The 56767-nt window shown below is 67.7% G+C and carries 58 protein-coding genes and 2 pseudogenes (2 of these 60 only partly in view); 21 read left to right on the forward strand and 39 right to left on the reverse strand.

Going from position 1 to position 56767, the window contains the following annotated elements:
- Window positions 1-769: the 3' portion of a DUF222 domain-containing protein gene (locus AU193_RS05845; RefSeq protein WP_064421418.1), read on the forward strand. Its footprint begins 512 nt before the window's first position; the window shows 769 of its 1281 coding nt (coding positions 513-1281); its start codon lies off the left edge, out of view; it ends in the stop codon at window positions 767-769.
- Here the strand turns inward: AU193_RS05845 and AU193_RS05850 are convergent.
- The 3 genes from AU193_RS05850 to AU193_RS05860 are packed head-to-tail and all read right to left on the reverse strand — an operon-like array spanning window position 750 to window position 4740.
- The gene (locus tag AU193_RS05850; RefSeq protein ID WP_064421484.1) at window positions 750-2645 is read right to left on the reverse strand and encodes an acetoacetate--CoA ligase; all 1896 of its coding nucleotides are present in this window, start codon (window positions 2643-2645) and stop codon (window positions 750-752) included. The two genes, AU193_RS05845 and AU193_RS05850, sit on opposite strands and share 20 nt — an antisense overlap.
- Window positions 2642-3388, reverse strand: coding sequence for a 3-hydroxybutyrate dehydrogenase (locus AU193_RS05855; RefSeq protein ID WP_064421419.1), 747 nt, complete (start codon window positions 3386-3388; stop codon window positions 2642-2644). Before AU193_RS05855 ends, AU193_RS05850 begins: the two co-directional genes overlap by 4 nt.
- Window positions 3385-4740 carry an MFS transporter gene (locus AU193_RS05860; protein WP_064421420.1) on the reverse strand — a complete coding sequence of 452 codons (1356 nt, stop codon included), beginning with the start codon at window positions 4738-4740 and terminating at the stop codon, window positions 3385-3387. The genes AU193_RS05855 and AU193_RS05860 overlap by 4 nt, the downstream gene beginning before the upstream one ends.
- A 70-nt stretch (window positions 4741-4810) precedes the next feature.
- Here AU193_RS05860 and AU193_RS05865 point away from each other — a divergent pair, with 70 nt between their 5' ends.
- Complete coding sequence (locus AU193_RS05865) at window positions 4811-5767, forward strand: LysR family transcriptional regulator (protein WP_064421421.1); 957 nt, start codon at window positions 4811-4813, stop codon at window positions 5765-5767.
- A gap of 10 nt (window positions 5768-5777) precedes the next feature.
- Window positions 5778-6545 carry an alpha/beta fold hydrolase gene (locus AU193_RS05870; RefSeq protein WP_064421422.1) on the forward strand — a complete coding sequence of 256 codons (768 nt, stop codon included), beginning with the start codon at window positions 5778-5780 and terminating at the stop codon, window positions 6543-6545.
- Between the two features lie 2 nt (window positions 6546-6547).
- On the opposite strand, the gene hsaB is transcribed toward AU193_RS05870, so the two are convergent.
- From hsaB to hsaA, 4 genes are read right to left on the reverse strand one after another with little or no spacing between them, the layout of a single operon-like run.
- Complete coding sequence (gene hsaB / locus AU193_RS05875; protein WP_064421423.1) at window positions 6548-7114, reverse strand: 3-hydroxy-9,10-secoandrosta-1,3,5(10)-triene-9,17-dione monooxygenase reductase subunit; 567 nt, start codon at window positions 7112-7114, stop codon at window positions 6548-6550.
- A 19-nt stretch (window positions 7115-7133) separates the two neighbouring features.
- On the reverse strand, window positions 7134-8033 hold the full coding sequence (gene hsaC / locus AU193_RS05880; protein WP_064421424.1) for an iron-dependent extradiol dioxygenase HsaC: 900 nt from the start codon (window positions 8031-8033) through the stop codon (window positions 7134-7136).
- Entirely contained in the window at window positions 8030-8941 is a 912-nt protein-coding gene (gene hsaD / locus AU193_RS05885) for a 4,5:9,10-diseco-3-hydroxy-5,9,17-trioxoandrosta-1(10),2-diene-4-oate hydrolase (protein WP_064421425.1), read from the reverse strand. The genes hsaC and hsaD overlap by 4 nt, the downstream gene beginning before the upstream one ends.
- A 12-nt stretch (window positions 8942-8953) precedes the next feature.
- Window positions 8954-10138: a 3-hydroxy-9,10-secoandrosta-1,3,5(10)-triene-9,17-dione monooxygenase oxygenase subunit gene (gene hsaA / locus AU193_RS05890; RefSeq protein ID WP_064421426.1), complete on the reverse strand. Its 1185-nt coding sequence runs from the start codon at window positions 10136-10138 to the stop codon at window positions 8954-8956.
- A gap of 233 nt (window positions 10139-10371) precedes the next feature.
- Between hsaA and AU193_RS05895 the strand changes: the two genes are divergently transcribed.
- Window positions 10372-11439: a ferredoxin--NADP reductase gene (locus tag AU193_RS05895; protein WP_064421485.1), complete on the forward strand. Its 1068-nt coding sequence runs from the start codon at window positions 10372-10374 to the stop codon at window positions 11437-11439.
- A 39-nt stretch (window positions 11440-11478) separates the two neighbouring features.
- On the forward strand, window positions 11479-12021 hold the full coding sequence (locus tag AU193_RS05900) for a hypothetical protein (protein ID WP_172798222.1): 543 nt from the start codon (window positions 11479-11481) through the stop codon (window positions 12019-12021).
- Window positions 12022-12070: 49 nt separating this feature from the next.
- Here the strand turns inward: AU193_RS05900 and AU193_RS05905 are convergent, their stop codons facing one another.
- Entirely contained in the window at window positions 12071-14215 is a 2145-nt protein-coding gene (locus AU193_RS05905) for an acyl-CoA dehydrogenase (protein ID WP_064421427.1), read from the reverse strand.
- Between the two features lie 272 nt (window positions 14216-14487).
- Here AU193_RS05905 and kstR point away from each other — a divergent pair, with 272 nt between their 5' ends.
- Genes kstR through AU193_RS05920 form a run of 3 tightly spaced genes read left to right on the forward strand, consistent with a single transcriptional unit; the run spans window position 14488 to window position 16789 of the window.
- Window positions 14488-15093, forward strand: a complete 606-nt coding sequence (kstR, locus tag AU193_RS05910; protein WP_172798223.1) for a cholesterol catabolism transcriptional regulator KstR — start codon at window positions 14488-14490, stop codon at window positions 15091-15093.
- A 2-nt stretch (window positions 15094-15095) separates the two neighbouring features.
- Window positions 15096-15848, forward strand: a complete 753-nt coding sequence (otsB, locus tag AU193_RS05915; RefSeq protein ID WP_064421429.1) for a trehalose-phosphatase — start codon at window positions 15096-15098, stop codon at window positions 15846-15848.
- A complete protein-coding gene (locus AU193_RS05920; protein WP_371259147.1) occupies window positions 15845-16789 on the forward strand; it encodes an aminoglycoside phosphotransferase family protein in 945 nt (314 codons plus the stop codon). The genes otsB and AU193_RS05920 overlap by 4 nt, the downstream gene beginning before the upstream one ends.
- Here the strand turns inward: AU193_RS05920 and AU193_RS05925 are convergent.
- Genes AU193_RS05925 through AU193_RS05940 form a run of 4 tightly spaced genes read right to left on the reverse strand, consistent with a single transcriptional unit; the run spans window position 16786 to window position 20525 of the window.
- Window positions 16786-17886, reverse strand: a complete 1101-nt coding sequence (locus AU193_RS05925) for a LacI family DNA-binding transcriptional regulator (protein WP_064421430.1) — start codon at window positions 17884-17886, stop codon at window positions 16786-16788. The two genes, AU193_RS05920 and AU193_RS05925, sit on opposite strands and share 4 nt — an antisense overlap.
- Before the next feature lie 32 nt (window positions 17887-17918).
- Window positions 17919-18785 (reverse strand): metal ABC transporter permease, encoded by an 867-nt coding sequence (locus tag AU193_RS05930; RefSeq protein ID WP_064421431.1) that lies wholly within the window; start codon window positions 18783-18785, stop codon window positions 17919-17921.
- On the reverse strand, window positions 18785-19588 hold the full coding sequence (locus tag AU193_RS05935; protein ID WP_253867639.1) for a metal ABC transporter ATP-binding protein: 804 nt from the start codon (window positions 19586-19588) through the stop codon (window positions 18785-18787). The genes AU193_RS05930 and AU193_RS05935 overlap by 1 nt, the downstream gene beginning before the upstream one ends.
- Entirely contained in the window at window positions 19575-20525 is a 951-nt protein-coding gene (locus AU193_RS05940) for a metal ABC transporter solute-binding protein, Zn/Mn family (protein ID WP_253867647.1), read from the reverse strand. Before AU193_RS05940 ends, AU193_RS05935 begins: the two co-directional genes overlap by 14 nt.
- Before the next feature lie 93 nt (window positions 20526-20618).
- On the opposite strand from AU193_RS05940, the gene bluB reads away from it, so the two are divergent.
- Together bluB and AU193_RS05950 are read left to right on the forward strand one after the other, a co-directional pair.
- Window positions 20619-21290: a 5,6-dimethylbenzimidazole synthase gene (bluB, locus tag AU193_RS05945; RefSeq protein ID WP_064421432.1), complete on the forward strand. Its 672-nt coding sequence runs from the start codon at window positions 20619-20621 to the stop codon at window positions 21288-21290.
- A complete protein-coding gene (locus tag AU193_RS05950) occupies window positions 21287-22045 on the forward strand; it encodes a LamB/YcsF family protein (RefSeq protein WP_064421433.1) in 759 nt (252 codons plus the stop codon). The genes bluB and AU193_RS05950 overlap by 4 nt, the downstream gene beginning before the upstream one ends.
- A 108-nt stretch (window positions 22046-22153) precedes the next feature.
- On the opposite strand, the pseudogene AU193_RS23530 reads toward AU193_RS05950, so the two are convergent.
- Window positions 22154-22360: pseudogene (locus AU193_RS23530) on the reverse strand (WhiB family transcriptional regulator); the annotation flags it as partial.
- A 370-nt stretch (window positions 22361-22730) separates the two neighbouring features.
- Here AU193_RS23530 and AU193_RS05955 point away from each other — a divergent pair.
- Window positions 22731-23657: an MBL fold metallo-hydrolase gene (locus tag AU193_RS05955; RefSeq protein ID WP_064421434.1), complete on the forward strand. Its 927-nt coding sequence runs from the start codon at window positions 22731-22733 to the stop codon at window positions 23655-23657.
- Here AU193_RS05955 and rlmB read toward each other — a convergent pair.
- The 4 genes from rlmB to carD form a co-directional block, all read right to left on the reverse strand.
- The gene (gene rlmB / locus AU193_RS05960; RefSeq protein ID WP_064421435.1) at window positions 23654-24598 is read right to left on the reverse strand and encodes a 23S rRNA (guanosine(2251)-2'-O)-methyltransferase RlmB; all 945 of its coding nucleotides are present in this window, start codon (window positions 24596-24598) and stop codon (window positions 23654-23656) included. The two genes, AU193_RS05955 and rlmB, sit on opposite strands and share 4 nt — an antisense overlap.
- The gene (gene cysS / locus AU193_RS05965) at window positions 24599-25999 is read right to left on the reverse strand and encodes a cysteine--tRNA ligase (RefSeq protein ID WP_064421436.1); all 1401 of its coding nucleotides are present in this window, start codon (window positions 25997-25999) and stop codon (window positions 24599-24601) included. It abuts the gene before it with no gap.
- A 71-nt stretch (window positions 26000-26070) separates the two neighbouring features.
- Window positions 26071-26550 carry a 2-C-methyl-D-erythritol 2,4-cyclodiphosphate synthase gene (ispF, locus tag AU193_RS05970; protein ID WP_064421437.1) on the reverse strand — a complete coding sequence of 160 codons (480 nt, stop codon included), beginning with the start codon at window positions 26548-26550 and terminating at the stop codon, window positions 26071-26073.
- A gap of 5 nt (window positions 26551-26555) precedes the next feature.
- Window positions 26556-27044, reverse strand: coding sequence for an RNA polymerase-binding transcription factor CarD (carD, locus tag AU193_RS05975; RefSeq protein WP_003888533.1), 489 nt, complete (start codon window positions 27042-27044; stop codon window positions 26556-26558).
- A gap of 328 nt (window positions 27045-27372) precedes the next feature.
- Between carD and AU193_RS05980 the strand changes: the two genes are divergently transcribed.
- The 3 genes from AU193_RS05980 to disA all read left to right on the forward strand — a co-directional run bounded on the left by AU193_RS05980 (window position 27373) and on the right by disA (window position 30576).
- Entirely contained in the window at window positions 27373-27939 is a 567-nt protein-coding gene (locus AU193_RS05980; protein WP_064421438.1) for a hypothetical protein, read from the forward strand.
- Window positions 27940-28014: 75 nt separating this feature from the next.
- Window positions 28015-29415, forward strand: coding sequence for a DNA repair protein RadA (gene radA / locus AU193_RS05985; protein ID WP_064421439.1), 1401 nt, complete (start codon window positions 28015-28017; stop codon window positions 29413-29415).
- Between the two features lie 42 nt (window positions 29416-29457).
- Entirely contained in the window at window positions 29458-30576 is a 1119-nt protein-coding gene (gene disA / locus AU193_RS05990; protein WP_064421440.1) for a DNA integrity scanning diadenylate cyclase DisA, read from the forward strand.
- 16 nt (window positions 30577-30592) lie between these two features.
- Here disA and AU193_RS05995 read toward each other — a convergent pair whose 3' ends face one another.
- Both AU193_RS05995 and AU193_RS06000 read right to left on the reverse strand, forming a co-directional pair.
- Window positions 30593-31348 (reverse strand): hypothetical protein, encoded by a 756-nt coding sequence (locus AU193_RS05995; protein WP_064421441.1) that lies wholly within the window; start codon window positions 31346-31348, stop codon window positions 30593-30595.
- Window positions 31349-31439: 91 nt separating this feature from the next.
- Entirely contained in the window at window positions 31440-32060 is a 621-nt protein-coding gene (locus AU193_RS06000; RefSeq protein ID WP_064421442.1) for a carbonic anhydrase, read from the reverse strand.
- Here AU193_RS06000 and AU193_RS06005 point away from each other — a divergent pair.
- Window positions 32059-32934: an A/G-specific adenine glycosylase gene (locus AU193_RS06005; protein WP_064421490.1), complete on the forward strand. Its 876-nt coding sequence runs from the start codon at window positions 32059-32061 to the stop codon at window positions 32932-32934. The genes AU193_RS06000 and AU193_RS06005 overlap by 2 nt on opposite strands.
- A 14-nt stretch (window positions 32935-32948) precedes the next feature.
- Here the strand turns inward: AU193_RS06005 and AU193_RS06010 are convergent, their stop codons facing one another.
- Window positions 32949-33944: a GlxA family transcriptional regulator gene (locus AU193_RS06010; protein WP_064421443.1), complete on the reverse strand. Its 996-nt coding sequence runs from the start codon at window positions 33942-33944 to the stop codon at window positions 32949-32951.
- Window positions 33945-34015: 71 nt separating this feature from the next.
- Between AU193_RS06010 and AU193_RS06015 the strand changes: the two genes are divergently transcribed.
- A complete protein-coding gene (locus AU193_RS06015; RefSeq protein WP_064421444.1) occupies window positions 34016-34270 on the forward strand; it encodes a hypothetical protein in 255 nt (84 codons plus the stop codon).
- On the opposite strand, the gene AU193_RS06020 is transcribed toward AU193_RS06015, so the two are convergent.
- Window positions 34244-35029 (reverse strand): alpha/beta fold hydrolase, encoded by a 786-nt coding sequence (locus tag AU193_RS06020; RefSeq protein WP_064421491.1) that lies wholly within the window; start codon window positions 35027-35029, stop codon window positions 34244-34246. The genes AU193_RS06015 and AU193_RS06020 overlap by 27 nt on opposite strands.
- A 54-nt stretch (window positions 35030-35083) precedes the next feature.
- On the opposite strand from AU193_RS06020, the gene mhuD reads away from it, so the two are divergent.
- Window positions 35084-35407, forward strand: a complete 324-nt coding sequence (gene mhuD, locus AU193_RS06025) for a mycobilin-forming heme oxygenase MhuD (RefSeq protein WP_064348188.1) — start codon at window positions 35084-35086, stop codon at window positions 35405-35407.
- Window positions 35388-36761 carry a serine hydrolase gene (locus AU193_RS06030; RefSeq protein ID WP_371259148.1) on the forward strand — a complete coding sequence of 458 codons (1374 nt, stop codon included), beginning with the start codon at window positions 35388-35390 and terminating at the stop codon, window positions 36759-36761. Before mhuD ends, AU193_RS06030 begins: the two co-directional genes overlap by 20 nt.
- Window positions 36762-36780: 19 nt before the next feature.
- On the opposite strand, the gene AU193_RS06035 is transcribed toward AU193_RS06030, so the two are convergent.
- The 17 genes and pseudogenes from AU193_RS06035 to ftsH all read right to left on the reverse strand — a co-directional run bounded on the left by AU193_RS06035 (window position 36781) and on the right by ftsH (window position 53131).
- Window positions 36781-37329, reverse strand: a complete 549-nt coding sequence (locus tag AU193_RS06035; protein ID WP_064421445.1) for a histidine phosphatase family protein — start codon at window positions 37327-37329, stop codon at window positions 36781-36783.
- Window positions 37326-38123 (reverse strand): CbtA family protein, encoded by a 798-nt coding sequence (locus AU193_RS06040; RefSeq protein WP_064421446.1) that lies wholly within the window; start codon window positions 38121-38123, stop codon window positions 37326-37328. Before AU193_RS06040 ends, AU193_RS06035 begins: the two co-directional genes overlap by 4 nt.
- A gap of 19 nt (window positions 38124-38142) precedes the next feature.
- A complete protein-coding gene (locus AU193_RS06045; protein ID WP_064421447.1) occupies window positions 38143-38361 on the reverse strand; it encodes a CbtB-domain containing protein in 219 nt (72 codons plus the stop codon).
- 222 nt (window positions 38362-38583) lie between these two features.
- Window positions 38584-41127: an ATP-dependent protease ATP-binding subunit ClpC gene (gene clpC1 / locus AU193_RS06050; RefSeq protein WP_064421448.1), complete on the reverse strand. Its 2544-nt coding sequence runs from the start codon at window positions 41125-41127 to the stop codon at window positions 38584-38586.
- A 275-nt stretch (window positions 41128-41402) separates the two neighbouring features.
- Window positions 41403-41744 carry a histone-like nucleoid-structuring protein Lsr2 gene (gene lsr2 / locus AU193_RS06055; protein WP_064421493.1) on the reverse strand — a complete coding sequence of 114 codons (342 nt, stop codon included), beginning with the start codon at window positions 41742-41744 and terminating at the stop codon, window positions 41403-41405.
- Window positions 41745-41862: 118 nt separating this feature from the next.
- Window positions 41863-43401, reverse strand: a complete 1539-nt coding sequence (gene lysS / locus AU193_RS06060; protein WP_064421449.1) for a lysine--tRNA ligase — start codon at window positions 43399-43401, stop codon at window positions 41863-41865.
- 88 nt (window positions 43402-43489) lie between these two features.
- Entirely contained in the window at window positions 43490-44305 is an 816-nt protein-coding gene (locus AU193_RS06065) for a type III pantothenate kinase (protein ID WP_064421450.1), read from the reverse strand.
- Window positions 44306-44343: 38 nt separating this feature from the next.
- Entirely contained in the window at window positions 44344-44751 is a 408-nt protein-coding gene (panD, locus tag AU193_RS06070; RefSeq protein ID WP_064421451.1) for an aspartate 1-decarboxylase, read from the reverse strand.
- Window positions 44751-45683 carry a pantoate--beta-alanine ligase gene (panC, locus tag AU193_RS06075; RefSeq protein ID WP_064421452.1) on the reverse strand — a complete coding sequence of 311 codons (933 nt, stop codon included), beginning with the start codon at window positions 45681-45683 and terminating at the stop codon, window positions 44751-44753. Before panC ends, panD begins: the two co-directional genes overlap by 1 nt.
- Window positions 45680-46624, reverse strand: a complete 945-nt coding sequence (locus tag AU193_RS06080; protein WP_064421453.1) for a Rossmann-like and DUF2520 domain-containing protein — start codon at window positions 46622-46624, stop codon at window positions 45680-45682. The genes panC and AU193_RS06080 overlap by 4 nt, the downstream gene beginning before the upstream one ends.
- A gap of 88 nt (window positions 46625-46712) precedes the next feature.
- A complete protein-coding gene (locus tag AU193_RS06085) occupies window positions 46713-47930 on the reverse strand; it encodes a DUF6779 domain-containing protein (protein WP_064421454.1) in 1218 nt (405 codons plus the stop codon).
- 77 nt (window positions 47931-48007) lie between these two features.
- A complete protein-coding gene (locus AU193_RS06090; protein ID WP_064421455.1) occupies window positions 48008-48484 on the reverse strand; it encodes a DUF3180 domain-containing protein in 477 nt (158 codons plus the stop codon).
- On the reverse strand, window positions 48484-48996 hold the full coding sequence (folK, locus tag AU193_RS06095) for a 2-amino-4-hydroxy-6-hydroxymethyldihydropteridine diphosphokinase (protein WP_064421456.1): 513 nt from the start codon (window positions 48994-48996) through the stop codon (window positions 48484-48486). Before folK ends, AU193_RS06090 begins: the two co-directional genes overlap by 1 nt.
- Window positions 48993-49370, reverse strand: a complete 378-nt coding sequence (gene folB / locus AU193_RS06100) for a dihydroneopterin aldolase (protein WP_064421457.1) — start codon at window positions 49368-49370, stop codon at window positions 48993-48995. The genes folK and folB overlap by 4 nt, the downstream gene beginning before the upstream one ends.
- Window positions 49344-50160 (reverse strand): annotated as a pseudogene (folP, locus tag AU193_RS06105) (dihydropteroate synthase); the annotation flags it as partial. The pseudogene folP and the gene folB, both read right to left, overlap by 27 nt.
- Before the next feature lie 20 nt (window positions 50161-50180).
- On the reverse strand, window positions 50181-50789 hold the full coding sequence (folE, locus tag AU193_RS06110; RefSeq protein WP_064421458.1) for a GTP cyclohydrolase I FolE: 609 nt from the start codon (window positions 50787-50789) through the stop codon (window positions 50181-50183).
- Window positions 50790-50818: 29 nt separating this feature from the next.
- Window positions 50819-53131, reverse strand: a complete 2313-nt coding sequence (ftsH, locus tag AU193_RS06115; protein WP_064421459.1) for an ATP-dependent zinc metalloprotease FtsH — start codon at window positions 53129-53131, stop codon at window positions 50819-50821.
- A gap of 198 nt (window positions 53132-53329) precedes the next feature.
- Here ftsH and AU193_RS06120 point away from each other — a divergent pair, with 198 nt between their 5' ends.
- From AU193_RS06120 to AU193_RS06130, 3 genes are read left to right on the forward strand one after another with little or no spacing between them, the layout of a single operon-like run.
- Complete coding sequence (locus tag AU193_RS06120; RefSeq protein WP_305728600.1) at window positions 53330-54295, forward strand: alpha/beta fold hydrolase; 966 nt, start codon at window positions 53330-53332, stop codon at window positions 54293-54295.
- Window positions 54296-55315 carry a zinc-binding dehydrogenase gene (locus AU193_RS06125; protein ID WP_064421460.1) on the forward strand — a complete coding sequence of 340 codons (1020 nt, stop codon included), beginning with the start codon at window positions 54296-54298 and terminating at the stop codon, window positions 55313-55315.
- 16 nt (window positions 55316-55331) lie between these two features.
- Window positions 55332-56081 (forward strand): SIMPL domain-containing protein, encoded by a 750-nt coding sequence (locus AU193_RS06130; RefSeq protein ID WP_064421461.1) that lies wholly within the window; start codon window positions 55332-55334, stop codon window positions 56079-56081.
- Window positions 56082-56098: 17 nt separating this feature from the next.
- On the opposite strand, the gene AU193_RS06135 is transcribed toward AU193_RS06130, so the two are convergent.
- Window positions 56099-56767, reverse strand: partial view of a molybdopterin-dependent oxidoreductase gene (locus AU193_RS06135; RefSeq protein WP_064421462.1) — the final stretch only. It continues 1551 nt past the right edge of the window; 669 of the gene's 2220 nt are visible here — the last part of the coding sequence; its start codon lies beyond the right edge, outside the window — the gene reads right to left on this strand; its stop codon occupies window positions 56099-56101.

The following is a 56767-nucleotide window of genomic DNA, read 5'->3' on the forward strand; positions in this document are numbered from 1 at the left end:
CGCCGATCGGTGCGTCACCATCCGTCCAGCGCCGGACACGATCACGTGGGTTAGCGCCCTGCTACCCGTCGCGCAGGGTGTCAGCGTCTATGCGGCGTTGAAGCGCGCCGCCGACACCACGTTCGATGACAGGTCTCGCGGCCAGGTGATGGCGGACACTTTGGTGGAACGGGTCACCGGGTGTCCGGCCCAGCAGCCCGTGCCGGTGACGCTGAACCTGGTGATGGCCGATACAACGCTGATGGGTGACGACGATTCACCCGCGTGGCTCGACGGATACGGTCCGCTGCCGAGTTCGATCGCGAGAGCGCTCACCGGTGATGCCGCCACCGACGCCGCAGCCAAGGCGATGCTGCGGCGTCTGTACCGCCATCCGCGTAGCGGTCATCTCGTCGCGATGGAATCCCAAGCCCGCGCCTTTCCGAAGGGTTTGGCGGCATTCATCGGAATTCGGGACCAGACGTGCCGCACTCCCTACTGCAACGCGCGGATACGCCACCGCGACCACGCGATGCCGCGGCACCGAGCCGGGCCTACGAGTGCGTTGAACGGGCTCGGCGAATGCGAGGCCTGCAACTACGCCAAGGAGGCGCCTGGCTGGTCGGTTACGACCAGTGAACGCGACGGCGTACACAGCGCCGAGTTCACGACGCCCACGGGGGCAACCTACCGATCCACCGCACCGCCGCTGCCCGGTCCACCTGTGCGATCCGTCAGCATGATCGAAGGCCGGCTCAGCGTCGATTTGGTCACCTTCGACGCTGCGTGACGTACCAGTCCAAGAGGTCTGGATCATCGACGGCGCTGCGCTCCACCACTTTAGCGGCGTCGGCACCCTGGAACAGCTTCTTGATCGGCACCTCGAGCTTCTTGCCGGTGCGGGTGTGCGGGACACCTGGCGCGGCGATGATCTCGTCGGGCACATGCCGCGGCGAGACTTCCTCGCGGACGGTGCTTCTGATGCGGTCGCGCAGCTCGTCGGTCAGTTCGGCGCCGTCGACGAGGACCACGAACAGCGGCATCCAGTATCCACCGTCGGGTTCGTCGACGCCGACGATCAGGGCTTCGGCCACCTCGGGCAGCCGTTCGACCGCCTGGTAGATGTCGGCGCTGCCCATCCGGATGCCGTGCCGGTTCAAGGTCGAGTCGGACCGGCCGTGCACGATGACGCTGCCGTGATCGGTGATCGTGATCCAGTCCCCATGTCGCCACACACCGGGAAACATCTCGAAATACGCTGCGCGGTACCGCGACCCGTCGGGATCGTTCCAAAACCCGACCGGCATCGACGGCATCGGCTTGGTCACCACCAGCTCGCCGACCTCGTCACGCACCGGTTTGCCGGATTCGTCCCACGAGTCCAGCGCGCAGCCGAGATACGGCGCCGACAGCTCGCCCGGCCACACCGGGACCGTGCGCACCCCGCCGACGAAGGCGGAGACCACGTCGGTGCCGCCGCTGATCGAGGACACCTGGACATGCTCACCGACGTTGTCGCGCAACCACAGTGACGACGACGGGGGTAGCGACGAGCCGGTGATGCCGACCGTGCGCAACGCCGACAGGTCATGCTCCTTATGGGGCACCACACCGGCTTTCGCGCAGCCGAGCACATAGCCCGGGCTGGTGCCCAGCACAGTCGCCTTGACACGCGCGGCGATGCCCCACAGTGCATCCGGGCGCGGTGCATTGGGGCTGCCGTCGTAGCAGACGATGGTCGAACCGACCAGCAGGCCGGCGACCTGGAAGTTCCACATCATCCAGCTGGGGCTGGTGTACCAGAAGAACGTGTCGTCCGGCCCGATGTCGGACTGCAGGCTCACGGCTTTCAGATGTTCGACCAGAACACCGCCGTGCCCGTGCACGATGCCCTTGGGCAGGCCGGTGGTGCCCGAAGAGAACAGGATCCACAGCGGGTGGGCGAAGTCGACCGGTGTCGTGGTCAGCTCTGCGCTACTGCTGCCCACGAGGTCGGGCGCCATCACCGTCGCGCGCAGTGTCGGTAATCCCTTCTGCAGCGCGGTGATTTCGGTGCTCCTGTCGTGGAACTTTCCGCCGTAGGTATAGCCGTCGGTGGTGACCAGCACGGTCGGTTCGAGCTGGCCGAGCCGGTCGAGCGCGGCCTTGGCCGAATAGTCCTGGCCGCATGCGCTCCAGATCGCGCCGATGCTGGCCGTTGCGAGGAATGCGATCACGGCCTCGGGGATGTTGGGCAGGTATCCCACGACGCGGTCTCCGGCGCGCACGCCGAGGTCCCGCAGCGTCTGTGCGAATGCCGCCGTACGTCCCAACAATTCGGCCCACGACACGTCGACGGGATCGCCACCCTCGCGCAGGTACAGCATGGCGGGCCGGTCGGACCGGGCGTTGCGAATCACCTGGTCGACATAGTTGACCTGCACACCCGGAAACCACTGTGCCCCAGGCATTTCCTCGGACGCGAGCACCTTCTCGGGGCGATCCCCGAGGTCGAAGTAGTCCCACAGCGCGGCCCAGAACCCATCCGGATCGTCGATCGACCACCGCCACAGCGACTGGTAGTCGGGGTGGTCCAGGCCGGTGCGGCGCCGCACGAACTGTGCGAAATCGGTGACACGCGCTCCGGAGACATCGGCCTGGGTGGGTGTCCACTGCGGACTGCTCATCGGGCGCTCCATCCGCCGTCCATCGTGTACGACGCTCCGGTCACGATCGCCGCAGTCGGTGAGGCAAGCCAGGTGACCAGGGAGGCGACTTCTTCCGGTTCGACGAGTCGCTTGATCGCGCTCTCCTTCAACAGAATGTCGGCGATCACCTTGTCCTCGTCGATGCCGTGGGTGCGGGCCTGATCGGCGATCTGCTTGGTCACCAGTGGGGTTCGCACATAACCGGGGTCGACGCAGTTGCTCGTGACCCCGAGCGGGCCGCCCTCCAGAGCGGTCACCTTCGACAGTCCCTCCAGACCGTGCTTGGCGGTGACGTAGCCACTTTTGTACTCCGAGGCGCGCAGACCGTGCACCGAGGAGATGTTGATGACGCGCCCGAACTTCTGCTCGTACATGTGCGGCAGCGCCGCACGGATCAGCAGGAACGGTGCTTCGAGCATCAACGCGAGGATGAACCGGAAGCGCTCGGGCGGAAACTCGTGGATCGGGCTGACATGCTGCACACCGGCGTTGTTGACCAGGACATCTGTCTGCAACCGCAGGTCCTCGAGCGCCGATACATCGGAAAGGTCCACTGCCCAGGGGGTTCCACCGATCTCGTCGGCGACTTCCGTGGCGCCGGCCTCGTCGAGATCTGCGACGGTGACCGTCGCCCCATGCTCGGCCAGGGCACGCGCGCAAGCCGCGCCGATCCCGCTCGCCCCGCCGGTGACCAGCGCGGTGCGCCCGTCGAGATCGCTCATACGACACCCGCCTTGGCGAGTTGCTCGCGGTCGGCCGCGTCGAGCGTGGCGAGATCGAGGCCCTTGGTCTCCCGGTTGAACAACGCGGCCACCAGGGTGATCAGCGAGGCGCCCGCGAGATAGAGCGCGATCGGCACCGCCGAGTCGTACTTGTCGAGCAGCCAGGTGGCGATGGCCGGCGCGAGCGATCCGGCGATGATGGATGTCACCTGATAGCCAAGGGAGACACCGGAATACCGCATGCGAGTCGGGAACATCTCGGCCATGATCGCGGGCTGCGGTGAGTACATCAATGCGTGGATGACGAGCCCGAGGATGATGGCGGCCATGATCAGCCCGTAGGAACCGCTGTTCATCATCGGAAACGCGAAGAAGCCCCAGGTGCCTCCGAGGATCGCCCCGACGATGTACACCGGCCGCCTACCGAATCGATCAGACAACCGCCCCACTTGCGGTATCACCACGAAGTGCACGGCGTGCGCGACCAGCAACCACCATAGGATGTCACTGGTGTCCGCACCGACGTGCGTCTTGAGGTAGACGATCGAGAAGGTGACCACCAGGTAGTACATGATGTTCTCGGCGAACCGCAGGCCCATCGCGGTGAATACTCCACGGGGATAACGCTTCAGCACCTCGACCACGCCGTAGGAAACGGCCTTGACGCGCTCGACCTCTTCCTGCGCGGCCACGAAGATCGGAGCATCGGAGACCTTGGTCCGGATGTAGTACCCGATCAGCACCACCACCGCGGACAGCCAGAACGCGACCCGCCATCCCCAGGACAGGAACGCCGTCTCCGGCAGCACGGCGGTCAGCACCAGCAAGACGACGGTGGCGAGCATATTGCCCACCGGCACCGCGGCTTGCGGCCAGCTGGCCCAGAACCCGCGCCTGTCGTTGGGGCTGTGCTCGGCGACGAGCAGGACGGCCCCACCCCATTCGCCTCCGACCGCGAAGCCCTGCATGAACCGCAGAACGACCAGCAGCATCGGCGCCCATACGCCGATCTGCGCATAGGTCGGCAGGCACCCCATGAGGAAGGTGACGGCGCCGACGAGCAGGATCGCGAATTGCAGCAGCTTCTTGCGCCCGTACTTGTCACCGAAGTGACCGAAGACGATGCCGCCCAGCGGCCGGGCAACGAATCCGACCGCGTAGGTCAGGAGCGCGGCGATGAGGCCGCTGGCCTCACTGGTGCCCTCCGCGAAGAACACCTTGTTGAAAACCAGGGTGGCAGCTGTGGCGTAGAGGAAGAACTCATACCACTCGACGACGGTTCCTGCCATCGAGGCGACCACGACCCGTTTGAGTCCGGTGGGGGCGCCGTTGTCGGCGTTGGTGACAGCCATCGCACGCTCCTTCGGGTTGTGATCGCAGACAAGTCGCCTGTGAGTATTCACGCAGATAGGTCGTGGGGCAATGGCGAAAGGTGCAGGTTGTATCTGCAAAAATGCACACATGACCCAGTCGTCCGGTCGGCGGCGACCGAGCGCCGACGACCTTCTGGTGCTGCTGGCGGTCGGCCGATCCGGGCGCTACAACGCCGCCGCGGAGGAGTTGGGCCTCAACCACACCACGATCTCCAGGCGTATCGCCGCTCTCGAGGAGTCGGTGGGGGGACGGGTGCTGGCCCGCGGCGCGAGCGGATGGGAGCTGACCGACCTCGGCCGCGACGCGCTTTCCGCGGCGGAGGTCATCGAGTCGGCCGTCCGCTCCCTTGCCGTCGACCCGGCCGGCGAGCGCGCGCTGGAGGGCGTCGTCCGAATCTCCGCCACGGATGGTTTCTCCGCATACATCGCCGCACCTGCCGCCGCGCGCGTTCAACGCCGGCATCCGAATGTGGCCGTCGAAATCGTCGCCGCCACCAAGCGTGCGACCCAGCAGAGGTCCGGGCTGGACATCGAGGTCGTCGTCGGCGAACCCCGGGTGCATCGGGCCAGGGCGATCAGGCTCGGTGACTACTGCCTCGGCCTATATGGTTCCCGTGACTACCTGACCGAGCACGGTACGCCGACCAACGTTGCCGACCTGAACCGCTATCCGCTCGTCTACTTCATCGACTCGATGTTGCAGGTCGACGACCTCGATGCGGCGACGAACTTCGCGCCGACGATGCGCGAATCCGTCACCTCCACGAACGTTTTCGTCCATGTGGAGGCGACCCGCGCCGCCGCGGGCCTCGGGCTGCTGCCCTGCTTCATGGCCGACCGCCACGCCGATCTGGTGCGGGTCCTGCGCACCGAGGTGTCGGTGCGGCTGACGTACTGGCTCGTCACCCGCGGTGAAACACTGCGGCGGCCGGAGGTGGCGGCCGTCGTCGACGCGATTCGCGATCGAGTGCGCGACCAGCACGACGTGTTGCTGGGCAGGGGTTAACGTCGTCAGTATGCCGTTCATCGACCACCCGAAGGGCCGGGCCTACTACCGCCACTGGGCCTCGGCGCGGCCACGCGCGGTGGTGATCTTTTTGCACGGCTTCGGCGAGCACACCGGCCTGTACCACCGCTACGGCTTCGCGCTCAACGCAGCGGGTTTCGATCTATGGGCGGTCGACCAGTTCGGCCACGGGCTCAGCCCGGGCACCCGTGGGGACTTCGGATCGATCGAGGACAGCTCCTCGCTTGCCGACGCCCTGATCTCGCTCGCCGAAAGCGCCACGCCCGACATACCGCTGATCGCACAAGGGCATTCGTTCGGCTCGATCGTGACGCTGTTCCGGCTGCTCGACCAGGCCGGCCGTTATTCCGGCGGCGTCGTCTCCGGTGCTCCGTTGGTGCCGATACCGGCGATGCTGGACAGCGACACCACCCTCGCCCTCGACCCGTGCTGGCTGTCCAGCGACCCGTTCTACCTCGACCTGTTGGAGACCGATCCGTTGGCGTTCGTCGACGCCGACGGTGCGGCACTGACACGGGAACTCGACAGGGCGTGGGATCGGTTCGGCGCGATGTTGCCGAAGTTGTCGGTTCCCACCCTGGCCGTGCATGGTTCGAATGACCCAATCGCCCAGGCCGGGGCGGTGCGGGCCTACGCCGAGCAGATCGACGCTCTGCGCCTCGCCGAGTTCGAGGGCGCTCGTCACGACGTCCTCAATGAGGCTGTGCACCGGGAGGTCGCGGCCGCGATCGTCGGCTTCATCGACGAGTTGTTGTAGCGCTACAGCCAGGTGTCGTCGGTGGTCGCGGTGAGGAACGCCTCGAGGTCGTCGCGCCATTGGGCGGGCGTGTTCTTGTCCGGCTCGATGCCGGTGTACTGCCCGCGGTAGAACAACAACGGCCGCGGCTTCTTGTGCGGCACATCCGACAGCGAATGCACAGCGCCGAACACGACGTAGTGGTCGCCTCCGTCGTGCACCGAATGCACCGAACAGTCGATGTGCGCGAGAGTGCCTTCGATGACCGGTGAACCGAGTTTCGACCGATACCAGTCGATTCCGGCGAACTTGTCGGGTTCCTTCGAGCCGAACCGCGCCGAGACGTCCTTCTGCTTCTCGTGCAACACGTTCACGCAGAAATGGCCGCTGGCCTCGATCGCCTGCCATGACCGCGACACCTTCGTCGGGCAGAACAGCACCAGCGGTGGATCCAGGCTGAGCGCGGCGAACGACTGGCATGCGAACCCGACCGGCACGCCGTCGTGGACCGTGGTGATCACCGTGATACCCGTGCAGAACTGGCCGAGCACGCTGCGGAATGTGCGCGGATCGATCGGTTCGGCCGCCATTATCGAGTGGTCTTGCCCGTCACTTGAAGCCGACGCTGAAGTCGTGGCCCCACAGGCTGACCGCGGTGCTTTCCCGCGCAACCCAGTCTTCGTCGTCGACTTGCAGACCCTCACAACCGAATTCGACGTCGAAGCCGCCCGGCGTCTTCATGTAGAACGACAGCATCTTGTCATTGACGTGTCGCCCCAACGTCGCCGACATCGGCACCTTGCGGCGCAATGCACGGTCCAGGCAGAGCCCGACGTCGTCCGAGTTCTCGACCTCGACCATGAGGTGCACGATGCCGCTCGGCGTCTCACCGGGCATGAACGCCAGGCTGTGGTGGCGCGGGTTGCAACCGAGGAAGCGCAGCCACGCGGGCGCGCCGTCGGCGGGCCGTCCGACCAGCTGGGGCGGCAACCGCATCGAGTCACGCAGGTAGAACCCCAGCACGTCCCGGTAGAAGTGCAGCGTTTCGGCGTCGTCACGAGTGGTCAGCACGACGTGGCCCAGACCCTGCTGCTCGGTGACGAACCTGTGGCCGTACGGGCTGACCACGCGACGGTGCTCGAGCGCGACGCCGTGGAAGACCTCGAGCGTGTTACCGGACGGGTCGTCGAACCGGATCATCTCGTCGACCCGGCGTTCGGCCAACTCGGCGGCCGAGGCCTCCTTGTAGGGCACACCTTGGATGTCGAGACGGTTCCGGATGTCCTGCAGCTGCGCGGCGTTGGCGGTCTCCCAACCGGACTGCAGCAGACGATCGTGCTCACCGGGCACGATCACCAGGCGGGCGGGGAACTCGTCCATCCGGAGATAGAGCGCGCCCTCGGTCTGGCCGGAACCCTCGACCATCCCGAGCACCTTCAGGCCGTACTCGCGCCAGGCCGCGACGTCGGTTGCCTCGATCCGAAGGTAGCCAAGCGATTTGATACTCATCGCGCGCCCTCCCGGGAAGGTTTGAGGAAATCGATCGTGAGCTTGTTGAACTCGTCGAACTTCTCCAGCTGGGCCCAGTGTCCGCACTGCCCGAAAACATGCAGCTGCACTCGCGGAATCTGTTTGAGCGCCACCAGCGCACCGTCGAGCGGATTCACGCGATCCTCGCGACCCCAGATCAGCAGTACCGGCTGACGCAGCTTGTACACCTCGCGCCACATCATCCCGAGCTCGAAGTCCGCGCCCGCGAACGACATTCCCATCGCCTTGGCCGCCGCCAGCGACTCGGGCTGGCTGGCGATCTCGAAGCGCTCGTCGATCAGCTCGGGCGTGACCAGGTTCTGGTCGAAGACCATGATGCGCAGGAACTTCTCCAGGTTCTCGCGCGTGGGCTCGGCGGTGAACTTGGCCAGGAGCTTGACACCCTCGGTGGGGTCGGGCGCGAACAGATTCACCGAGAGCCCGCCGGGCCCCATCAGCACCAGCCGGCCGGCCCGCTTGGGATTGTCGAGCGCGAACCGCACCGCGGTCCCGCCGCCGAGCGAGTTGCCCACCAGCGCAGCGCGTTCGACGCCGAGATGGTCGAACAGCCCGAGCAGCGCGTTCGCGCTGTAGCGGTTGTACTGCTCGTGCTCGGTGTGCTTGTCGGAGTGGCCGTAACCGGGCTGGTCGACGGCGATGACGTGAAAGTGCCTGGCGAGCACCGCGATGTTCTTGGAGAAGTTCGACCAGCTCGACGCGCCGGGTCCGCCGCCGTGCAGCAACACAACCGTCTCCGAGTGGCCGACGCCGGCTTCGTGGTAGTGCAGCCGCATGTCTCGTTCACCAGCGCGAACCTGCGCGTACCGAGACGTCGATTCGAAGGTGACCTCGACCTGCTGCTCGGTTTCCTGGATGTATGAGGTCATCTGGCCTTCCCGTCAAACCATCGTGTCCTGCGGCGGCAGCCCGAACTCGTTGTTGCCGAAGATCAGGTAGGCGCGTTCGGGATCGTTGGCGGCATGTACGCGGCCGGCGTGGGCGTCCCGCCAGAACCGTTGTACCGGCGCGTCGTTGCTCAAAGCGGTGGCGCCGGATGCCTCGAAGAGGCGGTCGATCGAGGCGATCGCGCGGCCGGTCGCGCGGACCTGGTCACGGCGGGCGCGGGCGCGCAGCTCGAACGGGATCTCCTCGCCCGCTTTCAGCAACGCGTACTCCTCGCCGACATTGCCGATCAGCTGGCGCCACGCCGCATCGATGTCGCTGGCGGCCTCGGCGATGCGAATCTTCGCGAACGGATCGTCCTTGGCCTTCTCTCCCGCGAACGCCGCGCGCACACGCTTGCCCTGGTGCTCGACGTGCGCGTCGTACGCGCCGTACGCCATACCGACGATCGGAGCGGAGATGGTGGTGGGATGCACTGTGCCCCAAGGCATTTTGTAGACCGGCGCGGTGTTTGTCTCGAGCCCGCCCGCGGTACGGTCGTTCATCGCCTTGTAGGACAGGAAGCGGTGCCGCGGCACGAACACGTCCTTGACCTTGAGCGTGTTGCTCCCGGTTCCCTTGAGGCCGACCACATGCCATACGTCGTCGATCTCGTATTCGGAGCGCGGGATCAGGAAGCTGCCGAAGTCCACCGGCTTGCCGTCCTTGATCACCGGTCCGCCGACGAAAGTCCATGTGGCGTGATCACATCCGGACGACCAGTTCCACGAGCCGTTGACGATGTAGCCGCCGTCGACGACGGTGCCCGCGCCCATCGGGGCATACGACGAGGAGATCCGCACGGCCGGGTCGTCACCCCACACCTCTTCCTGCGCCTTCTGATCGAACAGCGCGAGGTGCCAGTTGTGGACGCCGATGATCGAGCCGACCCAACCGGTCGAGCCGCAGGCGCTGGCCAGCCGGCGCACCCCCTCGTAGAAGAGCGTCGGGTCGCACTGCAGCCCGCCCCACTGCTCGGGCTGGAGCAGCTTGAAGAAGCCGACCTCGTTGAGTTCGTTGACCGTGTCGTCGGGCAGGCGGCGCAGGTCTTCGGTCGCCTGTGCGCGTTTGGCGATCAGTGGCAGTAGGTCGTCGATCCCGGCTAGGACCGACCGCACGTCGCGCTGTTCAATGGACGTCACTGATGTGCCTCCCGATAGGACGGACTGCGATGAGCGCTCGCGCGAAGAGCCCACAACTGCGATGAGCACTCACGCGAAGCGCGAACCGCTTAGCCGTCAGATTAGAACACGTTACGATTCGTGTCGAGTAGGGCATACCTGTGGGACCTGGACCTGCACACATGCATTTCTGTAACCTGTTCTAGTTACTGCCCGGGTCGGAGAAGGACCGGACGTGAGAGGTGGACGCGAAAGTGACCGACGAGCCGCTCGGCAGCCACGTGCTCGAGCTGGAACTTGCCGACGTCGTCACCGAGACCGACGACGCGCGCTCGCTGGTGTTCAGCGTGCCCTCCGGCCCCGACGATCCCGACATCCCCGCCGAACGGTTGCGGTATGCGCCGGGGCAGTTCCTGACGCTGCGCGTGCCCAGCGACCGGACGGGTTCGGTGGCGCGCTGCTACTCGCTGTGCAGTTCTCCCTTCACCGACGACCGGCTGACCGTCACCGTCAAGCGCACCGCCGACGGGTACGCATCGAACTGGCTGTGCGATCACGCGCACCCCGGCATGAAGATCCACGTCCTCGCGCCGTCGGGCACCTTCGTGCCCAAGACCCTGGACACCGACTTCCTGCTGCTGGCCGCGGGTTCCGGGATCACGCCGATGATGTCGATCTGCAAGTCGGCGCTGGCCGAGGGCAGCGGCAAGGTCGTGCTGGTCTATGCCAACCGGGACGAGAAGTCCGTGATCTTCGGCTCGGCACTTCGTGAGCTGAGCGAGAAGTACCCCGAGCGGCTGGTCGTCGTGCACTGGCTGGAAACGGTGCAGGGTCTGCCGAGCGCGGCGGCGCTGGCCGCCCTGACCGCTCCCTACACGAGCCACGACGCCTACATCTGCGGCCCCGGCCCGTTCATGGCCGCGGCCGAGGAGGCGGTCAAGGGCGTCGGGATACCCGCCGAGCGGGTGCATATCGAGGTGTTCAAGTCACTGGACTCGGACCCGTTCGCGGCGGTGGTCATCGAGGAGGACGACAGCGACGAGGGCCCGGCCACGGCGATCGTCACGCTCGACGGCGAAACCCACGAGGTGCGGTGGCCCCGCAACGCCAAACTGCTCGACGTGCTGTTGGACAAGGGCCTCGACGCGCCGTTCTCCTGCCGCGAAGGCCATTGCGGCGCGTGCGCGGTGCTGAAGAAGAGCGGCGAGGTCGAAATGGACGTCAACGACGTGCTCGAACAGTCCGACCTCGACGAGGGTCTGATCCTGGGTTGCCAGGCCCTGCCCCGCTCGGATTCGGTCGAAGTCACCTATGACGAGTAGCGCGCGGGCTAGCATTCGCCGCACGGGGAAGGGAGCAACGTGAGCAACCGGTTGTCCGGCGTCGCTGCGGCGTTCTCGGCGGTGCTGCTGGCGCTGATGGCGCCCATGGCGAGCGCGGCCGCGGCCGTCGACGCCGCGGACTCGTCGGTTCCGGTCGACCCCGCCACCAACCTCGAGATGCACGCGACCGCGAACTGCATCGCGGCCGAGGCCAAGTGCTTGTTCGACGCCAACGCCAATCTGCGCCGCGGCCCGGACGTCCTCGGCTTCCCCGGCGATCTGTGGGCCCGCCAGACCACGACGCTGCGCACCATGGATCGCGGCGTGTACATCCACTTCACCTTCGACGCGCCGAACACCCGGTCGTTCAAATCGCTCACCGACGTGGAGTTCACGACCATCTACTTCGGCGGCGGGCCGCCCGAGAGGTACCGGTTCCACGGGATCGCCTGGCCGGTCGACCAGCGCACCGGGGCCCCGCGTACCGACGTTCCGCTGATCGTGTGCTCGCACATCCAGGTGGTCTACAGCGGGGTCAACATCACCTCGCCGGACGCGTGCGCGCAGGCCGCGTTCAGTTAGTGCACACTGCTGCCGCGAGGGTTCTGCGACGGGCTGATTCAGCAGACCCCTAGCGGGGAAGGCCGAGAAGCCGTTCGCCCGCAAGGGTGAGCAGGATCTGCTCGGTGCCGCCGGCGATGGTCAGGCAGCGCGTGTTGAGGAAGTCGAACACCGTCGAATTCTCGACAACGCCGCCGCCTTCGGACAATTCCATCCGCAGTTCGGCGAGCGCCTGCCGGTAGCGCACACCGATCAGCTTGCGCGCACTGGCCTGCGGACCCGGATCCTGGCCTCCGACAGCGAGTTCGGCGATCTTCTGATCCAGCAGTGAGCCGACCTGAGCCGCCACGATCAACGAACCCAAGCGGTCCTGGCCGGCCACGTCGAAGTCGAGCGTGGCGACCTGCTCGAGCAGCTGTTCCATCGGGTTACCGAGCGCCGTACCGTGCGCCATCGCGACACGCTCGTTCGCCAGCGTGGTGCGGGCCAGCCGCCACCCATCGTTGACCTGACCGACGACCATCTCGTCGGGCACGAACACCTCGTCGAGGAACACCTCGTTGAACAGGTTGTCCCCGGTGATCTCGCGCAGTGGACGGATGTCGATGCCCGGCGACTTCATGTCGACGAGGAAGTACGTGATGCCCTTGTGTTTCGGCGCATCCGGGTCGGTGCGCGCGAGACATACGCCCCAGTCGGCCTTGTGCGCCGCCGAGGTCCACACCTTCTGGCCGGTCAACTTCCAACCCGATTTGATTGCGCCGCTCGCGGTCGCGCCGTCCACGCGAACCGCCTTGGTACGCAGCGCCGCCAGGTCCGATCCGGCGCCCGGTTCGGAGAACAGCTGGCACCACAGCAGTTCGCCGCGCAGCGTCGCGGGTACGAACCGTTCGATCTGCTCCGGGGTGCCGTGCTCGAGAATCGTTGGCGCGGCCCACCATCCGATCACCAGATCCGGCCTCGTGACACCCGCGGCCGCCAGCTCCTGATCGATCAGCAGCTGCTCGGCCGGCCCGGCCCCGCGGCCGTACGGCTTGGGCCAGTGCGGTGCCTGCAGACCCGCATCGGCGAGCGCGGCCTGCTGCTTCTCGACGGGCAGCGCGGCGATTTCCGCGACGGCCGAGGCGATTTCGGGTCGCAGGTCGGCGACGGACTCGAGGTCGATGTGCAGATCGCGGCGCACGCCCCGTTGCGTCAACGCGGCGACCCGGCGCAGCCAGCGTTGCGCACCGCCGAGGAAGTGCGCGACGCCGTAGGCGCGGCGCAGATACACATGCGCGTCGTGCTCCCAAGTGATCCCGATGCCGCCCAGCACCTGAATGCAGTCCTTGGCGTTGGCCTTGGCGGCCTCGATTCCGACGGCAGCGGCCACCGCCGCGGCGATCGACAATTGCTTCTCGTCGCCCTCGGCGACGGCTCGTGCTGCGTCGGCGGCAGCCACCGAGGCCTGCTCGGACCGCAGCAGCATCTCGGCGCACATGTGCTTGATGGCCTGGAAGCTGCCGATGGGCTTGCCGAACTGCTCGCGCACCTTCGCGTACTCGGTCGCGGTGTGTAACGCCCACCGGGCAAGGCCCGCGGCCTCGGCCGCCATGACGGTCGCGGCGACGTCGATCACTCGTTGGGCGGAAGCGCCGACCGCCTCGGCGGGTGCGGACTCGAGCACGACGCGCGCCAGCGGTCGGGAGAAGTCAGTGGCCTTCAGAGGTTCGACGGTGACGCCGTCCGCACCGGCGTCGACCACGACGAAGACGTCGCCGGCCGGCAACAGCAGCACACCCGCCGGATCGGCACCGAGCACGTAGTCCGCAGTGCCCGAGGCGCGGCCGTCGGCCAGCCGCACGTCAGCCGTCAACGCCACCCCGGCGACCCGCTCACCCGAAGCCAGGGCCTGGAGGACCTCTGACGCTTCGAGCACGAGCGTGGCCAGTGCGGTCGTCGCGACGGGACCGGGCACCAGCGCGGCCGCCGCCTCGTCGACCATCGTGCACAGGTCGTCGACCGTACCGTCGGCACCGCCCTGCGCCTCCGGTAACGCCACCCCGAAGATGCCGAGTTCGGCCAACCCCGTGTAGGGCCGGCGCCAGGCGTCCGACTGCCCCTGCTCGACGTCTCGCGCCGCGGCGATGACGCCGGAAGCTGTCGCCCAGTCACGCACCAGCTCCCTCACGGCTGACTGGTCGTCGGCAGTGGTCCCCGGGGATGCGAGCGACACCGTGCACTCCTAGCTATTGGGTGAGAAGGCGGCGCTCCCCACTAGAACGTGTTCTAATAGTGCCAGCGGCCGACCGTCAAGTCGACCGCCATTACAGCAGGACACGTCGGTGCCGTCGATGACATCGGGGTGCGAAAAACTGCATCGGCATGCGTATCGTTTCCAGCGAGCACGCATAACGAAGGAGAAGCCGCCGCATGTCCGGCCCGTCTCAGCCAGCAGCCGCCAGCCCAGGCTCCGGGTCGGAATCCCGACCCCGCCAGGTGACGAACGTGGCGGTCCTGTCCGAGTCCGCGCTGGGCTCGGAAGCCCAGCGCGAGCGGCGCAAGCGCATCCTGGACGCCACGCTGGCCATCGCCTCCAAGGGCGGCTACGAAGCCGTCCAGATGCGAGCCGTCGCCGAACGGGCCGACGTCGCGGTCGGCACCCTGTACCGGTACTTCCCGTCCAAAGTGCATCTGCTGGTCTCCGCGCTGGGACGCGAGTTCGAGCGCATCGACGCCAAGACCGACCGCGCGTCCCTGTCCGGTGGCACGCCATACCAGCGGTTGAACATCATGGTCGGCAAGCTCAACCGCGCGATGCAGCGCAATCCGCTGTTGACCGAGGCGATGACGCGGGCATTCGTGTTCGCCGACGCGTCGGCCGCCGGTGAGGTCGACCACGTCGGCAAGCTGATGGACTCGATGTTCGCCCGTGCGATGAGCGACGGTGAACCGACCGAGGACCAGTACCACATCGCGCGCGTCATCTCCGACGTCTGGCTGTCCAACCTGCTCGCCTGGCTGACCAGGCGGGCATCGGCAACCGACGTCAGCAAGCGTCTGGACCTGGCGGTGCGGCTGCTGATCGGCGACGGAGAGCATCCTAAGATCTAGGCGTGCTTCCCGCCGATCTGCAGCGCGCGCTCACCTCGGCCGCTGCGGCACCACGGCTGCTGATCACCTCCGATTTCGACGGCACGCTCGCGCCGATCGTGAGTGACCCGGCCGACGCGCGCCCAGTCGCCGACGCCGCAGACGCCTTGGTCGCGCTCGCCGAGCTCCCGGACACGGCTTCCGCGCTGATCTCCGGCCGCGCACTCGACGTGCTGCGCGAGTTGTCGGGGATGCCGCAGGCGGTGCATCTCGTCGGTAGCCACGGCGCCGAGTTCAATACCGGCTTCACGCACGAGGTCGACGCCGTTCTCCTGCAACGCATCACCTCGGAGCTGCGCGAGATCGCCTCAGGGAAGCCGGGTGTCACCGTAGAGACCAAACCGGCCAGCGTCGCCCTGCACGTGCGCAACGCCTCGAAGGACGACGGCGCGGCCGCGCTCTCCGCGGCCCGCGAGGCGTCGACGAACTGGGCTGCCCAGCTGACCGAGGGCAAAGAAGTGCTGGAGTTCGCGGTGATCCAGACGGACAAGGGCGAGGCGATCGACGTCCTCCGAAAGCAGGAGAACGCAACCGTCGTGGTGTTCTTCGGCGATGACGTCACCGATGAGAGGGCGTTTCGCCGGCTGCGCGGCGACGATGTCGGTGTGAAGGTGGGGCCGGGCGAGACGTTGGCCGGCTATCGAGTGGAATCGCCGGAAGACGTTGCCGCAGCGTTGAATCACCTGCTCGATGCGCGCCGCTCGCGGTCGGGATGACGATGTTGACCGATGCCGAGATCGCCGACCGGACGGTTCGGGCAGTGGCCGCGGCGGCCGCGACGGGAGCCGATTTCGGCTTGCGCGCTGACGAACCGCGCGTGCTCTACGACGTGTTCTCGGTGATCGTCCACCTTCATCCCGAACCGGTCGTCGTACGAGTGCCTACGGTCCTGCCGCCGTCGTACACCGTCAACCCGGACGTGCAGACCAGACAGCAGCGCGCGGAACTCGCCGTGACCACGTGGCTCGCCGATCGCGGCCATCCCGTGGTCGCACCGAGTCCGCTGGTACCCACCGAACCCGTTCGGCGCGATGGGTTCTCGATGACGTTCTGGCAATTCGTCGAACAGATCCCTGACGAGGCCCCGGACATGGACCGGCGCATGGAGCAGACCGCGCAGCTCCACGCCGCGCTGCGCGACTACGACGGAAATCTGGATTTCTGGGTGCCGTTCGCCACTTACATACCGGAGGGGCTGGCGGCGTTACGGGAACTGCCCGGGCTCATCTCGGCACCGGATCTCGAACGGGCGCAACGTGAATGGGATGTCATCGCCCCGGTTCTGACGTCACGCACGGCGTTCGAATCCGCCTTTCCCGGTGTCGACGTGCAACCCATCCACGGTGACGCGCCGTACCACAACATGATCACCACACCGGACGGGGAGCTGTGGTCGGACTTCGAAATCGTCACATTGGGCGCGGTCGAATCCGACCTCACGCTGGTGGGCCCCGCCGCCGTCGCCGCCTACGACGCGGCGGCCGTGGACATGGGGCTGCGGCCGACCGATGAACGTGTCCTGCGGATCACCGAGGCGGCCGGTCTGCTCGCGATGATCGCGGCGCTGGCGATGGCCCCCGAGCTGCCGATGCTCGCCGAAAGTGTTGCGCCCATGCTGGATCAGTGGCGGGCCCGCGCACCGGTCACCCGGATCTAAGCGGGCGGCCCCGCCGTGCGGCCCCGGACCACCTCGGTGTCGAGCACCTCCACGACCGGCAGACCCGATCGTGGCGGGTGGTGCAGCAGTCGTCCAGCCCGGCGGCCCTTCTCCATGCTGGGTTGCGCGACGGTGGTCAGGCCCCGCCGAAGCGCCTCCGGCACTCCGTCGAATCCGGTGACCGTCATCTGGCCGGGAACGTAAATGCCCCGGGCCCGTAGAGAATCCATCGCCGAGAGTGCCAGGACGTCCGCGGTGCACATCAACGCTGTCAGCCGAGGGTTGGCGGCCAGCGCCACCTCCGCGGCCTCTCCGCCCGACGTGGGCAGGTGCTCGTAGCTCTCCACCACGGTCAGCGTTTCCGGGTCGAGCCCCGCTGCGTTCATCGCATCACGCACCCCTGCGATGCGCTCGCGCTGCACGTGAAAGTTCGGCGTCTGCAGCCGTTCCGGATCGGCCACCGTGGGTCCGGTACCCCCCGCCGGGCGGACCCGGTCCAACCTCATCGTCAACAGGCCGATCTCCCGATGACCCAGCCGCACAACGTGTTCGGCGAGGCGGCGCATCGCGTTCCGGTCGTCGATGCACACCCGCGAGGCACCCGGCACGTCCTTGGGCTGATCGATCACCACCACCGGAAGGTGCCGCTGTTGAACGGTCGCCAGATACGGGTCGTCGTCGGAGGCCGAGTAGACGGCGAACCCATCCACCCCGGCAGCCAGGATCGCCGCCGTGCCGTCGCTGATGCTGCGGTTGGGCCCGATCGCCACGAGCAGCAGTCCCTGCCCGGCCTCTTCACACGACTCGGCCAGGCCGGCGACGAAGTCCAGTGCGGCCGGATCGCTGAACGAGTAGTTGAGCGGTTCGGTGATCATGAGGCCGACGGCACCGGCCTTGCGGGTCCGCAGCGAGCGCGCCACCGGGTCGGGGCCCGGGTAGCCCAGCCGCTTCGCGGTGGCCAGCACCCGCTCGCGGAGTTCGGCCGACAACTGGTCAGGCCGGTTGTAGGCGTTGGAGATCGTGGTGCGGGAGACCTTCAGTTCGGCCGCCAGAGAGGCCAGCGTGGCACGCCGTCGGGGCGTGGGACTCCTCGGCATGCTCTGTGAGGGTAGCCGACCACGCCTCGCGCTCAGGTGACCAGCACCCGATCGGCGGTTCGTCGCAGTCCGCGCTGCCCGGCCCACATCACGGCCCAGACGCTGCACGCAACCGTCACGATCACGAAGCTGGGCGGCGCGTTGAACATCGCCGACAGCCCCAAACCCGCCCATACCGCGGCGAGGCTGAACCCCGTGGACAGGGCGATCGCGTGGCCCGGTCGTGGTGTCAACATGATCGCCGCGGCGGCGGGACTGACGACGAGCGCGAACAGCAGCAGTGTGCCGACCGCCTGCACCGCCATCGTCACCGCCAGGCCGAGCAGCGCCATGAACGCCACCGAAAGAGCGCGCACCGGAACACCCTTGGCGTCGGCCACCTGGGCGTTGACGGAGGTGAACAGCAGCGGCCGGTAGATCATCGCGATGCACAGCGCCAACACCACCACCAGCACCGCAAACGTCGTGATCTGCTGCCGCGAGATCGCCAGCAGGTTGCCGAACAGGACGTTGGTCAGCGTGCTCGAGCTTTTGGCCGCCAGCGAGTTGAAGAACAATCCGAGACCGGTCGCCATGGCCAGTACGGTTCCCGTGGCCACCTCGCGGTCACCTGCCCGGCGGCCCAGCGCTCCGATCACCAGGGCACCGCCGATGCAGAACACGCCGAGGCCCACCCCGACGGGAACGCCGACGAGCACTGCCCCCGTCGCGCCCGGCAGCCCGATGTGAGCCAGTGCATGGGCGGCGAAGGCCGTGTTGCGCACGACGACGAAATACCCGATCAGCCCGGCGGCCAGGGCGACGATCGTGCCGCCGATCAAGGCGTTGCGCATGAAGGCCGAGGTGAGGATCTGCCACCAATTGTCTTGATAGCCAAGCGCGACGATGGTCGTGTTCATCACGTCCTCCGCATGTACAGATCGCCCTGCGGCGTATGCACGACTTCCACTCGGGTGCCGTAGAGGTGGCTCAGCAGCGTCTCGTCGACGACGCCGTCGAAGGTGTCGAAGTGCGCATGTCCGTCGAGCAGGTAGATGGCACTGGTCAACACGCCCAGCAATGGGTTGAGGTCGTGTGCGACGACCAGGATCGTCACCCCGAACTCCTTGCTGATCCGTTCGAGCACGGCGACGATCTCGCGCTGGCTGCGCAGATCGAGCGCGGCCAGCGGCTCGTCGAGGATCAACATCCGGGGTTTGGCGACCAGCGCCTCGGCCAACGCGACCCGCTGACGCTGGCCGCCGGACAGTTGCGACAGCCGTTTGTGCGCCACCGCGGTCGCGTCGACGGCGGCAAGCACCTCGTCCACGCGACGGTTGTCCGCACGACTCGGCCACCCGAAACCCCACCGGTGGCCGACGAGACCGAGCATCACGGCGTCGCGCGCACGGATCGCCTCGCCGGAGCCCGACGCGTAGTTCTGCGGGACGTAGCCGATCGACCTGTTGAGCGCACCGGCCGGTTGGCCGAAGACGCGAACGTGGCCGGATGCCGGCGGCACCAGGCCGAGCACGATCTGCAGCAACGTCGTCTTTCCCGCCCCGTTCGACCCGATGACGGCAACGATGCCGCCTGCGGGCACCTCAAAGGTCGCCTCCGACCAGATCAGCCGGCCGCCGCGCGCCGCGCTGACGTCGTCGAAGGTCAGCGCCGGGTGCTCGGCGCCGGGTTCCACATCGGATTTCGAATCAGGTTGCGACACCGAGCGCCTCGCCGAGTGCGACCAACTGGTCGACCTGCCAGCTCTGAAAAGAATCCGCGTCCGGTGGCAGCGTCTCGGTGATCTCGACCACCGGAACCCCGGACTGTTCGGCAGCTGTCCGAAGCTGTTGCGGGACAGCGCCTTCGGTCTGCACGTTGTAGATCAGGACGTCCACACCACGGTCGGACAGCAGTTGCAGGAAGGCACCGAGGTCGGCCGGGGACGGTTCGGAGTCGTTGGACGACGCGACCTGATAGCCGCCAGGGGTGCGGTTGACCAGACCGAGCGCCGCGCCCATGTCGTCGAATGACGTCTCGGTCGCCGCGTAGCTCTTGCCGGACGCTTGCGCCTTCAGGGAATCGATGAGCTCATGGTACGGCTTGAGATTCTGCGCGAGCACGTCGCGACGTTCGTCGAAGTACCCCGCCGCCTCCGGTGCGAGTTGCCGCAGTGCGGCGGTGACCGCATCGGCGAGGGCACTCACCGCTGCGGGGTCATACCAGGCGTGGGGGTTGGTCTCACCTTGGTGGTTCTGGTGATCCGGGTGGTCCTGGCGCTCGACGGCCAGCGCCTCCACGACCGGCGCGTCCGGGGCCGTAGTCGCGGCGAGCTGGACCGCCCACTCGTCGTAGTGGCCACCGTTGAGGACCACGAGTTGAGCCCCGTCGAACTTCGCCGCATCCGACGGGGCGGGCTCGAAGTCGTGCGGGTCGGCCGCCGAGCGGGCCAGCACCGTGGCGACCGTCGCGCAGGCCCCGCCCAGCTGCGAGACGATGTCGCCCCACTGGTCGATGCTGACGACGACGTCGACCGGTCGAACCGGACATGGAGCGGCACTTGTCTGCTGGGCGCGCTCGTCACCGCCGGAGCACGCCGCCATGCCGAACGGAGCGGCCACCACCGCAATGGCGAAAACCATGCGAATCCGCGAAGTCATCACGCCGATAACGATAACCGTTTCCAATAGCGGGCGCGCGCCGGACCGTACGGCCAGCGTCATGGCAGGCTGTCGGACGCCTAAGCTGGCCGCGTGAACCAGCACGCGTTCGATGTCGAAGAACGGCGCGCGGTTTATCGGGTGATCGCCGAACGCCGTGACATGCGCCGGTTCCTGCCCGGCGCGGCGATACCCGAGGACGTGCTGGCGCGGCTGTTGCAAGCCGCGCACGCCGCGCCGAGCGTCGGCCTGATGCAGCCCTGGCGATTCATCCGGATAACCGACGACCGGTTACGGCAACGCATCCACGACCTGGTCGACGAGGAGCGTGTGCGGACCGCCGAGGCGTTGGGCCCGCGGAGCGAGGAGTTTCTGGCTCTCAAGGTCGAAGGAATCCTGGAGTGCGCCGAGCTCCTGGTCGTCGCGTTAAGCGACGGCAGACAAGAGCATGTGTTCGGGCGGCGCACCCTTCCGCACATGGACGTGGCCTCGGTGTCATGCGCCATCCAGAACCTGTGGCTCGCCGCGCGTGCGGAAGGCCTCGGTATGGGCTGGGTGTCGATCTTCGAACCGGGAAAACTCGCCGAATTGGTCGGTATGCCGCAGGGCGCCGAGCCCGTGGCGATTCTGTGTCTCGGCCCGGTCCCCCGATTCCCGGATCGTCCGCAGCTCGAGATCGACGAATGGACGACCGGGCGCCCCCTGGCCGAGTTCGTCTCCGAAAACCGTTGGCCATCAACCGCTCCCGCGGGATTCCCGATATGAGAGCCGTCGACATGAACGCCGACCTCGGCGAGGGTTTCGGGGTTTGGCGGCTCGGCGACGACGAAGCCATGCTCGACATCGTCACGAGCGCCAACGTCGCCTGCGGCTTCCACGCCGGTGACCCTGCCCTGCTCCTGCGGACATGCCGGGCGGCGGCCGAGCGCGACGTGCGGATCGGCGCGCAGGTGAGCTATCGCGACATGGCCGGGTTCGGCCGCCGGTTCATCGACGCGACGCCCGAGGATCTCAAGGCCGACGTGATCTATCAGATCGGTGCACTACAGGCGATCGCGCACACCGCCGGCAGCACCGTCACCTACGTCAAACCTCATGGCGCGCTGTACTTCGCGATCGTGACCAACACCGATCAGGCCCGAGCCGTCGCCGAGGCCGTGCACGCCGTCGATCCCGGCCTTCCGGTGCTCGGGCTCACCGGGTCGGCGTTCTTTCGCGAGGCCGAAGAGCTCGGATTGCGCACCGTCCCCGAGGCGTTCGCCGACAGGGCCTACCGTCCCGACGGCCGGCTGGTCGACCGCCGCCAGCGCGGCGCCGTCCTGCACGACACGGACGTCATCGCCGACCGGATCGCGTCGATGGTGTCGTCCGGGCGAGTCGACGCGGTCGACGGCTCGACGATCCCGATCACCGTCGATTCGATTTGCGTGCACGGCGATTCACCGGGTGCCGTGCAGATCGCCACGGCGGTGCGTGACCGATTGATCGCCGAGGGCGTCGAGATCGCCCCCTTCGCCTGACTCACACCGGCTTCCTCGAATCGCGATCGCCCATGCCAAGCGATCCTGCCGCATCCCGGTCTGCCGGCGCGTTGTCGACCGACTCGTGGCGCCTCGGAAGATCAATTCCCGCTCTCGTGGGGTCATTGCGCCCCATACACCCCACGCCTCCGCGGAGGCAACCGCATACCGCAGACATTCGCGCTTAACCGGGCAGGACCGACACACCTTCTTCGCGCGCTCCTCGCGCGCTGCCCTGAGTTGACCGCGCTCGCCGTCGGAAGCGAAGAACATCTCCGTCGGCAGGCCACGACATCTGGCGTGCAACTGCCACTCGAAATCCTCTGCACGGGCCCACCGAGTCTGCTCACGGCGTTCCGCCTCCCACATGTCCATACACCTCCAATTCCTGAACGAGCCGTGACCGTGCGTGACGTACGTGTAGCCGGTGCCGACGTCGACCGAAGCCTGGTGCTCGGCCGGTGACCTGACGGTGCGCGGACATGTTCCTCCTCGGCCGATACGCTAACGTTAATGAAAACCATTTTCAACATCGGTGTGTGTGCACTCCGTCGTGCTGATCTGCGGACAAGGCGACCGACGGCATCGCCGAAACTGGCCCGCGCGTCGTCATATCGGCACCGCCGGGCGCAGCTCGAGAAGTTCCGGCGCCGCTACGGGAGCTCCCGCACATAGGGTTGGCGCCATGCGCGTCAAGTTCGGTCGGCCGGACCTCGAGAACTACAACGGCTACTTCGACGTCCCCTCTGCGACGCCGGACCCACTCCTGACGATCACCTGGGCGGGCGTCACGACGCTGCTCATCGACGACGGCGAATCAGCGGTACTGACCGACGGCTTCTTCTCGCGGCCGAGCCTGCGCGAGGTCGGGCTGCGGCGGTTGTCACCGTCGGAACCGCGCATCGACGGCTGTCTCACCCGTCTGCGGATCGACCGGCTGGCGGCCGTCCTTCCCGTGCACACCCACTACGACCATGCGATGGACAGCGCGGTGGTCGCAGAGCGGACCGGCGCGCGTCTTGTCGGCGGCCGATCAGCGGCCCAAATCGGCCGCGGCCACCGGCTGCCGGAGAACCGCCTGGTGGTCGTCAAACCCGGAGACCGCGTCGCGCTGGGCGCCTACGAGGTCACGCTCTTCGAAGGCAATCACTGTCCGCCCGACCGGTTTCCGGGTGTCATCACCGCGCCGGTCGTTCCGCCGGTCAAGGTGTCGGCGTACCGGTGCGGTGAGGCGTGGTCCACGCTGATTCACCACCGTCCGTCGGATCGTCGCCTGCTGATCGTCGGCAGTGCGGGGTTCGTTCCCGGCGCACTGGCCGGACAACGCGCAGACGTCGTGTACCTCGGGGTCGGCCAGCTCGGGCTGCAACCGCAGCGTTACCTCGTCGATTACTGGCGCGAGACAGTCCAGGCTGTGGGGGCGCGCCGCGTGGTGCTCATCCACTGGGACGACTTCTTCCGTCCCCTGCACGAACCGTTGCGCGCCCTGCCTTACGCGGTCGACGACCTCGATGTCTCGATGCGGGTGTTGTCGGAGCTGGCCCGCGACGACGACGTCGCACTGCACCTGCCCACGCTGTGGCAGCCTGCCGATCCGTGGGTCTGCTTCTAATCCCTGCGCTGACGGGCGATCTCGGCGAGCACCACACCCGCGGCCACGGATGCGTTCAGCGACTCCGTCGGGCCGGCCATCGGAATGGACACCACCGCGTCGCAGGTTTCCCGTACCAGGCGCGACAGCCCCTTACCCTCGGAGCCGACCACGACGACGATCGGTCCCGAGCCGTCCAGTTCGTCGACCGTGGTGTCCCCGTCGGCGTCCAACCCGACGATCTGCAGCCCCGTGTCGGCCCAATTCCTCAGTGTGCGTGTGAGATTCGTCGCCCGCGCAACCGGAAGCCGCGCGGCGGCGCCCGCACTGGTACGCCACGCGACCGCGGTCACCGAGGCCGACCGGCGCTGCGGGATCAGAACGCCGTGGCCGCCGAACGCGGCCACCGAACGCACGATCGCGCCGAGATTGCGTGGGTCGGAGATGTTGTCCAACGCGACCAGCAGCGCCGGTGAACCGTCGGCCGTGACGGCTGCGAGCAGATCGTCGGGATGCGCGTACCTGTACGGCGGAACCTGCAGCGCCACACCCTGATGCAGACCGTTGGCGGCGATGCGGTCGAGGTCGTGACGCGGCACCTCGAGGATCGAGATGCCGGCGTCGGCGGCGATCTGCACCGATTCGGTCAGCCGCTCGTCGGATTCCGCGCCCAACGCGACGTACAGCGCCGTTGCGGGCACCCCGGCGCGCAGGCACTCCAGCACGGGATTGCGTCCGAGCACCACCTCGGTCTCGTCGGTTTTTTTGGTGTGCCGGCGCGGCTGCGATCTGGCCGCCTTCGCCGCCCGCTTCGCCGCAGGATGGTTGGGGCGCATGTGCGCGGGCGGAGTGGCGCCGCGGCCTTCCAAACCCCGTCGCCGCACACCACCCGACCCGACCGTGGGCCCCTTCTTCGTTCCCGGCTTGCGGACCGCGCCCCGGCGCTTCGAGTTTCCAGCCATCTACTTCGAGTGCCCGTCGAGCAGCGTCCATTGCGGACCGTCGGCGGTGTCGGTGACCTCGATCCCGGCCTCCTTCAGACGATCCCGGATCGCGTCGGCCTCCGCCCAATCCCGACGTGCCCGCGCGTCCTCGCGCCGCTCGACCTCCGCCCGCACCAACACGTCGACCGCGGCCAGTGCGGCCGACGTCTCGTCCTTGGACTCCCACCGCTCGTCGAGCGGGTCCGCGCCGAGGATGCCCAACATCGCGCGGATCGACATCGCCTGCGCCAAGGCCGTCTCGTGGTCACCGGCGTCCAGGGCGCGATTGCCCTCGGCACGGGCCGCGTGCACCTCGGCCAGCGCGATCGGCACGGAGAGGTCGTCGTCGAGCGCCGCGGCGAACTTCGGCGTCCACTCGCCGGGTACGACGGCCCCCACGCGGTTGCGGACGCGGTGCAAAAAATCCTCGATACCGGTGTAGGCCTTCGCCGCGTCCTGCAGTGCCGTCTCGGAGAACTCAAGCATCGACCGGTAGTGCGCGCTGCCCAGGTAATACCGCAACTCGGCTGCCCGGACGCGTTGCAACACAGCGGGAATCGCGAGCACGTTACCCAGCGACTTGCTCATCTTCTCGCCGCCCATGGTCACCCAGCCGTTGTGCAGCCAGTACCGGGCGAACGGGTCACCGGCCGCCTCGGCCTGGGCGATCTCGTTCTCGTGATGAGGGAACACCAGATCCATTCCGCCCGCGTGGATGTCGAACTCCGCGCCGAGGTACGCCTGGCACATCGCGACGCATTCGGTATGCCAGCCGGGCCTGCCGCGGCCCCACGGCGTCGGCCAGGACGGTTCACCGGGTTTGGCGCCCTTCCACAACGTGAAATCACGTTCGTCACGCTTGCCGGTCGCGATGCCCTCGCCCTGGTGCACGTCGTCGATCTTGTGACCGGACAGCTTGCCGTAACCCGGCAGGCTCAGAACGTCGAAGTAGACGTCGCTGTTGCCGACATATGCGTGGTCCCGCTCGATGAGCCGCTCGATCAGCTCAACCATCTGGGTGATGTGGCCGGTGGCCCGGGGTTCGGCCGACGGCGGCAGTACCCCGAGTGCGTCGTACGCGGCCGAGAATGCGCGTTCATAGGTGGCGGCCCACTCCCACCAGGGCCGTCCGGCGTCGGCCGCCTTGTTGAGGATCTTGTCGTCGATGTCGGTGACGTTGCGGATGAACGCGACGTCGTAGCCCTTCGCCAGAAGCCAGCGCCGAAGAACGTCGAATGCGACTCCGCTGCGCACATGCCCGATGTGCGGCAGACCCTGGACCGTGGCACCGCAGAGGTAGACCGAAGCGTGCCCGGGGCGCACCGGAACGAAGTCGCGTACAGCGCCGGTCATGGTGTCGTACAGCCGCAGGTCGGTCACTTTGGCCGACCGTTCGCTGCGCTCACCGCGTCCGACCGTTCGCTCCGCTCACGACGGGCCAGCTTACCGGCCTAATCGCGCTCGACCACCAATGCCGTCGCGATCGCCGCCAGACCCTCGCCGCGGCCGGTCAGGCCCAGACCGTCGGTGGTCGTCGCACTGACCGACACGGGGGCGGCGAGCAGTTCGGACAGGAGTTCCTGCGCCTCGCCTCGGCGCGGACCGACCTTCGGCTGGTTGCCGATCACCTGGACCGCCGCGTTGACGATCCGGAAGCCCCGCGCGGAGACGAGCTGATGCACATGACGAAGCATGTCGGCTCCGCCGGCGTCGCGCCACTCGTCGCGACCGGTGCCGAAGACCTCGCCGAGGTCGCCGAGCCCAGCCGCGGTGAGCAGCGCATCGCACAGCGCATGTGCCGCGACGTCACCGTCGGAGTGGCCTGCGCAGCCGTCGGCCCCGTCGAACAGCAGGCACAGCAACCAACACGGCCGCCCCGCCTGAACGGGGTGTACGTCGGTGCCGAGCCCGACCCTTGGCAGGCTCGTCATCGGCTTCAGGAAGCGGCGGCGAGTGCCTCGTCGAGGATGGTCGCGGCCTTCTCGTCGTCGGTGTTCTCGGCGAGAGCAAGCTCGCCCACCAGGATCTGGCGTGCCTTGGCCAGCATCCGCTTCTCACCCGCCGACAGGCCACGCTCCTGATCGCGCCGCCACAAGTCGCGGACCACCTCGGCGACCTTGTTCACGTCACCCGAGGCCAACTTCTCGAGATTGGCCTTGTACCGCCGCGACCAGTTGGTCGGTTCCTCGGTATGGGGGGCGCGGAGCACCTGGAAAACCTTGTCCAGACCCTCTTGTCCGACCACGTCGCGCACCCCGACATACTCCGCGTTCTCGGCGGGCACGCGAACCGTGAGGTCACCCTGGGCGACCTTCAAGACGAGGTATTCCTTCTGTTCGCCTTTGATGGTTCGGGTTTCGATCGCCTCGATCAACGCAGCACCGTGGTGGGGATAGACAACGGTGTCTCCGACCTTGAAAATCATCAGTTTCGAGCCCCTTTCACACTGCAATGCTAGCACGGGGCCCAGCAGGGCGTGCACCAACGGTGCAGGTCAGGGGCACCTCAGGTGAACACTGGGGGTTGACACGCCGACCAATCCGTGCATGGCTCGGCTTTCCCGGAGACGTCTACGAGGTAGCGGAGGGCAGGCCGTCGATCACTGGCGGCGGCGCTTCGGCCATAGCCGTCCGAGGGTTCCGGACGACCTCGCGGACCTCAGCTACCGCCGCCCGCACGCACCTACTACTGTGCATAGTCGAATTGCGCGACCGATCGCATCGGTCGCTTCGACGGCCGAGCAGGAGGCAAGAGTGGACCGCTTCAAACTGGCCGCCTGCGGGCTGGCCGCCGCCTTTGTCCTCGGCGGGGCGCTCGTCGGCTGCAGTTCCGGGCAGGTCTCGCAGATGACCACCCAGGAGCCGGCCGTCAACGGCACCAGCGCGAACGTCGGCGCGATCGCGTTACGCAACGTGCACCTGCGGGCCGAACAAGTGACCGACTTCGTCCGGCCGGGCAAAGAGGTCGAGCTGATCTTCGTGGCGGCCAATACTTCGCCCGCCCAGCCCGACAAGCTGGAGTCGATCACCTCCGAGGTCGGCGCGGTCACGCTGACCGGTGACACCACGGTGCCCGCGAGCGGCATGCTCACGGTCGGCGCACCGGACGGCCAGATCACGCCGTTGGAGAGCGTTGAGGCCGCCGAAGCCGCCGAAGCGAAGGTCACTTTGAGCAAGCCGATCACCAACGGTCTGGTCTACGACTTCACGTTCAAGTTCGAGAAGGCAGGCGAGACGACCGTGCGGGTGCCGATCTCCGCCGGTGAGACCCCGCGTCGCGGCGAAGCCGTCGAAGCGGGCGGGCACGGCGGCGGACACTGAGCCGAATCCGCGACACGACCGCTTGGCATTGAGTTTCTGTCAGGTTCTGTCGGAAGCGACGGCTACCGTCACTGCGTGGCCAAAGGTGGCGCCAAAACGCGCTCGCAGTACCGCTGCTCGGAGTGCCACCACGTCACCCTCAAATGGGTCGGCTGCTGCCCCGAATGCGGCACCTGGGGCACGGTCGACGAGGTGGCCGTGCTGTCCGCGGTGGCCGGAGCCGGAACGCGACATTCGGTCGCGCCGTCCTGCGCGGCCGTGCCGATCAGCTCGATCGATCCCGGGCGCACCCGCCACTGCCACACCGGTGTGGCCGAGCTGGACCGGGTGCTCGGCGGGGGGCTGGTTCCCGGATCGGTGACCCTGCTGGCCGGCGATCCGGGGGTCGGCAAGTCGACGCTCTTGTTGGAGGTGGTGCACCGGTGGGCGGTGGCCGGGAAACGCGCGCTGTACATCTCGGGTGAGGAGTCGGCGGGCCAGATCCGGATGCGTGCGGAACGCACGGCCTGTACCCACGACGAGGTGTACCTGGCCGCGGAGTCGGATCTGGCCACTGCGCTCGGACACATCGACGAGGTGCGGCCCAGCCTGGTGGTGGTCGACTCCGTCCAGACCATGTCCACCACCGAGGCCGACGGTGTCACCGGCGGGGTCACCCAGGTACGGGCGGTCACCACCGCATTGACGATGGCGGCCAAGGCATCCGGCGTCGCTCTGATCCTCGTCGGCCACGTGACCAAGGACGGCGCGATCGCGGGTCCGCGCTCGCTCGAGCATCTGGTCGACGTCGTCCTGCACTTCGAGGGCGACCGCGCATCGTCGCTCCGGATGGTCCGCGGCATCAAGAACCGCTTCGGCGCCGCGGACGAAGTCGGCTGTTTCCTGTTGCACGACAACGGGATCGAGGGCGTCGCGGACCCGTCCGGACTGTTTCGCGACCAACGGCCCAAACCTGTTGCGGGTACCGCGATCACGGTCACGCTGGACGGTAAACGCCCGTTGATCGGCGAGGTGCAGGCGCTGATCGGGGCGCCGGCCAACGGAACCGCCCGCCGCGCCGTCAGCGGAATCGACTCGTCGCGCGCCGCGATGATCACCGCGGTTCTGGACAAGCACGCGGGCCTGTCGGTCGGCGCACACGACATCTATCTGTCCACGGTGGGCGGCATGCGTCTGACCGATCCGTCGGCGGACCTGGCGATCGCGGTGGCCATCGCGTCCTCCAAGATGGACCTGCCGATGCCCGCCGCCGCTGTGGCCATCGGGGAGGTGGGCCTGGCCGGTGATCTGCGCCGGGTCATCGGAATGGACCGCCGCCTGGCCGAAGCGGCCCGGCTCGGCTTCACCTCGGCGGTGGTACCTCCCGGCGTGACCTCGGTACCCGCCGGTCTGCGGGCCATCACCGCCCACGACATCGGTTCGGCGTTGCGGGTTTTGCGCGATATCAGCAAAGTCGGCAAAGATCAGCAAAGATGATCAGCAAAGATGTGCAATGACGGCCGATCCTAGGGAGGGGCGATGGCCGTGAAGTCGGGTGGCAGATCGAGACGCACGGTGGTGCCATTGGCGCGGCCCACCATGCGCGAGACGATCGCCCGGTTGGCACCGGGAACAGCCCTGCGCGACGGTTTGGAGCGCATCCTGCGCGGCCGCACCGGCGCCTTGATCGTGATCGGATACGACGAGAGCGTCGAGGCCATCTGTGATGGCGGCTTCTCCCTCGACGTCCGCTATGCGCCCACACGCTTGCGCGAGCTGTCGAAGATGGACGGCGCGGTGGTGCTCTCCAGCGACGGCGCCCACATCCTGCGGGCCAACGTGCAACTGGTGCCCGATCCGTCTATCCCGACCGAGGAGTCCGGAACCCGGCACCGCTCGGCCGAGCGCGCGGCGATCCAAACCGGCTATCCGGTGATCTCGGTGAGTCACTCGATGAGCATCGTGACCGTTTACGTCGCCGGTGAACGGCACGTGATCCCCGACTCGGCGACGATTCTCTCGCGCGCCAACCAGACGATCGACACCCTCGAGCGCTACAAGACGCGCCTCGACGAGGTCGGCAGGCAGCTGTCGACGGCCGAGATCGAAGACTTCGTCACACTGCGCGACGTGATGACCGTGGTGCAGCGCCTCGAGATGGTCCGCCGAATCAGCCTCGAAATCGATTCCTACGTGGTCGAACTCGGCACCGACGGCCGTCAGCTCAAACTCCAGCTCGACGAACTCGTCGGCGACAACGACACCGCGCGCGAACTCATCGTGCGTGATTATCACGCGAACCCGGACCCTCCGTCGGCGGCGCAGGTCAGTGCCACGCTCGAGGAACTCGACGCGCTCTCCGACAGCGAGCTCCTGGACTTCACAACGCTGGCAAGGGTTTTCGGTTATCCGTCGACGATCGAGGCGCAGGATTCAGCGATGAGCTCGCGAGGCTACCGCGCGATGGCCGGCATCCCGCGGCTGCAGTTCGCGCATGTCGACCTGCTGGTTCGCTCGTTCGGCTCGCTGCAGGGTCTGCTGGCGGCCAGCGCCGGCGACCTCCAGTCGGTCGAGGGGATCGGCTCGATGTGGGCACGCCACATCCGGGAGGGCCTCTCGCAGTTGGCCGAGTCGACGATCGCCGACCGGCTGGCCTGAGCCTGCGCCGAGACCCTCAGTTGGGTACTGGCCCCGGCGGCGGGGCCTGGCCACCGCCGTGCTCCGGCGACTGCGGCGCGGCGAGGATGAACGGCACCGTGGCCGACCTCAGATTGCCCAGCTGCACGACGAGGTTGTACGTGCCGGGCCCGATGGGCTGTCGCGGCAGCGGGCAGCCAGGCGCGGAACCCATGCCCGTCCAGGTGACTTCGGTGGTCACCTGCTCACCCGGCTGGAACGCCTTGACCAGCGTCTCATTCGACGGCGCACAGTCGAGGTTCGACCAGAGGCGGGCGTTGTCCAGCGAGTAGACGTAGGCGGCCAGCACGGCGGCGCCGACGTCGCGCTTGCAGCCGACGAGCCCGATGTTGGTGACGACCATCGTGAACTTCGGCTGCTCACCGACGACGTACTGCGGTTGGTTGGTGATGCCCTTGACCGCCAACGTCGAGTCCGGGCAGTCGTCGCCCTCGTTGAGCACCGGCGGCGGTGCGACGGCCGCCGTGGGTGTCGGGGTGGGCGGCGGCGCGTTCTGCGCCGGCGGCATCACCGGCGTTTTGACCTCGGGGTTCTCCCCCGGCAGCGGCGTCGGCGCGCCTGCCGCGGTGGGAGACTCGGCGCCCTTCGCGTCGGTGCCCCCGGTGTTCTTCACGACCACGACCACGATGGCGGCGATCACGCCGATCACGAGGACCGCGATGCCCAGCGCCAGAGCCCTGCGACGCCAGTAGATCTGCGTCGGTAACGGGCCATGCGGTTCCAGATCCAGCACAACCTCACGGTAAGGCCAGGTCACGCCTTATCGGCCGAGGTCGCCCGGCGTGTCGCCCGATGAACGCTTGCGCGAAGAGCGACGGACCCCGTCAGCCTTCGCCGATCTCCCCAATGTGGTCCCGCAACACCACCCGACCGTCGGCGAGGTGATACGTCGCCCCCACGATCGCCAGGTCGCCCGCGGTGACCTTCTCGGCGATCGCCGTCGACCGGGCCATCAGTTGCGCGCCCGTCTCGGCGACATGGCGGGCTTCGAATTCGTCGACCCTTCCCAATCCCTCACGGCGACCCTGCAAGATCGACGGCATCACCCGCTCGACGATGTCGCGCACGTAACCGCCGGGCACCACGCCTTCGTCGAGAGCCGACAGCGACGCCTTCACAGCACCGCAGCTGTCGTGCCCCAGCACGACGATCAGCGGCACGTCGAGCACCGAGACCGCGAACTCGATGGAGCCCAGCACGGCCGAATCGATCACATGTCCGGCGGTGCGCACCACGAACATGTCGCCGAGACCCTGGTCGAAAATCAGTTCGGCCGCCACCCGGCTGTCCCCGCAGCCGAACACCACCGCGGTCGGCTTCTGCCCGCCGGTCAAACTTGCGCGATGCTCGACTCCCTGGCTCGGATGCTCGGGCTTTCCTGCGACGAATCGCTCGTTACCCTCTTTGAGTGCTTTCCACGCGGTCACTGGGCTGGTGTTCGGCATGACCGACATTGTGCACCAATTGGTCGATTGGTACGGCCGCGAGCAGCGAGATCTGCCGTGGCGCCGCCCGGGGGTCACCCCGTGGCAGATCCTGGTCAGCGAATTCATGCTGCAGCAGACGCCCGTCGCGCGGGTCGAGCCCGTCTGGCGCGCGTGGGTGCGGCGGTGGCCAACGCCGTCGGCGACCGCGGCGGCCGGCGCGGCCGATGTCCTGCGGGCGTGGGGAAAGCTCGGGTATCCCCGCCGCGCCAAGCGGTTACACGAATGCGCGACGGTGATCGCCGAGCAGTACGGCGACGTAGTGCCGTCGGACGTGGAGACGTTGCTGACGCTGCCGGGCGTCGGCGCCTACACCGCGCGGGCGATCGCCTGTTTCGCCTACCGCGACCGGGTGCCGGTGGTCGACACGAACGTTCGCAGGGTGGTGAGCCGGGTCGTGCACGGGCGCGCCGACGCCGCTTCGTCGTCGACGCCGCGCGACCTCGCCGACGTCGAGGCTCTGCTGCCCGAAACCGATCTGGCGCCGAAGTTCTCGATCGCCTTGATGGAGCTGGGCGCGACGGTGTGTACCGCGCGTGCGCCCCGATGCGGACTGTGTCCGCTGAGTTCATGCGCGTGGCGCGCTCGGGGTTACCCCGCGCCGGATTCGCCCGCGCGGCGTGTTCAACGCTATGCGGGCACCGACCGGCAGGTACGCGGCAGACTGCTGGATGTCCTGCGCGGGAACGACTCTCCGGTCACCCGCGCGCAGCTGGACGTCGCGTGGCTGTCCGACACCGCGCAGCGCGACCGGGCACTGGACTCACTTCTGGTCGACGGTCTCGTCGAGCAGACCGACGACGGCCGGTTCGCGCTCGCCGGAGAGGGTGGCTGAGCCACGGCTCGAGGTCAGGCCGAGGCCATGTCAGTCCCAGCGTCGGGGTCGGGTTCCCCCGTGCCGCAGGCGAACCGGCGACGGTAGTCAGACGGCGTCACCCCGATGATCCTGCGGAAGTGGTGGCGCAGCAGCGTAGCTGTGCCGAAGCCGCTGCGTTCGGCGATCCGGTCGACGTCGAGATCGGTCTCCTCCAACAGGGTCCGCGCGTACAGCACACGTTGATCGGTCACCCACTGCATCGGCGTGCGCCCCGTCTCCTCCACGAACCGCCGCGCGAAGGTACGCGCCGACATGTGCGCGCGGGCGGCCAGCGTGGCCACCGTGTGCGGTTTGTCGAGGTTGGCCAGTATCCAATCTAGATGCGGCGCAAAGCGTTCCGAACACCGCACCGGGATCGGCTGGTCGATGTACTGGCGCTGACCGCCGTCTCGTTGGGGCGGCACCACCATGCGGCGCGCAATCTTGTTGGTCACCTCGCTGCCAAGTTCACGCCGGACCAGGTGCAGGCACGCGTCGATGCCGGCCGCGGTGCCCGCGCTGGTGATCAGGTTTCCGTCGTCGACGAACAGCACGTTGCGATCGACCTTGGCCGTCGGATACTGGCGCGCGAGGTCGTCGGCGTGCATCCAGTGCGTCGTGCACGGCCTGCCGTCGAGCAGGCCGGCGGCGCCCGCGACGAACGCGCCCGTACACACCGTGAGGATGATCGAGCCCGACTCGGCGGCGGCCCGGACGGCGGCCAGGGCCTCGGGCAGATACTCCGACCCTCCGATCGCCGGGATGGCGACCAGGTCGGCGCCGATCAGGTCGTCGAGGCCGTGATCGGGGGTCACGGCCACACCCACCGAGGTGCGAAGCGGCTTGCCGGGATCCGGACCGCACACCTTGAAATCGAACTTGGGGACCCCGTCGCCGGAGCGGTCGATACCGAAGACCTCGCAGATGACGCCGAATTCGAATACGGCCAGATTGTCCAGGACGAGCACCGATACGCTCCTGATTGACATGGCAGAATTTTATCTCGAGGTGTCATTCCTGCCACTGTTGGCGGAATTTTATCTGGCGAATAGTTACTGCCATGAACACTTTACTGGCACTCCTGGTTCTCGTTTCCCCGGTGGCGGTGGCGGCCGCGCTCGCCTGGGCCGCCAGCCGCTCCGGGCACCTCCGGTTGCGCCGTGACCAGTTCCGCACGGCCGCACCGATGGCAGGCCGGGTGTTCGAGGACGACCGCGACTTGTTGCGTCTCGAACACGACCTCGACGCGATCCGCACCCGTTTCGAGCGCCAGCCCGTCTGGCCGTCCTCAGGTGCGGTCGGGGAGCGTCGCTAAGAACGATTCGACCGCCTGCCGGTAAGCCTGCGGCGCATCGTCGTGGACGAGGTGACCGGCCTCGGGCACGCGCAGATACGTGGTGCGGGGACCCGACTCCGCCATCCGGGTCATCTGCCCCGGCGGGGTGACCGAGTTGCCGGCCTCGATCAGCAACGCGGGAACGCGGACGGCCTTCCACTCGCGCCAGTAGTCGCGGGTGCCCCACTCGGCGGCGATCTCGATCCAGACGTCGGTTCGGCCGTGCAGTCGCCAGCCGCTCGGGATGCGGTCGAACGCCTCGAGGAAATACTGACCCGCCACCGGACCGAATTCGTCGTAAATTCTTTGGGCGGAATCGAATTCGACCGGCAACGCGTGCAGCCACGGTTCCCAGGGCCCCGTGGTGCGACCGCGGAAGTCCGGTGCCATGTCCTCGACCACCAACGCCGCCACGAGATCGGGCCGCGTCGCGGCCAGACACCACGAGTGCAGTCCGCCCATCGAATGGCCGACCATGACCGCGGGCGCACCGATGCCCGCCACCGCGTCGCCGAGTTCGGCGACGAACTGCTCGGTGCTGATCGGCCGGACGCCGTCGACGTCGCGGCCCTGGTGCCAGGGTGCGTCGTAGGTGTAGACCTCACCCAGCCGGGTCAACCACGGCAGCTGTCGCGACCACGTGCTGCCCCGTCCCATCAGGCCGTGCACCAACACGAGCGGTCGGCCCCTCCCGCCGCGGTGGGTGAGCGGGGTTCGCGAACCCCCTGGTGACTGCATTCCGACATCATCGTGCCTCCGGGTGCCGCCGCTGCATTCGGTAGCCTGATGCGCATGCCAAGCCAGAATCCCGTGGTGAAGATCAACGCGATCGAGGTCCCGCCGGACGCCGGTCCCGAACTGGAGAAGCGCTTCGCGCACCGAGCCCACGCCGTCGACAACCAGCCGGGCTTCCTCGGCTTTCAGCTGCTGCGCCCCATCAAGGGCGAGAACCGCTACTTCGTGGTGACGCAGTGGGAGTCCGAAGAGGCGTTCCAGGCCTGGGCGACGGGCCCGGCCATCGAAGCCCACAAGGGCCAGCAGGCCAACCCGGTGGCCACCGGCGCATCGCTGCTCGAGTTCGAGGTCGTCCTCGACGTTGCGGGTGCTGACAAGTAGCGGCTCGCTCATCGCGCGCCGGGCGCTCGGGCTGACGGTCGCGGCCTCGTTGGTCGTCGCGGTGGGCGGGTGCACGCAAGTCGCCCCGCCGCCCGCCGACGCCGCATACGGCGCGCCCATCGAGATCAACACGCCCCAGGGGCTGCGGGCCAAGCAGACGCTGGACATGCTCAACTCCGACTGGCCGATCGGCCCGGTGGGAGTGCGCACGCTGGCGGTGCCCGAGAAGGTCGACGAGATCGCGGCGAAGCTCGACCGGATCTGGTGGGACCGGCCGTTCAAGGTGACCGACGTCGAGATCCGCGCCGGACAAGCCGAAGTCGGGGTGCTGACGTCATACGGCGTCGCCCAGGAGATCGACCTCCGCACCAACGATGCCGGCTTGGTCGACCGGTTCGATGTGACGTTGCGCCCGCCGGTCATCGACGAATGGGGCGACGTCGACGCCGAGATCACGAAGTCGGGCGCCCGCTACTCGTATCAGGTGTCGAAGGTGGTTGCCGACCAGTCGAAGTGCGATGTGGTGGCCGGCACCAACACCGAACTGTCGTTGCCGTTGGCATCGATCTTCAAGCTGTACGTGCTGCTCGCGGTCGCCGAGGCGGTCAAAGCGGGCACCCTGAAGTGGACAGATCAGCTGACCATCACAAAGCGGGCCAAGGAGGTTGGCTCGGCGGGCCTCGAAGAACTCCCTCCCGGCACCCGGGTGTCAGTGAGAACCGCTGCGCAGCAGATGATCTCGGCCAGCGACAACATGGCCACCGATCTGCTCATCGATCGCCTGGGGACCGGCGCCGTGGAGCGGGCGCTGATTCTGGCGCGCCACCACGACCCGGCCAGCATGACGCCGTTTCCCACCATGCACGAGATGTTCTCGGTCGGTTGGGGGCGACCCGATCTCCGCGAGCAGTGGCGTCAGGCGGTCGAGAAGGGCGGCCCGCAAGTCCGGGCGCAACTGCTCCAACAGACCAAATCCCGCCCCTACGAACCGGATCCACACCGGACGCACACCCCGGCGTCGAACTTCGGGGCGGAGTGGTACGGCAGCGCCGCCGACATCTGCCGCGTGCACATCGCACTGCAGGCGGCCGCCGTCGGTGAGGCCGCGCCCGTGAAGGACATCCTCTCCGCGATACCCGGCATAGATCTCGACGGGTCCAAGTGGGACTACATCGGCGCCAAGGGCGGAAACCTGCCCGGCGACCTGACGTTCAGCTGGTATGCCGTCGACCACACCGGGCAGCCCTGGGTGGTCAGCTTTCAATTGAACTGGCCCCGGTACCGCAGCCCCACCGCCGCGGGATGGTTGCTGTCCATCGTGCGCCAGACCTTCGACCTTGTGCCGATCGGCTGAACCGGGTGGTTCGACCGCCCTAGTTCGACCGCAGTGTCCAGGCGTGCCCGCGGAAATGCATCACCGTCTGGCTCACCGGCGCAATGTCGATGCGCCAGAACGACTTCGGTGGCGCGTCCAGCACGATGAGGATCGCCGCGCGGATCACCGCCGGATGTGTCACGGCGACCAGCCGGCTGCGGCGGTCGGTCAACGAATCCATCCAGTCGGCGACCCGCTCGACCAGGTCGACGACCGATTCCCCGCCATGGGGCGCCCTGGTGGGGTCGGTCAGCCAGATCGCCAGATCCGCCGGTCGCACCCCGCTCAGCACGTCGCCGCGCCACCGGCCGCAGTCCAGATCCGCCAGTCGACCGTCCACCTCGGCTTGCAGACCGAGCAGTTCGGCGGTCTGCCTGGTGCGCTTCTCGGGACCACACAGGGCCGCGTCGACGACACCGAGGTCGATCGACGCGTCGACCTGCCGGTGACCGGTCGGGTTCAGCGGCTCGTCGGTGGGGAATCGTCCGGCCGACATCGCATCGGTCAGCGCGTGCGATACGAGCGTCAGCCGCACGACCTCACTCACGCAGGTATGCTCTCCCGCCGGTTACCTTCGAGCAGCCGCGCGGCCATCGCACCGAACACCAATGCGAGCGTGGTGTACATGACGATCTGCGTGCCCAACGAGTACAGACGGAAGTCGTAGAGCACATCGGCCGGAAAGCCCTCGTAGACAGTGTTTCCCGCGTCGTCGGTCAGCGGTCCCGGCGTCTCGTCGATGGTCGGCAAGACCAACATCACGACCGCCATAGCCGCGATGTAGGAACCCGCAGCAGCCAGACTTGCGTTCCATGTCCCCAGCCGGCCGGCCAGCCGTCGGCCCAGATACACCGCGCCGACCGCCAGCGCCGCGGACAACACCACCAGCAGCAGATACAGCAGCGTGCGCTGCCGGATGGTCTCGTCCAGGCTCAGAGCCGGCGGGCTTGCGGGGTACTTCAGCGCGGGAACGACGTACAGGCTCAACAGCATTCCGCCGGCGACATACACCGACAGCAGGCGCGCCGAGATGTTGCCGACGCGGCCGTAGGCGACGGCGAAGATCACCGCGAAGATCGCGCCGATCGCCAAGCTGAACAGCAATACGCCCAGCCCCATACCGATGTTCATCTGGACGGCGCGCTCGAATCCCCCGCCCTCGCCGTGGCTATGACCCACGCCCGCACCGGCTTCGAGCGCCTCGTGCGCGGTCCCGACACCGTCCTCGTAGACGATGGCCCGGTCGATCTGGGGCTCGACGAAGATGCGGGCGAAGACGAATGCGAGTACGCCGGCGACAGCACCTGCGAGCAGCCCGCGCCAGATGATCTGCTTCTCCATGCTCGGTTACCTCTGCCGGTCAGTGGCAGGGGAAGCCGAGCAGGTGGCGGGCGTCGTGCACGAACTCGTGGATCGCGGTGTTGTCCGCACCGAACACCGACGTCGCGCCCTGATCCAAACCGACAAAGTAGAGCACCAACAGCGCCAAGAAGGTGGTCGCGGAAAGCCACACGGCCACCCCGGTGGCGGAGAGGTCGAGGGCGGGTGCAACGCTCTTGCGGGCGTCGGGTGAGGTCATGTCGGTGTCCTTTCGGAGGATTACGCGTCCCGAGTCCTGAAGGTGGCGGCGAGCGTCGGGTCTGACTTGACACAGTGGCGCGACCGTTCTGGATTCTCACCAGATTCCTTCGCCCGCCGATAACATCGCACATCCTATCCACTGGGTCCAGCGGTCGCGCGCTGAGACGGGAAACGGGCGGCACCCGCGTGGGGTACCGCCCGTTCTCTTTGGCGCGTTGCGCTATTCGGCTGGGCCCGCAGCGCCTGCCGCACCGGCCTGCGCCAGGTCCGGCTCGGACACCGGCGCCGGCCTCTTGGTGCCCTTGAACGTGAACACCGCGTCCTCTCCGGCGCTTTCGCCGTCCCAGTTGTCGACGTCGACCGTGACGAGTTGGCCAGGGCCGATCTCCTCGAACAGGATCTTCTCCGACAGCTGGTCCTCGATCTCGCGCTGGATGGTGCGCCGCAGCGGCCGCGCGCCCAGCACGGGGTCGAACCCGCGCTTGGCCAGCAGTGCCTTGGCCTTGTCCGTCAGCTCCAACGTCATGTCCTTGGCCTTGAGCTGGTTGGACACCCGGCCGATCATCAGATCGACCATGCGGATGATCTCGTCGCGGGTCAGCTGGTGGAAGACGATGATGTCGTCGATGCGGTTGAGGAACTCCGGGCGGAAGTGCTTCTTCAGCTCGTCGTTGACCTTCTGCTTCATCCGCTCGTAGTTGTTCTCGCCACCACCCGGGGAGAAGCCCAGCCCGACGGCCTTGGAGATGTCGGACGTGCCCAGGTTCGACGTGAAGATCAGCACGGTGTTCTTGAAGTCGACCGTGCGACCCTGACCGTCGGTCAGGCGGCCGTCCTCCAGGACCTGCAACAGGCTGTTGTAGATCTCCTGGTGGGCCTTCTCGATCTCGTCGAACAGCACGACCGAGAACGGCTTGCGCCGCACCTTCTCGGTGAGCTGGCCGCCCTCCTCGTAGCCGACGTAGCCCGGGGGGGCACCGAACAGCCGCGAGGCGGTGAACCGGTCGTGGAACTCGCCCATGTCGATCTGGATGAGCGCGTCGTCGTCGCCGAACAGGAAGTTGGCCAGCGCCTTGGACAGCTCGGTCTTACCGACGCCCGACGGGCCGGCGAAGATGAAGGAGCCGGACGGACGCTTCGGGTCCTTCAGGCCGGCACGGGTACGCCGGATCGCCTTGCTGACCGCCCTGACGGCGTCCTCCTGACCGATGATCCGCTTGTGCAGCTCCTCCTCCATGCGGAGCAGCCGAGTGGTCTCCTCCTCGGTCAGCTTGAACACGGGGATGCCGGTCCAGTTGCCCAGCACCTCGGCGATCTGCTCGTCGTCGACCTCGGCGACGACATCGAGATCGCCTGAGCGCCATTGCTTTTCCCGCTCGGCGCGCTGCGCGACGAGCTGCTTCTCCTTGTCGCGCAGGCTGGCCGCCTTCTCGAAGTCCTGCGCGTCGATCGCGGACTCCTTCTCCCGCCGCGCGTCGGCGATCTTCTCGTCGAACTCGCGCAGGTCTGGCGGCGCGGTCATACGCCGGATCCGCATCCGGGCGCCGGCCTCGTCGATCAGGTCGATCGCCTTGTCCGGCAGGAACCGGTCGTTGATATAGCGGTCGGCCAGTGTGGCAGCCGCCACCATCGCCGAGTCGGTGATCGAGACGCGGTGGTGCGCCTCGTACCGGTCCCGCAGACCCTTGAGGATCTCGATGGTGTGCTCGACGGTCGGCTCGCCGACCTGCACCGGCTGGAACCGGCGCTCCAGGGCGGCGTCCTTCTCGATGTACTTGCGGTACTCGTCGAGCGTGGTCGCGCCGATCGTCTGCAGCTCACCGCGGGCCAGCTTCGGCTTCAGGATCGAAGCGGCGTCAATGGCGCCCTCGGCGGCGCCGGCACCGACGAGCGTGTGCAGCTCGTCGATGAACAGGATGATGTCGCCGCGGGTGTTGATCTCCTTGAGGACCTTCTTCAGGCGCTCTTCGAAGTCGCCGCGGTACCGGCTGCCGGCCACCAGCGACCCGAGGTCCAGCGTGTAGAGCTGCTTGTCCTTCAGCGTTTCCGGGACCTCGCCGTGCACGATGGCCTGCGCCAGGCCCTCCACGACGGCGGTCTTGCCGACGCCGGGCTCGCCGATCAGCACCGGGTTGTTCTTGGTGCGCCGGCTCAGCACCTGCATCACCCGCTCGATTTCCTTCTCGCGGCCGATGACCGGGTCGAGCTTGCCCTCCATCGCGGCCGCGGTCAGGTTGCGGCCGAACTGGTCGAGCACCAGCGACGTAGAGGGGTTGCCCGCCTCGCCGCCGCGGCCGCCGGTGCCGGCTTCCGCGGTCTCCTTGCCCTGGTAACCGCTGAGCAGCTGGATGACCTGCTGACGGACGCGGGTGAGCTCGGCCCCCAGCTTCACGAGCACCTGGGCGGCGACGCCCTCGCCCTCACGGATGAGGCCGAGCAGGATGTGCTCGGTGCCGATGTAGTTGTGGCCCAGTTGCAGCGCCTCGCGGAGGCTGAGTTCGAGCACCTTCTTGGCGCGCGGGGTGAACGGGATGTGGCCGGACGGCGCCTGCTGACCCTGGCCGATGATCTCCTCGACCTGGCTGCGCACGCCTTCGAGTGAGATGCCCAGCGACTCCAGCGACTTGGCCGCTACGCCCTCACCCTCGTGAATGAGTCCCAGCAGGATGTGCTCGGTGCCGATGTAGTTGTGGTTGAGCATCCGGGCCTCTTCTTGAGCCAGGACGACGACCCTGCGGGCGCGGTCGGTGAATCTCTCAAACATCGGTGGTTACCTGCTCTCCATCAATTGGTCGGTGCCATGCGTGCCCAGCGGTCTCGAATACGCACAGCACCACACGTCCACTCTAGTGGGCATCAGGGCGGCGCGCGCCGCCCACCGGTCTGCTCTGAGCGGACACCCGGGCATCGATGCGCACGGGATCGGATACCCGCCGCTATGGGAGAGCAACGCATCGGTGGGCTGATTCGTTTCCGTATCTCGGCCCTGCGACTTCGCGGCGAGCGAACACGGGCAGTGCGCCCGTGACGATCGCCCCGCTAGGTAGCGGCGTGGAAGGCGTCGATCACATCGGCCGGAATGCGCCCGCGCGTGGACACATTGTGTCCGTTACGCCGTGCCCACTCGCGGATCGCCGCGCTTTGCTCGCGATCGATCGCCGCGCGCCCGCGGCCCGACCCCGCGGCACGTCCTCGCCGACGACCACCGACCCGCCGGCCCGCGTCGACCCACGGCTTGAGGGCGTCCCGCAGCTTCGCGGCGTTCTTGGATGAGAGGTCGATCTCATAGGTCACCCCGTCGAGGCCGAATTCAACGGTCTCGTCGGCCGCACCTTCGCCGTCGAAATCATCGACCAAGGTGACGGTAACTTTCTTCGCCATTTGAACGCCCTTCTGCGCGATCACAGGACCGCCGTAAAGTATCGAACCCGGCACCAATGTGCCATATCTGTGTGCGCCGTACAACAAAAACCGTCGACACCGGCTTATGGCACTGTGTTCAGTTGCCGTGGCGTCGAACAATCGGGAACAAAACCGTCTCTCTAATCGACAGCCCCGTCAACGCCATCATCAATCTGTCGATACCCATTCCGGTCCCCGTGGACGGCGGCATGGCGTACTCCAGGGCCGCCAGAAAATCCTCGTCGAGAACCATCGCCTCGTCATCACCGGCGGCCGCCGCCTTCGCCTGGGCTTCGAACCTTTGGCGTTGGATTACGGGGTCGATCAGCTCCGAATAGCCAGTCGCGAGTTCGAAATGCCGGATATAGAGGTCCCATTTCTCGGTGACGCCGTCAATACTGCGGTGGGGTCGTGTCAGCGGGGTCGTCTCCACGGGGAAGTCACGGACGAACGTGGGTGCCCACAACGTGTTCCCGACGGTGTGCTCCCACAGCTCCTCGACCAATTTCCCGTGGCCGTAACCGCGATCGCGCGGGATCTCGACCTCGAGGCGATCGGCGATGGCCCATAAGTTCTCGGCCGGTGTTTCCGGCGTGATCTCCTCGCCGAGAGCTTCAGACAGCGACGGATACATTTCGATGGACCGCCATTCGCCATCAAGATCGTAGACAGTGCCATCAGGCAACGGCACATTGCGTGTTCCGATCGCGTCGTCAGCGACTTCCTGAATAATCTCTCTGGTCACGACGGCTGAATCGTCGTAGGTGCCGTATGCCTGATATGTCTCGAGCATCGCGAATTCCGGAGAATGTGTGGAATCCGCGCCTTCGTTTCTGAACACCCGATTCAACTCGAAGACACGCTCGAATCCACCGACCAGTGCGCGCTTGAGAAACAGTTCCGGCGCGATACGTAGATAGAGGTCTGTATCGAGCGCATTGGAGTGTGTCACGAACGGTCGCGCCGCGGCGCCGCCGGCGAGTGTCTGCAGCATCGGCGTTTCGACTTCGAGGAATCCGCGCCGCTCCAGCGCCGACCGCACCGCGCGGACCACCGCGACCCGCTGGCGGGCGATGGTCCTGGCTTCGGGACGCACGATGAGATCGACGTAACGCTGCCGCACCCGGGCCTCTTCGCTCATCTCCTTGTGGGCCACCGGTAGCGGTCGCAGGGCCTTGGACGCCATTTGCCAGGAGTCGGCCAGCACGGAGAGTTCCCCGCGACGGGAGCTGATCACCTCGCCGCGCACGAAAACGATGTCGCCGAGGTCGACGTCGGTCTTCCACGCGTCCAGCGATTCCTGCCCGACCTTGTTCAGGCTGATCATCGCCTGCAACTGCGTGCCGTCCCCCTCCTGAAGCGTGGCAAAGCACAGCTTGCCGGAGTTCCGCGCGAACATCACCCGTCCGGCGACGCCCACGATCTGACCGGTCTGCGAGTCGGCAGCCAGGTCGGGATAGGCCGCGCGGATCTCGGCGAGGGAGTGGGTGCGCGCGATCTCCACCGGATACGGCTCTCGCCCCTCGGCGAGCAGACGCTCACGCTTGGCCTGACGGATCCGGTACTGCTCTGGAACGTCGGGCTCGGATGTGGCGTCGGCGGCCGGCGCGGTGCGAGACGGGTCGGGTTCGGTCACGTCGTGCCAGCCTAAATGAACACCCGTCGACTAGGAATTTCGGTGTTGACGATCACCGGTGCACCGGTCGGGCACCCGAAATCACAGTTCAGCGGGCCTGTTTGAGGCGGCCGCGCTGGTTGTCGCGGTTGCGTTCGAACACCAGCCGCAACCCGTCGAGGGTCAGGTGCTCGTCGTAGTGCCGGACCGTGCGCATGTCCGGCAGCAGTAGCGGCGCGGTATGTCCGGTGGCGACCACGGCGATGTCGGTGCCGCCGAAGCCCTCGACGTCGTCGCGGATGCGCTGCACCAGCCCGTCGACCAGGCCGGCGAACCCGAACACCGCACCGGCCTGCATGCACTCGACGGTGTTCTTCCCGATGACCGAACGCGGCCGGGTCAACTCGACGCGGCGCAACGCCGCGGATCGGGCCGCGGCCGCGTCAGAGGACACCTCGACGCCAGGAGCGATCGCGCCGCCGAGGAACTCGCCTTTCGCCGACACCACGTCGACGCAGATCGACGAGCCGAAGTCGACGACGATCGCCGCGGTGCCGTACTTGTGGTAGGCCGCGAGGCAGTTCACGATGCGGTCGGCGCCGACTTCCTTCGGGTTGTCCACCAGCAGCGGGATCCCGGTACGAACTCCGGGCTCGATCAACACATGGGGCACCGACGGCCAGTATTGGCGCAGCATCTCGCGCAGTTCGTGCATCACCGACGGTACGGTCGACAGGCCGGCGGCCCCGGTCAGGCGTTCGGAGTCGTCGCCGATCAGCCCGTCGATGGTCAGCGCGAGTTCGTCGGCGGTGACTTCCGACTCGGTGCGAATCCGCCACTGCTGCACGACCTTCGCGTGATCGCCCGAGCCCGAGACCAGGCCCACCACGGTGTGGGTGTTACGCACGTCGATGGCTAGTAACACGCGCTCACTCCAGCGGTTCTCGGGTCACTTCGTTCTGCTCACCGTGGCGACATCAACCCGGCCGCGTCGGCCGGTACGAAGGCGGGATCGTTGCCGAGGTCGACCTGCTTGTTGTCGGCGTCGACGAACACGATCCGCGGTTGGTATGCCCTGGCTTCGGCATCGTCCATGGTGCCATAGGCGATCAGGATCACCAGATCGCCGGGATGCACGAGATGCGCTGCAGCGCCGTTGATCCCGATCACACCGCTGCCGCGCTCACCGGTGATGGCATACGTCACCAGCCGTGCGCCGTTGTCGATGTCGACGATCGTGACCTGTTCGCCCTCGAGCAGGTCGGCGGCCTCCATGAGGTCGGCGTCGATGGTCACCGACCCGACGTAGTGCAAATCAGCCTCCGTGACCGTCGCGCGGTGGATCTTCGATTTCAGCATTGTCCGTAACATCAGTTCCTCCAAGGAAGTTCGTGCTCATCAAACGCGACCTCCGGACCGGGCCCCGACGGCACTCCGATATCTATGGCGATGTTGTCCAGCAGCCTGGTGCGCCCCAACCTGCCGGCGATCAGCATGCGCGCCGCCCCGACTTCCGGCGCGGGCCCGAGCATCGGGTCTCGCACGTCGAGATAGTCGACCTCGATGGCCGGCACCGAGTCGAGCACCGCGCGTGCGGCGTCCAACGCGGCCGCGGCCCCCTCCCCCGCGGCGTACATCCCCGCCAGCAGCGCCGCGGACAACGCGCCCGCATGTTCGCGCTGCTCTGCGTCCAGATAGCGGTTGCGCGACGACATCGCCAGGCCGTCGGCCTCCCGCACGATCGGCACACCGACGATCCGGGTGTCGACGTTGAGGTCGGCGACCATCTGACGGATCAGCGCCAACTGCTGGTAGTCCTTCTCCCCGAAGAACGCGTTGTCGGGACCGACGATGTTGAGCAGCTTGAGCACTACCGTCAGCACACCCGCGAAATGCGTTGGCCGAGAAGCTCCTTCGAGATCCGCCCCGAGCGGGCCGGGATGAACCGAGGTGCGGGTGCCGTCCGGGTACATGTCGGCGACGGTCGGGGTGAACGCGATCTCGACTCCCTCGTCGCGCAGGACGGCGAGGTCGTCGTCGAGCGTGCGCGGATACGCGTCGAGGTCCTCCCCCGCCCCGAACTGCAGCGGGTTGACGAAGATCGACACCACCACGACCGCCCCCTGGACACGTTTGGCGGAGCGGATGAGCATCCGGTGGCCCTCGTGCAGAGCGCCCATCGTCGGGACCAGCATCACCCGGCGACCGGTGGCACGCAGCGCCTTGGCGACCGCCGAGACATCACCGGGTTTCGAGTAGACGTTCAATTCGCCCGCCGTGAACTGCGGTCTGCGGGCGGTCATCGGCCGATTCCCCGGTCGGCGCCCGAATCGCGGGTGAGCACGGCAACCACCTCGTCCGAGGCGTGCGCGCGCTGGGCGGTACGCAGCGAGTTCGCCCGATATGCCTGCGCCAATTCGGGATTCACCTCCGTCAGGGCTTCCAGGTGATGCGCCACAGCGGCGGCGTCCCCGCGCGCCACCGGGCCGGTCAACGCGGCCTGCCCGCGTTGCAGCGCGTTCTCCAGGGAGGCACGCGCCAGCGGGCCGATGACCCGCTCGGCGAGCCCCCCCGGCGCATCGCCGACCAGTTCCTGGCCGAGCAGTTCCTGGCCCCACAACGCCGTCCGCAGCCCCTCGACCGCGTCGAGCAGCACGGTCACCGTGTGATTGCTGGCATGCGCCAACGCTGCGTGATAGAGCGTGCGCGCGTCCTCGCGGACCCGGAACGGCTCTCCGCCGATCTCCAGCACCAGCGATTGGGCTATCGCGTATCCGACTTCGTCGGCGGCGGTCACCCCGAAGCACGTGTCGGCCAGGCGGTCGATGTCCTCGTCGGTGCCGGTGAAGGTCATCGCCGGGTGGATCGCCAGCGGAATGCAACCGTGCGACGTCAGCGGTGCCAGCACGCCGATTCCGTTCGCACCGGAGGTGTGCGCGACGATCGTGCCCGGCCGCACCGCCCGAGTCGCGGCCAGACCGGACACCAGATCCGCGAGCTCGGCGTCCGGCACCGCGAGGATCAGAAGTTCCGAACGGCTCGCCACCTCATCGACCGCAAGCACAGCGGTGTCGGGCAGCCGGCGCCGGGCGCGGTCGCGCGACGCGCGCGAGATCGCGCTGCACGCCACCACGACATGCTCGGCGCGCTCGAGGGCGACACCGAGGGCGGAACCGACGCGACCTGCGGAAATGATGCCGACAGTGAGCCGCGCCGGACGGAATCCGCCAGGTGGGGTCCCCATGAGAACCACGAGCCGACCTCGCTGAGAGTTGATGTGTGTTCGTTCCGGTCCCGCGGTGCGGGTACCGGACGGTCGCTAAGAGGTTATCTCACTCCTCGCGGCGTCGGCGACGCCCGCCCGGTGTGGGGCTCGCCTGGAGCCGAGCCAACAGCTCGGCGACCGACTGCCCGGCGGTGTCGGCGTCGTCGGCGCTGCGGCGCCGCCGCCGTGCGGTGGGCGGTGGTGCGGGCGACGGCTCCGGCGGTTCGGCGGACACGGGCTCCTGCGCGGGGCGCGCTGGATCGCCGCCGTCCGGCGGCGCCGAATGCCTGCCACGTCGCGGTTCGGGCGACGGTGTCGAGATGTCGGGTGCGACGGCCGGCCGGGCCAGGTCCTCCCCGCGTTCCGGGGCTCGGCGCCTGCCGACGTACTCGGTCGTCGACCCATTGACGGTGGATGCCCAGTGGCTGCCCGGGGCGCCCGGTGGAAGCCAATGTCCGTCCGCGGGTGCGGGCTGCCACTCGCTCGTAGGCGACGGCTCGGGCACCGGCTGCGGTGGCGGCGGCGGTGCAGCCGATGTTTGTGCAACGGGCTCGGCCGGCGGTGGCGGCGGCGCCCACGAGGTCGGTTCCTGCGCCGGCTGGCGGCCCCAGTCGGCGTCGGAGGCTCTGCGGTGTGACCCAACCCGCTCGGCGGTCTGGTGCCAATCGAACTCGGGCGGTTGAGGTTCGGCGGGCACATCGATGATCGAACTGTCGGTTGTCCGCTCTCCGATGTCGGGTTGGTAATCGTCGATGCGGCTGCTGCTGACGCGGCCCGTGGTCTCCGAATCCCGCGCCCAGTCGCTGTAGGCGCGCACCGTCGTGCGCTCGGGCTCGATCGCGGGCCGGTGCGACAGGTCCGCGTCGAACAGGATCTCCAGGTTGGCGCGCAGCGCGGCCAGCTCCGCTCGCAGGGTCGCCATCTCGTCGGCGGCCCGGGCCCGCACTTCGGCTTCCAGCTCACGGCGCAGTTGGGACTCCAACGACAGCTCGTATTCGCGCCGCGCCGAGATCTCACGGTCCAGCTGCAGGTCGTAGACGAGCTTCAGGTCGCGCACCCTGGCCTGGTCGACGTCGCTCTGCCGTCGGTAGATGACCGAGACGAACGCCGCGACCACCGCCGCCCACAACGCCAGGATGACCGCCAGCTTGAGCAGCTCCACCCGGTCGGTGAACACCAGGGCGGAGCTGGCGGCGATAGCCAGCACCAGCAACGCGGTCAACAGCATCCAACCCGGCCTGCGGCCGGCACGCCGATAGCGTGGGCTGCGGGTCGGATCGGTCATGGGGGCGACTGTACCCGCCACAGGTCACTCCGCGTGTCGCCTCGTCGGCGATTCGTTCGCGCGTCGATCGGTCTTCGTTATTCCGTTGCCCCATCAGGCTTCTCCGACGGGTCGGGAGGAGACTTACAGCAATGCTGCAACCACAGCGCGGCAACCACCAGAGCCAGTGCGCACCCCGCGGCCACCGCGGCGCCCGCGGTGTCCTCGGCAGCCACGCGCAGCACGGAGCGCCGTGGCAACAGGTAGACCAGTACGGCCGCCCACCAACCGAACACCAGGGCACCCACCCACGCCGACGCCTTGGCGATCACGACGGACCTTGCCACGGCGAGGGGGTTCAACCGGCCGGATCCCACACCGATCGCGCCGTCGTTGATCTTGGCGCGGACGTAGAACGCCCAGCCCGCTTCGGCGATCGCGACCCCCAGCAGCGAGACGCCCGTCCACAGCGTTATCGGCGGGAACCACCGGTACGTCGCGAGCACGAGCAGATAACCGGCGACAGCGGTCAGCACCGCCGCGGCCGCCAGGTCGCGCTTCCTGGTCGGTCCCATCAGCGCAACACCAACTCGGTGCGGTGGACGCCGCCGCGTTCGCCCGGTTCCAGCGCCGCGAGCAGGTCGTCCACCCGCCGCGGAGTTCCCGCAACCGTCAACACCGCGTCCGGTTCCACCGCCAGCCAGGGCACGAGCACGAACGCGCGTTGATGGGCTCGCGGATGCGGCAGGGTCAGATCGGCGTCCTGCAGGAACACCTCCCGACCCTCGTTTCGGCAGGTGACGATGTCGACGTCGAGCGTGCGCGGACCCCATCGTCGTGCGCGGACCCGCTCGGCGGACTGTTCGAACTCGTGGGCGCGCCGCAGCCAACCGTGGCCGTCGAGCCCGGGATCGTCGGCGACGAGGACGGCGTTGAGGAACGGGCCCTGTTCGACACCGCCCCACGGCGCCGTCTCGTACACCGGCGACGCCGCGCGCAGCGCACCGCCGAGCCCGTCGACGACCGACCGCAGCATCGCCAGCCGGTCACCGAGATTCGACCCGATCGACAGGACCGCGGTGGTCAAGGGCCACCCCGACCGCGCCGCGAGCGACGCGCCACCACCGCGACGTCGGAGAACGTCAGCGGGATCGGCGCAGCCGGTTTGTGCACCACCACCTCGACGGCGTGCACGCGCTCGTCGGTCATGACGTCGTCGGCGATCTCTGCGGCCACCGTCTCGATCAAATCCCGCGGTTGCCCGGCGACGATGTCGGCAGCCCGCTGCGCCAGGGCGCCGTAATCCAGGGTATCGGCCAGGTCGTCGCTTGCCGCCGCGGCGGCCAGGTCGATCCAGACCGTGATGTCGACGATGAATTCCTGGCCGTCGCGGCGCTCATGCTCGTAGACGCCGTGATGGCCGCGAATTCGCAAGCCGCGCAACTCGATTCGGTCAGCCACGAGACCACGCCTCCAACACCTTGATCGCGTCGACCGAGGCGCGCACATCGTGCACCCGCACGCCCCAGGCGCCGTGCAGGCCGGCCAGCGCCGAGATCACCGCCGTCGCGGTCTCCCGCCCGTCCGGCGGTCGCGGTTGCCCGTCGGCGTCCGCCAGCAGCGTGCCGAGGAAGCGTTTGCGGGATGCGCCGACCAACACCGGGATGCCGGTGGCGACGAATTCCGGAAGCGCATGCAGCAGCGCCCAGTTGTGCTCGCCCGTCTTGGCGAAGCCCAGACCCGGGTCGATGACCAGGTTGGTTGCGTCGACCCCGGCGGCCACCGCAGCGTCCACACCGGCGAGCAGTTCGGTCCGAACCTCGTCGACCACGTTCCGGTAGGCGGGTATCGCGTGGGGCCGGTCCGCGCCCACCGACCGCCAATGCATCAGCACCCATGGCACCTTCGCGTCGGCGAGCAACGGCGCCATGTCGGGGTCCGCGCGCCCCCCGGAGACGTCGTTGACGATCTGGGCACCGTTCTCCAACGCCGCCCGCGCGACGTCGGCGTGCATGGTGTCGATGCTGACGGTGACACCTTGGGCGGCGAGCTCCCTGATGACCGGGCACACCCGCGATTTCTCGACTTCGGGGTCGATTCGGGTGGCTCCGGGGCGGGTGGACTCACCGCCCACGTCGACGATTTCCGCGCCTTCGGCGACCAGCTCGAGGCCGTGCTCGACGGCGCGGTCGCGGTCGAGGAACAGCCCTCCGTCGGAGAAGGAGTCGTCGGTGACGTTCACGACCCCCATGACCCGCACCCGTGTCGAGTTCACTTGCGCAGGATCAGGTCCAGCGCCTCGGCCCTCGATGCCGCGTCGACCTTGAACTGCCCGCGCACAGCCGATGTGGTGGTCACCGCACCCGGCTTGCGGACCCCGCGCATCGCCATGCACAGATGCTCGGCCTCGACCACGACGATCACGCCCCGCGGATCGAGCTTGCGCATCATCGCGTCAGCGATCTGACCGGTGAGCCGTTCCTGCACCTGCGGCCGCTTGGCGTAGAGATCGACGAGCCTGGCGATCTTGGACAGCCCGGTGACACGGCCGTCCTGGCCCGGGATGTAGCCCACGTGCGCGACGCCGTGGAACGACACCAGGTGATGCTCGCAGGTCGAGTACATCGGGATCTGCTTGACGAGCACCATCTCGTCGTGCTGCTCGTCGAAGGTGGTGTCCAGCACCGAATCCGGATCGATGTAGAGGCCGGCGAACAGCTCCTTGTATGCGCGCGCCACCCGCGCAGGCGTGGACTCCAGCCCGTGCCGGTCGGGGTCCTCCCCCACCGCGAGCAGCAGTTCACGGACGGCCGCCTCAGCGCGTTGCTGGTCGAAGTTGGCGGGGCTGAAGGTGACAGAGTTGTGCTGCGACTGCGCCAATGGAGCCTCCTGTGCGCCGGTTCGGCCGGTCAGCCGTTTCGCCGGCTGTTGTCCTGACCCTTGTCCTCGTTCGGTTGAGGTGGCGCACCCTGCTGCGGTGGCCCTTGCTGCGGATACGGCTGATACGGCGGGTAAGGCTGAGGCTGCTGCCAGCCCTGGTGCGGTGGCGGATACCAATAGCCGTGTGGCTGTTGGACCGGAGGCTGTTGCTGCTGCGGTGGCGGCGGCCAGCCCGGGGCGTGCCACCCCGCCGGGGCGCCGTAGTCCGGCTGCGTCGGACCGGAGGAACCGTTACCGCTGCCGTTGGTGCCGTTCGGGCCGCCGCCCTCGGCCACCTTGGTGGGCTGGGCGGCCTCGGCGGCCTTGGTGGCCGCGGCGATCGCCGCCTTGAAGGCGGGTTCGGGAACGGGTTTCGGCCATTCCTCGCCGCGTTCGATCGCCAGCTCGCCGGGCGTCTTGATCGGCGGTTTGTCGGACGGTACCCGCCCGCCGAAGTCGTCGAACATGGTCAGCCGCGGGCGCTTCTTCACGTCGCCGAAGATCTCCTCGAGCTCACGCCGGTGCAGTGTCTCCTTCTCCAACAGCTCACCTGCCAGCGTGTCGAGCACGTCGCGGTACTCGGTCAGGATCTCCCACGCCTCGGTATGGGCGGCCTCGATGAGCTTGCGGATCTCGTCGTCGATGATCTGTGCGACCTCGTGGCTGTAATCGGGTTGGGTGCCCATGGTGCGGCCCAGGAACGGATCGCCGTGCTCGGTGCCGTAGCGCACCGCGCCGAGTTTCGAGCTCATGCCGTATTCGGTGACCATCGCGCGGGCGATCTTGGTGGCCTGCTCGATATCGGAGACCGCGCCGGTGGTCGGCTCCCGGAACACCAGTTCCTCGGCGGCACGTCCGCCCATCGCGAACACCAGCCGGGCGATCATCTCCGAGCGGGTCATCAAACCCTTGTCGTCCTCCGGGACCGCCATCGCATGCCCGCCGGTACGGCCGCGGGCCAGGATCGTCACCTTGTAGATCGGGTCGATGTCCGGCATCGCCCACGCCGCCAGCGTGTGGCCACCCTCGTGGTAGGCCGTGATCTTCTTCTCCTGCTCGCTGATGATGCGGCTCTTGCGGCGGGGCCCGCCGACGACGCGGTCGACGGCCTCCTCGAGCGCCGGACCGGTGATCACCGTGCCGTTCTCGCGGGCGGTCAGCAGCGCGGCCTCGTTGATGACGTTGGCCAGGTCGGCGCCGGACATGCCGACGGTGCGCTTGGCCAGCCCGTCGAGGTCGGCGTCGGGAGCGATCGGCTTGCCCGCGGAGTGCACCTTGAGCACGGCGCGGCGGCCGGCCAGGTCGGGATTGGACACCGGGATCTGGCGGTCGAAGCGGCCGGGCCGCAGCAGCGCCGGGTCGAGGATGTCGGGCCGGTTGGTCGCGGCTATCAGGATGACGCCCTGACGGTCGCCGAAGCCGTCCATCTCCACGAGCAGCTGGTTGAGCGTCTGCTCGCGTTCGTCGTGACCGCCGCCCAGTCCGGCGCCACGCTGACGGCCGACGGCGTCGATCTCGTCGACGAAGATGATGCAGGGACTGTTCTGCTTGGCCTGCTCGAACAGGTCGCGCACGCGGGAGGCGCCGACGCCGACGAACATCTCGACGAAGTCGGAGCCCGAGATGGTGAAGAACGGCACCCCGGCCTCTCCGGCGACGGCGCGCGCCAGCAGCGTCTTACCGGTGCCGGGCGGGCCGAACAGCAACACGCCCTTGGGAATCTTGGCGCCCAGCGCCTGATACCGCGACGGGTTCTGCAGGAAGTCCTTGATCTCGTAGAGCTCTTCGACGGCCTCGTCGACGCCGGCGACGTCGGCGAACGTCGTCTTGGGCATGTCCTTGTTGAGCATCTTGGCCTTGGACTTGCCGAACCCGAAGCCCATCCGGCCGCCGGTCTGCATGCGCGAGAACATGATGAACAGGCCGACCAGCAGCAGCAGCGGCAGCAGGTAGATCAGCAGCGAGCCGAGCATGCTGCCCTGGTTGACCACCGTGTTGGTCTTGACGTTCTTGTCCTGAAGCGCCTCGAACAGCGTGACCCCGTACCCGGTCGGGTACTTGGTGATGATCTTGTCGCTGTTCTCGGTGTCGCCGTTGCCGCTCTTGAGGTCGAGGCGCAGTTGCTGTTCGCGATCGTCGATCTGGGCGGTCTCGACGTTGTCACCGTCGATCTGCGCGACCGCCACCGACGTGTCGATGGGCTTGTAACCGCGCGTGTCATCGCTGAAGTAGTAGAACGACCAGCCCAGCAACAGCACGACCGCTATCACGGTCAGCGTGCGGATGACATTTTTCCGATTCATCAACTATCCGTCGTCGAAACTTCGAAACCTCTCCAACAAGTCGCAGTTGGAATAGTTCAGGTTACCGCTAGACCAACGAACCAAGGTTCCCGACGGTTGTCCGCCGACGTCCCGCCGAACGTGGGTTACCCGCACGCTGTCGGCCGTGGCGGCGTGCTTCACGCACACACTCGCGCCGAGGACTGTGCTTGGGTGGTGATCGTGCTGCCCTTCACCGAGCGGTTCGTCGATACGAACGGTGTGCGCCTGCGAGTGCTCGAGGCCGGCGAACCGGACGCCCCGCTGGTGGTGCTTGCCCATGGTTTTCCCGAACTGGCCTTCTCCTGGCGTCATCAACTGCCCGCGCTCGCCGCGGCCGGCTATCACGTGCTGGCCCCCGATCAGCGCGGCTACGGGCGGTCGTCGAAACCCGAGGCCGTCGATGCCTACACCGTCGTCGAGCTCAGCGCCGACATCGTCGGCCTGCTCGACGACGCGGGCGCCGACCGCGCCGTCATCGTCGGGCACGACTTCGGCGGTGTGGTGGCCTGGGCGGCACCGCTGCTGCATCCGGACCGGTTCGCCGGCGTGGCCGGTGTCTGCACACCGCCGGTACCGCGCTCGCGGGTGCCCACCACGCTGGCGTTCCGACGCATCTTCGGCGAGAAGTTCTTCTACATCCTCTACTACCAGGAGCCGGGCCCGGCCGACGCGGAATTGAATCGCGACCCCGCCACCTCGATGCGAAAGCTCTTCGCCTCGACCGCATCGTCCAGGGACGGGCTCGTCGGCGAGGCGATGACCCGTCCGGGACCGCAGGGTTTCCTCGCCCGCCTCCCGGACCCCGGCGGCCTGCCCGAATGGATCAGCCAGGCCGAGTTCGACTACTACGTCGACGAGTTCACCCGCACCGGCTTCACCCCCGCACTCAACTGGTACCGCTGCTTCGACCGCAACTGGGAGCTGACTGCGACCACCCCCGCCGCCACGATCGACGTCCCCGCGTTGTTCGTGGGCGGCACCGATGATCCGACCCTGGCGTACACGCCGCGGCACCGCGCCCGCGAGGTGGTTTCCGGGGATTACCGCGAGGTGATGATCGACGGCGGTCACTGGCTGCCACAGGAGCGGCCCGCCGCGGTCAACGCCGCGCTGCTGGAGTTCTTGAACAGATTGGACTGGTGAATGCGCGCTGCCGTACTTCGACACGGACAGATGGTGGTCCGCGACGACGTGCCCGAACCTGTTCCGCGACAGGGTCAGGTGCTGGTCGCGGTCAGCGCCTGCGGAATCTGCGGCTCCGATCTGCACTTCGCCAAGCACGGCGACGAGATGGTGCGGCTCACCCGCGAGATCACCGGAATGCCGGTGCAGGGTGGCCTGCCCGTCGACCTCGGCAGCGACGTGTTCATGGGCCATGAATTCAGCGCCGAAGTCCTCGAGGCCGGACCCGATACCGACGCGCACCCACCGGGAACTCTTGTCACGTCGCTCCCGGTGTTGTTGTCTCCCAAGGGCTTCGAACCAATCATGTCCAGTAATACGGTGCTCGGCGGGTACGCCGAGCGGATGCTGTTGTCGGTGCCGTTGCTGCTGCGCGTGCCCGAGGGCGTCGATCCCCGGCACGCCGCACTGACCGAACCGATGGCCGTCGGACTGCACGCGGTCAACAAATCCGCGATCACCCCCGACGAGGCCGCGCTGGTGATCGGTTGCGGCCCGATCGGCATCGCGATCGTGGCCGCGCTTCGACTCAAGGGCGTGGAAAACATTGCAGCGGCTGACTTTTCGGTGCGTCGACGGGAACTCGCCGCGACGATGGGCGCTCACGTGACGCTGGACCCGGCGGAGGGCTCGCCGTTCGACAGCGCGACACCCGCGGTGATCTTCGAGGCCGTCGGCGTCCCCGGCATCATCGACGACGTGATGCGACAGGCCCCGTTGGGCAGCCGTCTGGTGGTCGCCGGGGTGTGCATGCAGCCCGACACCGTCACGCCGCTGTTCGGCATCGCGAAGGAGATCAACGTGCAGTTCGTGAACTCCTACGACTACCACGAATTCGGGGAGACGTTGCGCGCCATCGCCGACGGGCGCATCGATGTCTCGCCGCTGATCACCGGCGAGGTGGGCCTCGACGGGGTCGGTGCCGCATTCGACGAACTCGCCGATCCCGACACGCACTGCAAGATCATGGTGACACCCTGACGGTAGGGTGCCAGCCATGCCAATCGCTGCCCGTGCGAAGACGCCCTCCCGAATCCTTGCAGCCGCGGCGGTGGGGTTCATCGCCCTGCTCTCGGGCTGCGACGCGAAGGCCGCCCCCGCGTTCACCAACAGCGACGACAGCGCACCTCGTCAGGTGACGGTCGTCGGCACCGGCGAGGTGCTCGGCACACCCGACACGCTGACGATCGACGCGGGCATGGAGGTCGTCGCCGCCGACGCCGCCGGCGCACTGAACCAGACCAGCCAACTACAGCGCGGCGTCATCGATGCGCTGGTCGACTCGGGCATTGACCGCAAGGACATCAACACCTCTCAGGTGAGCGTGCAGCCGCAGTACGCCGGGGGCGACGGCTCGAACGTCAACGGCTACCGGGCGACGAACACGATCGACATCAAGGTCCGCGACCTCGACACGGCGCCAGAGGTGTTCGAGATCATCGCCGACAGGGGCGGCAACGCGACGAGGATCAACGACGTCACCCTCGCCATCGAGGACGACTCGCAGCTGGTGCGCGAAGCCCGTTCCCGGGCCTTCAACGACGCCAAGAGCCGCGCCGAACAGTACGCGCTGCTGGCCGAGTTGGACCTCGGCAAGGTCATCTCGATCTCCGAGGTGCCGTCGTCGACACCGCCGGCGCCGTATCCGACTCAGCGCGGCCCGGCAGCCGAGATGGCGGCGGTGCCCATCGAGCCGGGTCAGCAGGCCGTCGGCTTCAACGTGACCGTGGTCTACGAGCTGACCTGAGCCGACGCCGTGGGCACTCAGCCCGCGGGGGCGATGTCCACCGGGATGCCGTTGAGCACCGCGGTGCCCGACAGCGGATCCAGATGGCTGCCGTCGTTGAGCTGGTTGACATTCACCCCGGGCGCACCGGCCGCGACTCGTTGACCCGTGCCGTCACGGTCGTGACCCCAGCCGTGCGGTAAGGACACCACACCGCGCCGCATGTCCGGCGTGATCTCGATCGGCGCCAGCAGCTCGCCCCCGGGGCCCTTGACGACAGCGGTGTCGGTCAGGCCGAGCTCGGCCGCGTCGTCGGGGTGGATGCGCAGCGTGCACTGGTTGGAGCCACCCGACAGCGCGGGCAGGTTGTGCATCCAGCTGTTGTTCGACCGCAGGTGCCGTCGCCCGATGAGCACGAAACCGTCGGCGCGCACGCCGAGCGCATCCCGCAGCCGCGCGACCTCCGCGGTCAGCTGGGGTGGTGCGAGCTCGATCCGGCCGGACGGCGCCCGCAGCACCTCGGTCAGACGCGGTCGCAACGGGCCCAGGTCGATGCCATGCGGTGCGGCCTTGAGCTTGGCCAGCGTGAGACCGTCGGGGTGGGCGCCGAACCCATCGCCGTAGGCGCCGAGCCGCAGCATCATGTCGAGGCGCCGTTCGTAACCGGGAGCCGCGGGCAGCATCGCGGTCAGTTCGTCGACGGACCG

Source organism: Mycobacterium sp. GA-1285, from assembly GCF_001499905.1.
In the GTDB taxonomy this organism is placed as follows: domain Bacteria; phylum Actinomycetota; class Actinomycetes; order Mycobacteriales; family Mycobacteriaceae; genus Mycobacterium.

Coding starts and splice junctions, on each gene's coding strand:
- AU193_RS05850 (WP_064421484.1), bottom strand. CDS start 2,645: ATGAGCAGTCCGCAGTGGACACCCACCCAGGCCGATGTCTCCGGAGCG.
- AU193_RS05855 (WP_064421419.1), bottom strand. CDS start 3,388: ATGAGCGATCTCGACGGGCGCACCGCGCTGGTCACCGGCGGGGCGAGC.
- AU193_RS05860 (WP_064421420.1), bottom strand. CDS start 4,740: ATGGCTGTCACCAACGCCGACAACGGCGCCCCCACCGGACTCAAACGG.
- AU193_RS05865 (WP_064421421.1), top strand. CDS start 4,811: ATGGCGAAAGGTGCAGGTTGTATCTGCAAAAATGCACACATGACCCAG.
- AU193_RS05870 (WP_064421422.1), top strand. CDS start 5,778: ATGCCGTTCATCGACCACCCGAAGGGCCGGGCCTACTACCGCCACTGG.
- hsaB (WP_064421423.1), bottom strand. CDS start 7,114: ATGGCGGCCGAACCGATCGATCCGCGCACATTCCGCAGCGTGCTCGGC.
- hsaC (WP_064421424.1), bottom strand. CDS start 8,033: ATGAGTATCAAATCGCTTGGCTACCTTCGGATCGAGGCAACCGACGTC.
- hsaD (WP_064421425.1), bottom strand. CDS start 8,941: ATGACCTCATACATCCAGGAAACCGAGCAGCAGGTCGAGGTCACCTTC.
- AU193_RS05920 (WP_371259147.1), top strand. CDS start 15,845: ATGACGATGTTGACCGATGCCGAGATCGCCGACCGGACGGTTCGGGCA.
- AU193_RS05925 (WP_064421430.1), bottom strand. CDS start 17,886: ATGCCGAGGAGTCCCACGCCCCGACGGCGTGCCACGCTGGCCTCTCTG.
- AU193_RS05930 (WP_064421431.1), bottom strand. CDS start 18,785: ATGAACACGACCATCGTCGCGCTTGGCTATCAAGACAATTGGTGGCAG.
- AU193_RS05940 (WP_253867647.1), bottom strand. CDS start 20,525: ATGACTTCGCGGATTCGCATGGTTTTCGCCATTGCGGTGGTGGCCGCT.
- AU193_RS05950 (WP_064421433.1), top strand. CDS start 21,287: ATGAGAGCCGTCGACATGAACGCCGACCTCGGCGAGGGTTTCGGGGTT.
- AU193_RS05955 (WP_064421434.1), top strand. CDS start 22,731: ATGCGCGTCAAGTTCGGTCGGCCGGACCTCGAGAACTACAACGGCTAC.
- rlmB (WP_064421435.1), bottom strand. CDS start 24,598: ATGGCTGGAAACTCGAAGCGCCGGGGCGCGGTCCGCAAGCCGGGAACG.
- ispF (WP_064421437.1), bottom strand. CDS start 26,550: ATGACGAGCCTGCCAAGGGTCGGGCTCGGCACCGACGTACACCCCGTT.
- carD (WP_003888533.1), bottom strand. CDS start 27,044: ATGATTTTCAAGGTCGGAGACACCGTTGTCTATCCCCACCACGGTGCT.
- disA (WP_064421440.1), top strand. CDS start 29,458: ATGGCCGTGAAGTCGGGTGGCAGATCGAGACGCACGGTGGTGCCATTG.
- AU193_RS06005 (WP_064421490.1), top strand. CDS start 32,059: ATGACCGACATTGTGCACCAATTGGTCGATTGGTACGGCCGCGAGCAG.
- AU193_RS06000 (WP_064421442.1), bottom strand. CDS start 32,060: ATGCCGAACACCAGCCCAGTGACCGCGTGGAAAGCACTCAAAGAGGGT.
- AU193_RS06010 (WP_064421443.1), bottom strand. CDS start 33,944: ATGTCAATCAGGAGCGTATCGGTGCTCGTCCTGGACAATCTGGCCGTA.
- AU193_RS06015 (WP_064421444.1), top strand. CDS start 34,016: ATGAACACTTTACTGGCACTCCTGGTTCTCGTTTCCCCGGTGGCGGTG.
- AU193_RS06020 (WP_064421491.1), bottom strand. CDS start 35,029: ATGCAGTCACCAGGGGGTTCGCGAACCCCGCTCACCCACCGCGGCGGG.
- mhuD (WP_064348188.1), top strand. CDS start 35,084: ATGCCAAGCCAGAATCCCGTGGTGAAGATCAACGCGATCGAGGTCCCG.
- AU193_RS06040 (WP_064421446.1), bottom strand. CDS start 38,123: ATGGAGAAGCAGATCATCTGGCGCGGGCTGCTCGCAGGTGCTGTCGCC.
- AU193_RS06045 (WP_064421447.1), bottom strand. CDS start 38,361: ATGACCTCACCCGACGCCCGCAAGAGCGTTGCACCCGCCCTCGACCTC.
- clpC1 (WP_064421448.1), bottom strand. CDS start 41,127: ATGTTTGAGAGATTCACCGACCGCGCCCGCAGGGTCGTCGTCCTGGCT.
- lsr2 (WP_064421493.1), bottom strand. CDS start 41,744: ATGGCGAAGAAAGTTACCGTCACCTTGGTCGATGATTTCGACGGCGAA.
- panD (WP_064421451.1), bottom strand. CDS start 44,751: ATGTTACGGACAATGCTGAAATCGAAGATCCACCGCGCGACGGTCACG.
- panC (WP_064421452.1), bottom strand. CDS start 45,683: ATGACCGCCCGCAGACCGCAGTTCACGGCGGGCGAATTGAACGTCTAC.
- AU193_RS06080 (WP_064421453.1), bottom strand. CDS start 46,624: ATGGGGACCCCACCTGGCGGATTCCGTCCGGCGCGGCTCACTGTCGGC.
- AU193_RS06085 (WP_064421454.1), bottom strand. CDS start 47,930: ATGACCGATCCGACCCGCAGCCCACGCTATCGGCGTGCCGGCCGCAGG.
- AU193_RS06090 (WP_064421455.1), bottom strand. CDS start 48,484: ATGGGACCGACCAGGAAGCGCGACCTGGCGGCCGCGGCGGTGCTGACC.
- ftsH (WP_064421459.1), bottom strand. CDS start 53,131: ATGAATCGGAAAAATGTCATCCGCACGCTGACCGTGATAGCGGTCGTG.
- AU193_RS06125 (WP_064421460.1), top strand. CDS start 54,296: ATGCGCGCTGCCGTACTTCGACACGGACAGATGGTGGTCCGCGACGAC.
- AU193_RS06130 (WP_064421461.1), top strand. CDS start 55,332: ATGCCAATCGCTGCCCGTGCGAAGACGCCCTCCCGAATCCTTGCAGCC.